The sequence below is a fragment of the Variovorax sp. CCNWLW186 genome (assembly GCF_037203865.1).
Classification (GTDB): Bacteria; Pseudomonadota; Gammaproteobacteria; order Burkholderiales; family Burkholderiaceae_C; genus Variovorax.
In genome coordinates, this window is record NZ_JBBCBO010000014.1 from 1 (window position 1) to 54,759 (window position 54,759).

Genomic DNA, 54,759 nt, shown 5'->3' on the forward strand with positions numbered 1-54,759 from the left:
CGTCACCGCGTCGTAGCCGCGCAGCTCCTGCACCTTCTGGATGTCGATTCCGTACTCTTCCTGGCCCAGCGTGAAGGTCACGACCTCCAGCCGGCTCGAAACGGCGGACGCCGCCGCGCCGCGGTGGTTTTGTGGGGGGGCGGTCATGATCTCTGTCATATAAATTCCTTCAGCTGAACTTCTGCATGATGCGAACGAGCTTCTGCCCGTACTGGGGATCGGTTGCGTAGCCGGCCTTCTGCAGGCCGTGCGCGGCTTCGGCCGGCGTGTCGGCCGCCAGCACGTTGGCGTAGCGCGGATTGCGCGTGATGAACTTGGCGTAGTCGGTAAAGGCTTCGTCGTACGAGGCGTAGGCCCTGAACTTGGCGCGCATGCGCTGCGGTTCGCCGTCCACGTATTCGGTGGTGGTGGTTTCCACCACCGGGCCCTTCCAGCTGCGGTCGGCCTTGATGCCGAACAGGTTGAAGCTCTGCGTGCCGTCGTCGGCGCGAATTTCCCGCTTGCCCCAGCCCGATTCGAGCGCGGCCTGCGCAAGGATGAGCGGCGCGGGCACGCCGCTGGCGGCGCTGGCCACCTGCGCGGAGCCGCCCATGCGCTGCACGAAACTGTCGACATTGCCTTGCAGCGATGCGACGGCGGCCGTGGCCGGACGCTCGCTGTTGCGCTGGTAGATGCTCAGGTCGACCGATGCGGCCGGCGCCCTTGCCGGCACCGGTGAAGACGGCGCCGAGCCGAGGGGAATGCCCGACTGCGGCGTGAGCGCCATCCCGGCGACGCGAGGCGCGAGCGGCATGGCCTCCATGCCGTCTTCCGATTCAGCGCCCGACGCGCGGCTGAGCTGCGCGAGCATGGCTTCGGCCAGGCCGACGCCGCGGCCCGAGAGGTTCTGCGCCAGCTGCTGGTCGAGCATCGAGAGGTAGACCTTCTCGTCGCGGTTCTCGAGGAGGCCGCTCGAAGGCGTGGCCTCGCGCATGCTCTTGAGCACCATGTTCATGAACAGTGCCTCGAACTGCCGCGACACCTGCTTCAGGCCTTCTTCAGGCGAGGTGCGAACGGTGTGGCGCAATGCATCGACGCTCTGTACGTCGAGTGCAAGGCGCTGGTCCAGCGCGCCGCTGCTTCTGCTTTCCGTGATTGCCATGCCGGTACTCAGATGATCTCGAGCTCGGCGCGCAGCGCGCCGGCGGATTTCATGGCCTGCAGGATGGACACCAGGTCTTGCGGGTTGGCGCCCAGGCTGTTCAGGCCCTTGATCACGTCGGCCAGCGAGGCGCCGCCGCGCACCATCTGCAATGCACCGCCGCCCTGGTTGATCGAGATCTGCGAGGTTTGCCCGACCACGGTCTGACCGCCTGCGAATGCGCTGGGCTGGCTCACCACCGGTTCGGTGTTGATGACCACCGAGAGGTTGCCATGCGCCACCGCGCAGTCGTTCACACGAACCGCCTGGTTCATGACCACGGAGCCGGTGCGCGCATTGACGACCACGCGTGCCACAGCCTGAGTGGGCGTGACCTCCAGGCTTTCGAGCTGCGCGAGAAAACCGACGCGCTCCTGCGGCGCGGGGGCCTGCACATGGATCACGCGGGCATCGAGCGCCTGCGCGGTGCCGGGGCCGAACTGCCGGTTGATGGCATCGACCGCGCGCTGCACCGTGCCGAAATCGGACCGGTTGAGTTCGAGCGAGAACGTGCCCTCGCCGCCCACCGGCGCCTCGACGCCGCGCTCGACCAGCGCGCCGCCTGGAATGCGGCCCGAGCTGAGCTGGTTGATCTGCGCCTTGCTGCCGTTGGCCGATGCGCCGGCGCCGCCGACCACCATGTTGCCCTGGGCAATGGCATACACCTGCCCGTCGACGCCCTTGAGCGGCGTCATGAGCAGCGTGCCGCCCCGCAGGCTCTTGGCATTGCCCATGGACGACACCGTCACGTCGATGTTCTGCCCGGGCCGTGCGAACGAGGGCAGCGTGGCCGTGACCATGACCGCCGCCACGTTCTTCAGCTGCATGTTCACGCCCTGCGGAATCGTGATGCCGAGCTGCTGCAGCATGTTGTTCAGGCTCTGCGTGGTGAACGGCGTCTGCATGGTCTGGTCGCCGGTGCCGTCCAGGCCCACCATCAGGCCGTAGCCGATCAGCGGGTTGTCGCGCACGCCCTGGATGCTTGCCAGTTCTTTCAGCCGCTCCGCATGGGCGGGTGAATGCAGGGCCATGGCGCACAGCGCCAACAGGCCGATACGGCGCACGGTATTGCAGATGTTTTTCATGGTGCTAGAACGGCATCACGTTGAGGAAGATGCGCTGCATCCAACCCATGTGCTGCGCTTCGTCGATGTAGCCCTTGGCCGTGTATTCGATGCGTGCGTCGGCCACCAGGGTGGACGGCACGGTGTTGTTGCCCGAGACCGTGCGCGGATTCACCACGCCCGAGAACCGGATGTATTCGGTGCCCTGGTTGATGCCCATCTGCTTCTCGCCGCTGACCAGCAAGTTGCCGTTGCGCATCACGTCCACCACGGTGACCGTGATCACGCCGTTGAAGGTGTTGTTGGCGTTGGCGCCGCCCTTGGCATCGAGCTTGTTGCCGCCGGACAGCTTGGCGTCCTGCCCGTCGAGCAGCGAGCCCAGCAGCTTGGGAATGCCGCCGGCAAAGTCGGCGGCCAGGCTGCCGGTGCGGCTCGCGGTTGCGCCGGAGTTCTTGCTGGCGTTGACCCGTTCGCTGATGACGATGGTCAGGATGTCGCCCACGTTGCGCGGCCTGCGGTCTTCGAACAGCGCGCTGCCGCCGGGGCCGTCCTGGAAGATCGCGCCAGTCGCGCGCCGCGGCGCGGAAGCCACGTTCTCCGCCCGCGCCGTCATCGGCTGGTGCACCAGCGGCTCGCGCGGAACCTGCGCGCAGCCCGAGGCCAGCACGGCGGCAATCGACAGCACCAGGCGCAGGTTGAGGCGGGTCATAACTGGGCGAGGCGCTGCAGCATCTGGTCCGAGGTCTGGACCGCCTTGCTGTTGATTTCGTAGGCGCGCTGCGTGGCGATCATGTTCACCAGCTCTTCCACCACATTGACGTTCGATGCCTCGACATAGCCCTGGCTCAGGATGCCGGCGCCGTCGATGCCGGGGTTCACCTGGTTGGGTGCGCCCGATGCGTCGGTTTCGGCATAGAGGTTCTCGCCCTTGCTCTGCAGGCCGGCCGGGTTCAGGAACGTGGCCAGCTGCAGTTGGCCGACCTGCACCGTGTTGGTGGAGCCGGCCTGCGTGATCGACACGATGCCGTCGCGGCCCACCGTGAGGCTGGTGGCGTTGGCAGGCAGCGTGATGGCCGGCTGCACCGGAAAGCCGCTGGCCGTGACCAGCTGGCCGTCGCGGTCGGTCTGGAAGGAACCGTCGCGCGTGTAAGAGGTGGTGCCATCGGGCATCAGCACCTGGAAGAAGCCGCCACCGTTGATGGCAACGTCCGTCGGCTTGTCGGTCTTGGTGAGGTTGCCCTGCGAGTGGATGCGCTCGGTGGCGACCACATGCACGCCGGTGCCCACCTGCAGGCCCGAAGGCAGGCGGGTCTGGTCCGAAGTCTGGCCGCCGACCTGGCGCAGGTTCTGGTACATCAGGTCCTCGAACACGGCACGGCTTCGCTTGAAGCCCGTGGTGCCGACGTTGGCGAGGTTGTTCGACACCACGTCGAGTTGGGTCTGTTGTGCATCGAGACCGGTCTTGGCGATGTAGAGCGAGCGCATCATGGTGAAAAATTCCTTGGGAGTTATGTAGGGCGCAGGCTTCAGCCGTACGCCAGCAGCTTGTTGGCCGACTGCGCGTTGTCGTCCGCGGTGCGCATCGACTTCATCTGCATTTCGAAGCTGCGGGCGTTGGCGATCATGGCCACCATGGCCTCGACGCCGTTGACGTTGCTGCCTTCGACGGCACCGGTGGTCACCGTGACGGCGGCATCGGCTTCGGCGGGCGGCAGGCCCTCGCGCATGCGAAACAGGCCGTCGGCGCCGCGCACCAGATCGACCGTAGGCGGGTTGACCAGCTTCAGCCGGCCCACTTCGGCAATGCCGATGGCCGGATCGCCGGCGCCGCGCGCCGTAACTAGGCCGTTGGCGGCAATGGATACGGCGGAGCCGGGCGGCACCACGAGTGCGCCGGCATCGCCGAGCACTGCGCGCCCGCCCATGGTGGTGAGCTGGCCTTCGGCGTTCACCTGCAGGTTGCCCACGCGGGTGTAGGCCTCGCCGCCGTCAGGCGTCTGCACCACGAGCCAGCCGTCGCCGTGCACCGCCACATCGAGTGCGCGGCCGGTTTCGGTCAGCGGACCATGGCTGAAGTCGGCACCCGGCGTGGTGGCCACCACGTAGGAGCGTGTCGACGCTTCCGGCCCGCCGTCGGTCACGGGCACTGCGCGAAAGCTGTTGATCTGCGCGCGGAATCCGGGCGTGGAGGCGTTCGCCATGTTGTTGGCGACGGAGGCCTGTTGCTCCATGGCCTGCTTGGCGCCGCTCATCGCGACATACAGCATGCGGTCCATAAGCTACTCAGCGGATGTTGATCAGCGTCTGGACGACCTGGTCCTGCGTCTTCACCGTCTGCGCGTTGGCCTGGTAGCTGCGCTGCGCGACGATGAGGTTGACGAGCTCGGAGGTCAGGTCGACGTTGGAGGCTTCCAGCGCGCCCGAGGCGAGCGAACCCTGCTTGGTGCCGGCGCCCGGCGTGCCGGTGAGCGGCTGGCCCGAGGCCAGCGTTTCGGCCCAGACGTTCTCGCCCTTGGGCTCCAGGCCATTGGGGTTGGCGAACGAGGTCAGCACGACCTGGCCCATCAGCGTGGTCTGTTCGTTGGAGAACTTGCCGGTGATGGTGCCGTCGGGGTTGATGGAGAACGAGGTCAGCGTGCCGGAGGTGTAGCCGTCCTGCTTGAGCGCGTTGATTTCGTTGGCGTTGCCGAACTGCGTGGTGCCCGACAGGTCCACCGTGGCATTGAGCGCCACCGAGCCGTTGCCGAAGTTCATGGTCGGCAGGGTGATCGAGCCGCCCGCCGGCGTGAGCAGGTTGCCGTTGCCGTCGAAGGTCATCGTGGAGATCGGCGCGCCGCCGTTGAGCGCGGCGCCGTCGGCCGCGCCGTAGACGTTCCAGGCATTGGCGCCTGTTTTCACGAAGAAGACGCCGAGCTCATGCGGGCTGCCGAGCGAATCGAAAATCGGCCCGAGCGCGTTCGAATAGTTGAAGGTGTCCGAATCGGTGGGAGAGAACGGCGTCTTGGTGGGCACCGTGCCGCGCATGTCCAGGTTGAAGCGGGCTTCGATGGCGGTGGTGGCCTTGGGGTTCATGGCCGTGGTCTGGACCTGCAGCGGGCCCGGCGTGCCGCCGTCGAGGCCGCCCGTGGCGGAAACGCCATAGCCGGTGAGGCGCAGGCCGGCGGCATTGACGATGAAGCCATCCTTGTCGCGCGTGAACTGGCCATTGCGCGAATACATCACCTCACCGCTCGGGCTGCTGAGCCGGAAGAAGCCGTCGCCGTTGAGGATGGCGATGTCCAGCGGCCGGCTGCTGGTTTGCACCGAGCCCTGGGTGAAGTTCTGCACGATGCCCGACACCGCAACGCCGAGACCGACGCGCGAGCCTGCATACACGTCCTGGAACGTTGCCGCGCCCGATTTGAAGCCGACAGTGTTGGAGTTGGCGATGTTGTTGCCGATGACGTCCAGGTTGGCGGCGGCTGCGGACAAGCCGCTGATACCTTGGGAAAAGCCCATGATCGAATCCTTGTTTCAGTGCGAGGAAGAAATGGAAGCGGCTCGCGGCGCCAAGGCCGCTGCCAATGAAAAACACATGCGGGAGGTACTCAGAGGAACATGCGCACATCGGCCAGGCCGATGCTGTTGCCCGACATCAGCTCGAGGGTGATGCCGTCGGCGCCTTGCTTGACTGCCGCCACTTGCGAGAAGACCAGCGAGGTGGCTTTCACGTCGGTGCCGTTGTTGCTGGCCGAAACCGTGAAGGTGTACGAACCGGGCGCTGCCACGGTGCCGTCGTCGGCCTTGCCGTCCCAGCTCACGGCGTTGACGCCTTCGGTCATCGAGCCGAGCGACATGGTGCGCACCGTGTGGCCGGCGGCATTGACGATCTTCACTTCGACCTCGCCGGCCGTGCCGGGCAGCTGCACCGCAAAGGGCACGGCCGCCGGCTCTTCGCCGGCCTTCGGTTCGGTGGTGCCGATGGTGTTGCCGGGCGACAGCACGTTGTAGCCGATGAGAGACGCCGCCTGCAGCACCTGGTTGGCACCGGTCTGGTTGACCAGGCCGTTCAGCGCCGTGTTGAGCCGCTCGATGCCGCTCACGGTGCTCATCTGCGCGAGCTGGGAGGTGAGCTCCGCGTTCTCCATCGGGTTGAGCGGGTCCTGGTTGTTGAGCTGCGTCACCAGCAGCTTCAGGAAGCGCTGTTCGCTGTCCACCTCGGAGGTATTGCCCGCGCTGGATGCGGCGGTGGCTGCGTTGAGCCCGGAGATGGAGGAAGTGTCGGAAATGGCCATGGCTTGTTGTGTGGGTGTACGGGGGTTACTGGCCGATGCTCAGCGTCTTGACCATGAGGGTCTTGGCGGTGTTCAGCACCTCGACGTTGGCCTGGTAGTTGCGCGAGGCGGAGATCATGTTGGTCATCTCCTCGACCACGTTGACGTTGGGCATCGACACGTAGCCTTCGGGGTTCGCATGCGGGTTCTTCGGGTCGAAGACCATCTTCAGCGGCGAGGCGTCTTCAACGACGCGCGCGACCTTGACGCCGCCGATGTCCTGCTGCCCGGAGGCGGCCACTTCGAACACGACCTGCTTGGCGCGGTAGGGCTTGCCGTCGGGACCGGCCACGCTTTCGGCGTTGGCGAGGTTGCTCGCGGTCACGTTCATGCGCTGCGACTGCGCGGACATGGCGGAGCCCGCCACGCTGAAGATGTTCATGGATGCGCTGGGATGCGGCATGCGTAGCTCTCCTGTGCTTATTGCGCCGCGGCGAGCAGCGACTTGATCTTGGCGCTGACCACCGTGAGGTTGGCCTCGTAGCGCAGCGCGTTGTCGGCGAAGTTGATGCGCTCGGCATCCATCTCGACGGTGTTGCCGTCGATGCTGGGCTGGCTCGGCACGCGGTACAGCAGGTCGCGGTCGGGCATCGAGGAGGCCTGGCCCTGGATGTGGCGCGACGAGGTAGCGGCCATCTGCACCGACTGCCCTCCGCGCCCCTGCTCTACCGCCTGCGTGAGGCGGCTGGCGAAGTCGAAGTCACGCGCCTTGTAGTTGGGCGTGTCCGCGTGTGCGATGTTGGCGGCCAGCACTTCCTGGCGCTGTGTCCGAAGATTGAGTGCTTCGCGGTTGAAGCGCAGTGCCGCGTCCAGCTTGTCGATCATGTGTTTCCATCATTTGTGGCATCGCGTCCCTGGCGGGCATGGCGACTGATGGAAAGCGAGTCTATGCATGCACTGCTTTCGCAATGGGCCGAACAAAGGGGGATTTGGGGTGCACTTCGAATCTTCGGATCGGGTGCGTCTTCCTAGAATTGCCAGGCACCCATGATGGAAAAACCCCACTCCCACAAGCGCCTCCTGAAGATCGTGCTGCCAGCCTTGGCGGCAGGATTCGCGGCGGCCACATCCGTTGCCGCGGCGCCACTTGAAGGCGACGCGCGCGCCGCCGTGGACAAGTTGCTGCAGGCGCAGACCGCCGGGTTGCCGGGCAAGGTCGGCATCCGCGTGGAGGCGCCCGGCTCCGGCCCGCTGCCGCCCTGCGATGCGCTCGAGGCTTTTCTGCCTCGCGGCGCCGCGGCCTGGGGCCGCGTGTCGGTCGGCCTGCGTTGCCATTCGGACCAGAAGCCATGGACCCGCTTCGTGCTGGCCCACGTCGCGGTCGAAGGGCGCTACTTCGTCGCGCTGCGGAACATCGAAACCGGAAAGGCCCTGGCCGCGGGCGACTTTGCCGCGCGCAACGGCGATCTCACCGCCCTGCCCCGCTCCGTCGTCACGGACGCCGCGGAGCTCGAAGGCGTGGTGGCGGCCAATCGCATTGCATCGGGGGCGCCGCTGCGGCGCGAATTGGTGCGCGGCGTGGCCGTGATCCAGCAGGGCCAGACGGTGAAGGTGGTTGCCGAGGGACCGGGCTACAGTGTCAGTACCGAAGCCCGGGCGATGACCAGCGCCGGGGCGGGCTCCACAGTGCGGGCCAAGACCCTGGACGGCCGCCTGGTCAGCGGCGTGGCCGACGAGGAAGGCCAGATCCGGCTGGCGCAGTAGCCGAATTCACCGCGCAATGCGCCAAGCCCTAAAGTTTTGGCCCGACCTGCCGATACACAAGGCAGCCCTTTGAGGAACCATCTTGAAAATCGATCCATCCGCCCCTTCGGCCACCCTGCTCACCCGAACCAGCAAGGGCGCATCGTCATCGCCAGCCAGCGGCACCGAGGCCGTCCAGGGCGGCAAGGACGTGGTGCAGCTCTCGTCGGGCCAGGTGCATTCGCTGCCCGACGCGCCCAACGCCGACTTCGACGCTGCGCGCGTGGCGGCCATCCGCGAGGACATCCGGGCCGGGCGCTATGAAATTCATCCCGAGCGGATCGCCCGCGGCCTGCTGAGCAGCGTGCGCGAACTCCTGCACGAAAACGGAAAGCTGTGAGCACCATGCTGGTTCACCTGCTGGCGGAGAAGTCCTGCGTGGAGGAATTCCTGGCCCTGCTCGACCAGGAAGCGGACGCCATGAAGAACGGCCGCTTCGCGGAGCTGCCCCAGCTGACCGAACGCAAGACAGGCCTGCTCGACCGCATGGCGGCACTCGACCAGGCCCGCGAGTCGGCCCAGGTCGCGCGCGGATTCGAACCCGGCCGCACGGGCGCCGATGCGGCCGCGGCCGCCGACGGCGAAGCGTCGCTCGCCGCGTGGACGGCACTGGTCGAGCTTGCGGAGCAAGCCAGGGCGGACAACCGCCGCAACGGTTCGATGGTGTACAGCCAGCTGGATTTCACGCAGAACGCGCTGCACTACCTGCAGGCCAGCGCCCAGCCTTTCTACGGGCCGGACGGCATCCGCAAATCCGCAAGCGGCACGGGAACCCGGCTGGCGGTCGGCTAGCCAGGGACACCAGGCAGCGGCCGCCTCGAGCGGCCTCAGCCCTTGCGGGGTTTGCCCGACTTGGGCGCCTCGAACAATTCCGAAAAGAACGATGGGCCCACCTCGCCGGGCGGGTTCGCGGGCGGGCTCGGAGGGCTCGCCTCGCCGGGCGCAAGCTCCTGGAAGTCCGACGACGCGAAGTGCGGCGGAACGTAGACCCCGTGCTCGTCGCGCCTGACCAGGCCGCGGCGTTCCAGGTCCCGCATGGTCTTGTTGACCTGCATCCTGGAAAGCCCTGAATAAGAAGCGATGACCGACTGGGTGATGCGCTTGTCGTAGCCGCCGCCGGTGCCGGGGGCCAGCACCGTGAGCTCATGCAGGATGCGGCTGATAAGCCGCTCGGACGAGGCCGAGGAAATCTGCCGGATCTGCCTGCGCAGCACCGTGGTGCGCTTCATCACCACTTCGAGCAGCCCCATGGTCACGGCAGGGTGCCGCTCGCACAGGGCGCGCAGCTCCAGCGTGGGCACAAGGTAGAGAGAGGTGGGCAATGCCGCAATCAGCATGGCGCCGGGCTGGTAGCGCTCCTCGATGGGGGCGGCATTCAGGAAGAGATCGTCCTGGCGGATGAAGTCGGTGGTGACATCGCCGCTGTCTTCGCTGCCTTGCACCACCACCCGCAGCAGGCCGGTGGCAACGCAGTACACACGGTCGGTCCAGTCATCCGCACCCAGCACGACCTCGTTTCGGCGGTAGGAACGAAGTTCGATGCGCTGGACAAACGCTGCCCGTTCTTCCTGGGGAACGCTGGCAATAAGAGGATGCAAATACATCTATACCGTCCGTGGGCCGTCTTGCCAATGCATGCTCAAGGCAGTTTGCCCAAAATCGTTCTCAAGTGTGAAAAATTACCACTCCAATTAATATATTAACCTAAGTAACATCTTGACACGCAAGGCGTAACAATTGTTTCCCTACTGACCTATTTCCGCCAACTTTTCGAGACCGTCCACTGACTTGTAGCGCAGGCCGCGACAAGCACTGCGTAGGTGATCATCGCGCCATCGCGACCAGAAAAGACCAGCCCGCCCACGAGCGCCATCACCCCCACGCCGAAGTTGATTGCCCCCTGGACCCACCAGGATGGCGCACCTGCCGCGCGGCGGCCGAAAACCCGGCCCGCCAGCGCGCAGATGAACCCGACGGCCAAGGCAGGCGCCACGAAGTTGAGCAGGTGGTTGAGTAGATCCAAGAGGGACATGGAGGGGGAAAGTAAAGGGAGGAGTCGAGGCGAGGACCGCCAGATAAAGCCAAGGGCGCCCGCGGCGCCCTTTCGTGTTGCTGGTTATGCGGCAAACCCCTCGGCAGCCGCGCAGCTCCTGCTGATTTTATAATCAGGAGATATGTCAGTCTGGACCCTCGGGTTGAACCACACGACCGCGCCGCTCGATCTGCGCGGTCGTTTTGCGTTCGCGCTCGATCAGATGGCGCCCACGCTGCAGAGTCTGCGCAGTTCGTTCGCCACCGGCCGCCATCCGCAGGTCGAGGCCGCGATCATCTCGACCTGCAACCGCACCGAGATCTATTGCGCCGCCGAACACGCCGCGCTCGACCACACGGTGGGCTGGCTGGCCGAGAACGGCGGGGTGGCGCCCGCGCTGCTGCGCTCGCACTCCTACACGCTGCACGACGACGAGGCCGCGCGCCATGCGTTCCGCGTGGCCAGCGGGCTCGACTCCATGGTGCTGGGCGAAGCGCAGATCCTCGGCCAGATGAAAGACGCCGTGCGCGCGGCCGAAACCGCCGGCGCGCTCGGCAGCACGCTCAACCAGCTGTTCCAGCGTTCTTTCGCGGTTGCCAAAGAGGTGCGCACCGCCACCGAGATCGGCGCGCATTCCATCAGCATGGCGGCCGCCGCGGTCCGGCTGGCCGGGCAGCTCTTCGAAGACCTGCACCAGACGCGCGTTCTGTTCGTGGGCGCGGGCGAAATGATCGACCTGGCCGCCACGCACTTCGCGGCCAAGGACCCGAAGTCGATCGCCATTGCCAACCGCACGCTGGAGCGCGGCGAAAAGCTGGCCTCGCGCTTCGGCGGCGAGGCCATGCGGCTGGCCGACCTGCCGAACCGGCTTGCGGAATTCGACATCGTGGTGAGCTGCACCGCGAGCACGCTGCCGATCATCGGCCTGGGTGCCGTGGAGCGCGCGCTGAAGGCCCGCAAGCACCGCCCGATGTTCATGGTCGACCTGGCGGTGCCGCGCGACATCGAGCCCGAAGTGAAAGCGCTCGAAGACATCTATCTCTACACCGTGGACGACCTCGCCCAGGTGGTGCAGCAGGGCCAGGCCAACCGGCAGGCCGCGGTGGCGCAGGCCGAGGTCATCATCGACGCCGGCGTGCAGAGCTTCATGCACTGGCTGCGCCAGCGCGGCACGGTGCCGCTCATTCAGCAGCTCAACGCCCAGACCGACGAGTGGCGCGCCGCAGAGATGGCGCGCGCGCGCAAGCTGCTGGCCAAGGGCGAACCGGTCGACGCGGTGCTCGAGGCCATGTCGCGCGGGCTCACGCAAAAGATGCTGCACGGCGCGCTGGCCGAACTGCATGCGGGCGATGCAACTTCGCGCGAACAGACGGCCCAGACGATTTCGCGGCTCTTCCTGCGCAAAGAGCGTTAGCGACGCTTGCCGCAGCCGGCCCCGGCCCGTTGCCGCGGCCATCCCGCGCCTTGCCGCCGCGAGCCGCGCTCCCTCCTTTTTTTTCGGCCCCTTTTCGACGTGAAACCATTTCTGCGCCACCAACTCGAGCGCTACGCGCAGCGCCTCGGCGAACTCGACTTTCTGCTGTCGCGCGAAGACATCATGAGCGACATGGCGCAGTACCGCACCATCTCGCGCGAGCATGCCGAAATCACGCAGATCGCGGGCCGCTACGAACGCTACAAGCAGCGCGAAGCCGACATTGCCGGAGCGCGCGAAATGCTCGACGACCCCGACATGGCCGAGATGGCACGGGAAGAAATTGCGGGTGCCGAGGCCGAGCTGACCCAACTCGAGGAAGAACTGCAGCGCCTGCTGCTGCCCAAGGACCCGGACGATGCGCGCAACGCATTCCTCGAAATTCGCGCCGGTACGGGCGGCGACGAATCGGCGCTGTTCGCTGGCGACCTGCTGCGCATGTACACGCGCTATTGCGAGCGCGCCGGCTGGCGCTGCGAGGTGGTGAGCGAGAGCGAAAGCGAGCTCGGCGGCTACAAGGAAGTGGTGATCCGCATCGTCGGCGACGACGTGTTCGGGCACCTGCGCTTCGAGTCGGGCGGCCACCGCGTGCAGCGCGTGCCGGCCACCGAAACCCAGGGGCGCATTCACACCAGCGCCTGCACGGTGGCCGTGCTCGCCGAGCCCGACGAAACGGTGGCGGTGCAGATCAACCCGGCCGACCTGCGCATCGATACCTACCGCGCGAGCGGCGCCGGCGGCCAGCACATCAACAAAACCGATTCGGCGGTGCGCATCACGCACATTCCGACCGGCATCGTGGCCGAGTGCCAGGACGACCGCAGCCAGCACCGCAACAAGGCCAAGGCGCTGCAGGTGCTCTCGGCGCGCATCCAGGAGAAGGAGCGCAGCGAGCGCGCCGCCAAGGATGCGGCCATGCGCAAGGGCCTGATCGGCAGCGGCGACCGCTCGGACCGCATTCGCACCTACAACTTTCCGCAGGGCCGGCTCACCGACCACCGCATCAATCTCACGCTCTACAAGCTGCTGGCGATCATGGAGGGCGACCTCGGCGACGTGCTGGACGCCCTGCGCGCGGCGCGCGAGGCCGAGCAGCTGGCCGAGCTCGAATCGAGCCTGCCGGCGTGACGATGAAGACCGCCACCACGCCTTCCACCGTGGCGCAGGCGCTGGCTGCGGCGGTGGCGCTGGGCATCGACAGGCTCGATGCCCAGTTGCTGTTGCTGCATGCGCTGGGCCGTGCGCCGCACGACCGCGCGTGGCTGCTGGCGCACGACACCGATGCGATGTCCGATGCGGCGTGGTCCATGCTCTCGGAACGGCTGTCGCGCCGGCGGAAGGGCGAGCCGGTGGCCTACCTGCTCGGCGAAAAGGAATTTCACGGCCTCTCGCTGCAAGTGGACGCGCGGGTGCTGGTGCCGCGCCCCGACACCGAAACGCTGGTCGACTGGGCACTGGAATGCCTCGAAGGCCGTGATGCCCCGCGCGTGCTCGACCTGGGCACCGGCAGCGGGGCCATCGCGCTGGCGCTGCAGCATGCGCGGCCGGACGCGCAGGTCGACGCGGTCGATGCCAGCGCCGACGCACTGGCCGTCGCCCAGGCCAATGCCGAGCGCCTCGGCCTTCCGGTGCGGTTCAGCCAGGCGAACTGGCTGGAGGGCGCGGCCCACGGCTACACGGTCATTGCCAGCAATCCGCCTTACATCGCCATTGACGATCCGCATCTGCCCGCGCTGCGGCACGAGCCCCCGGCCGCGCTGGTTGCAGGGGCCGACGGGCTCGACGACATCCGCCAGATCGTGCAGAACGCGCCCTCACACCTCGCAGAAGGCGGCTGGCTGCTGCTGGAACACGGCCATGACCAGGCCGCGGCCGTGCGCCAGTTGCTGGAAACACGCGGTTTCGCGGAAGTCCAAAGCCGCGATGACCTTGCCGGCATCGCGCGCTGTTCCGGCGGAATCTGGCGCCCGGTGAAATAATCCCCTCAAGCCCACTTTTTCAGGAGTCCCCATGTCCGACGCTCAACAACGCATCGACGATCTCGTCAAGACCAACGACCTCGTGCTCTTCATGAAGGGCAACGCGAGCTTTCCGATGTGCGGCTTTTCGGGCCGCGCGATCCAGATCCTCAAGGCGGTCGGCGTCGACACCAAGACGCTCAAGACGGTCAACGTGCTCGAAGACGACGGCATCCGCCAGGGCATCAAGGAATACAGCAACTGGCCGACGATTCCCCAGCTCTACGTGAAGGGCGAATTCGTGGGCGGCTCGGACATCATGATGGAGATGTACGAATCGGGCGAGCTGCAGCAAGTGCTGGGCGGCAGCAACCCCGCCTGATTCTTTTCAGGCCCGCCATGAGCCACGACCACGAAGGCCACTCGCACGATGGCGCTTCGGCGCCGGCCTGGAAGCACGACGGCGTGCGCGTGGTCGCGGCCAACCAGCTCGACGTCAACACGGCCCAGACGCCCGGCATGAACCGGGCGGCAGCCATCAACTTTGCCCGCGTCGGTGCGCAGAAGCTGTGGGCCGGCACCGTCACCATCCATGCCGACGCCAAGACCGGCGCGCATCACCACGGGCCTCTCGAATCGGTGATCTATGTCGTGCGCGGCCGCGCGCGCATGCGCTGGGGCGAAAAGCTCGAGTTCACGGCCGAAGCCGGACCGGGCGACTTCATCTACGTGCCGCCCTACGTGCCGCACCAGGAAATCAACGCCAGCGCGACCGAGCCGCTCGAGTGCGTGCTGTGCCGCAGCGACGGCGAGGCCGTGGCCGTCAATCTCGACATCGAGCCGGTGGAAAAACCGGAATCGGTGCTCTGGGTCGATCCAACGCACCCTCACGGTGGGATGTAGGCTCTCCCCCCAGGCTGCACGCACTGCGTGTCGCTTCTCCCTCCCCCTTTCCGGGGGCAACACCAGCGGCCCGGCAAAGCCGGTTCCGCGGTGTTCGCTGGAACGTGCCCGGGCCATGGCACCATGGCACTCTTCGAAGTGCCACCATGACCCTGACCCAAAGCCTGCTCATCATCGTCTTTCTGATCGCGATGAGCGCATTCTTCTCACTTGCCGAGATCACTCTTGCCGCCTCGCGGCGCCTGCGCCTGCGCCAGATGGCCGACGACGGCGACCCGCGGGCCGAGCGCGTGCTGCGCGTGCAGGAGCAGCCGGGCCACTACTTCACGGTGGTGCAGATCGGGCTCAACGCGGTGGCCATCCTCGGTGGCGTGGTGGGTGAGGGCTCGCTCAGCCCGTACTTCGCGCGCTTCTTCGAGAACTGGATGAGTGTGGAAGCCTCGGCGAACGTGGCTTTCCTGTGCTCGTTCGTGATCGTCATCGCGGTGTTCCTGGTTTTCGCCGACCTGTTTCCCAAGCGGCTCGGCATGAGCAACCCGGAGCACATCGCCGTGCGCATGGTCGGGCCGATGCTGCTGCTGATCACGGCGTTCAAGCCGCTGGTGTGGCTGTTCACGCGTTCGACCGACATGCTTTTCAAGGTGCTGGGCATGCCGCTCGTGCGCGACGACAAGATCACCTCGGCCGACATCCTGGCCATGACCGAGGCCGGCGCGCGCGCGGGCGTGCTCGCGGTGCGCGAGCAACAGGTGATCGCCAATGTGTTCGAACTGGACACGCGCCTGGTGAGCAGCGTGATGACGGTGCGCGACAACATCGCCTGGTTTCTGCACGACGACCCGGAGTCGGTGCTGCGCGCGCGCATCGTGGCCGAGCCTTTCTCGGCCTACCCGGTGTGCGACGGCGACATCGACCACGTGCTCGGGTATGTCGATGCGAAGGACATGTTCCAGCGCGTGCTGAGCGGGCAGCCGCTGGCCTTCGACAAGGGGCTGCCGCTGCACAAGGCGTTGGTCATTCCCGACCGGCTGTCGCTCACCGAAGTGCTCGAGCAGTTCCAGCAGGCGCATGAAGACTTCGCGATCATCGTCAATGAATACAGCCTGGTGGTGGGCGTAATCACGCTCAACGACGTGATGAGCACGGTGATGGGCGACCTGGTGTCGCTGCCGGACGAAGAGCAGATCGTGAAGCGCGACGAGAATTCGTGGCTGATCGACGGCGTGACACCGATCCAGGATGTGCAGCGCGCATTGCACATCGACGAGCTGCCGCATTCGGACGAATACGAAACCCTGGCGGGCTTCCTGATGGTGATGCTGCGCCGCGTGCCCAAGCGCACCGACAGCGTGAGCTGGGGCGGCTACACCTTCGAGGTGATGGACGTCGACAGCTACCGCATTGACCAGGTAATGGTCACACGCACTTAGCTCGCCCCCGTCTTCGCGCAGGATCAGGCGGCTGCGCGGTCTCTCTCCACGAAGGTCCAGAGGCGCTGGTTGGCGAATACGGCGTTGGGGTACGGCGACTTGCCGCGGCTGCCGTTGTAGCGGCCGAGAGTCATGTACAGGTCGCCCTTCTCGCGGTCGAGATAGTGGCGCAGGATGACGCAGCCGAAGCGCAGGTTGGTCTGCATGTGGAACAGCTTGGCGGGGTCGCTGTCGCCGATCACGCGGGTCCAGAACGGCATGACCTGCATGTAGCCCCGCGCACCGGCGCTGGACACCGCGAACTTGCGGAAGTTGCTCTCGACCTGGATGAGCCCCAGCACCAGGCTCACGTCGAGGCCGGAGCGCTTGGCTTCATACCAGACGGTCTGCAGGAACTCCTTGCGCGTGGGCCAGTCGGCAATCTTCTTCTTGAGGCGCTCGCTCATTTCGCCGAGCCAGCGCAGATAGTTCAAGCGGGCTTCGGTGCTCGAAAACTCGGGAACCGGCGGCGCCTTGTTGTGGATGGCCGAACTCAGCGCGGTGCGCACCGAGTCGATCAGCGGCTCTTCGATCTGCGCGCCGGCGTGGGCGGCCTGCGGCAGCGACAGCGACAGCGCCGCCAGCGCGCTCGCCGCCGCGGCGACGCCCAGGCACTGGCGTCGCGAGAGGCCGCCCTCCACGCTCATTTCGCGAGCTTGCCGGTGATGAACTCGGCGATGCCGGCGGCCGGCACCTTGGTGGCCGCGGTGTCGCGTCGATGCTGGTATTCCAGCTGGCCTTCCTTGAGGCCGCGGTCGGAAATGACCACGCGGTGCGGCACGCCGATCAGCTCCCAGTCGGCGAACATCGCGCCCGGGCGTTCGCCCCGGTCGTCCAGAAGCACGTCGACGCCAGCTTCGAGCAGTTGCTCGTAGAGCGCCTCGGCGGCCACCTTGACCTCGGGGCTACGATCCATGCCGATGGGGCAGACCACCACGGTGAACGGCGCCAGCGCGTCGGGCCAGATGATGCCGCGCTCGTCGTGGTTCTGTTCGATGGCGGCGGCGGGCAGGCGCGTGATGCCGATGCCGTAGCAGCCCATCTCGAGAAACTGCGGCTTGCCGGCTTCGTCAAGATAGGTGGCGTTCATGTCCTTGCTGTACTTGGTGCCGAGCACGAACACATGGCCGACCTCGATGCCGCGCTCGATGGCGAGCACGCCCTTGCCGTCGGGCGAGGCGTCGCCGGCCACCACGTTGCGCAGGTCGGCCACGAGCTCGGGCTCGGGCAGGTCGCGGCCCCAGTTGACGCCGGTCATGTGGAAGTCGATCTCATTGGCGCCGGTGATCCAGTCGGCCATGACGGCGACTTCGCGGTCTGCCACGAGCTTGACGGCCTTCTTGAGGTTCAGCGGGCCCAGGTAGCCGGGCTTGCAGCCGAAGTGGTCTTCGATCTCGGCCAGGGTCGCGAAGCGGAAGCCCTTGTCCAGGCCCGGCACCTTGCTGACCTTGATCTCGTTCATGTCGTGGTCGCCGCGCAGGAGCAGCAGCCACACCTGCGAGCCCTTCAGGTTGCCGGTCTCATCGACGATGTCGGTTGCCAGCACCAGCGATTTGACGGTGGTCGAGAGCGGCACGCCGAGCAGCTCGGCCACATCGGCGCAGGTGCTCTTGCCGGGGGTGGGCGTTTTCTCGAGCGCCTTGGCCGCGGCCGGGCGTGGGCCGGCCGGGGGCAACGCCTCGGCCTTTTCCATGTTGGCGGCGTAATTGCTCTCGGGGCAATAGACGATGGCGTCTTCGCCGGTGGCGGCAATCACCTGGAACTCTTCGCTCAGGTCGCCGCCGATGGCGCCGCTGTCGGCCGCCACGGCACGGTAGCGCAGGCCAAAGCGGTCGAAGATGCGGCGATACGCATCGGCCATGACCTGGTAGCTGGCCTTGGCGGCGTCCAGGTCGCGGTCGAAGCTGTAGGCGTCCTTCATGATGAACTCGCGCCCACGCATGAGGCCGAAGCGCGGACGGCGCTCATCGCGGAACTTGGTCTGGATCTGGTAGAAATTCTTCGGCAGCTGCTTGTAGCTGCGGATTTCCTGGCGCGCGATGTCGGTCACCACTTCTTCGCTGGTCGGCTGGACCACGAAGTCGCGGTCGTGCCGGTCCTTGATGCGCAGCAGCTCGGGGCCCATCTTGTCGAAGCGGCCGGTCTCCTGCCAAAACTCGGCCGGCTGCACCACGGGCATCGTGAGCTCGACGGCGCCGGCGCGGTTCATTTCCTCGCGCACGATGGCCTCGACCTTGCGGATCACACGCAGGCCCATGGGCATGTACGTATAGATGCCGGTGCCGAGCTTCTTGATCATGCCGGCGCGCATCATGAGCCGATGGCTCGCGACTTCGGCGTCGGCCGGCGCTTCCTTGAGGGTGGAGACAAAAAATCGGGAAGCTTTCATCGGGATCGCGCTGGTGGATTCAAAGTCGTAGGGAAAACAGGCGCCGGGAGAGACCTCCGGGAACCCGTGAGCCTCGAACTGGCCGCTTGCCGAGCGCAACCCGGCATGCATAATCGACTCAGTTCAAAAATTGGGGTTTGATTATGCTCGACCGGGACGGCTTCAGGCCCAACGTCGGCATCATCCTGCTCAACCAGAGAAACCAGGTTTTCTGGGGCAAACGCATACGCACGCATTCCTGGCAGTTTCCGCAAGGCGGCATAGACCGCGGGGAAAGTCCCGAACAAGCCATGTTCCGGGAACTGCACGAGGAAGTCGGGCTCCATCCGGAGCACGTGCGCATCGTGGCCCGTACCCGTGACTGGTTGCGCTACGAGGTGCCGGATCGGTTCATTCGCCGTGACGCACGGGGCCACTACAAAGGCCAGAAGCAAATCTGGTATTTGCTGCAATTGATCGGTCACGACTGGGACTTGAACCTGCGTGCGACCGACCACCCCGAGTTCGACGCCTGGCGATGGCACGATTACTGGGTGCCGCTCGATGTGGTCGTCGAATTCAAACGCGGCGTCTACGAGATGGCACTGACCGAGCTCGCTCGCTACCTGCCGCGGCAGGATTTCCGCAACCGTTTTCTGCGCAGCAATGTGCGCGCCCGAGAGTTCGAGCGCCACACGCCAGACGGCGGCGCGCCCGCGGGTCTGGACCTGCCGCCCGGCGGCAGTTTCGATCCGCATCCCGACATTCCTTCAGTGAGCGATGAACCTTCTTCTCCCGACAACAAAGCGCCTTTCCTTCCGTCGCAACGCTGAACGCGCCCTGCTTCTCCTGTGCGTGGCCGTGCTTGCCGGATGCGCATCTGGCAAGCACGACACCGACAACCCCGACTGGGCGCAGTCCGGCATGCCGCCGCCGCCCAAGCGGACCGAGTCGGACACCGAGTGGGCGGAAACCACGGCGCCACCGCCGCCCGCATTCAGCGAGAGCCGTCTGCTGCCGATCGAGATGCCTCCCTACATGACGCTGAAGTTCGGCGTCGATCCGAACACCATCGCCATCACGCCGGACGGCATCGTGCGCTACGTGGTGGTGGCGCAGAACCGCAACGGCGGGGGCGCCAACGCGTTCTACGAAGGCGTGCGCTGTTCGACCGCGGAGATGAAGAGCTATGCCCGCTACAACAACGGGACCTGGCAGGAAACCAAGACGCCCGAGTGGAAGCGCATCGACGACCTGAACTCGCGCTACGCGAAGGCACTGTCGACCCAGGCGCTGTGCCGCGGCAATGCGCCGCGCAATTCGGTCGGGGACATGGTGCGAAACCTGCGCAATCCGGTTCGCGAAGTTCAGTGAAACAGTAACGGGGCCTTGGGCCCCGTTTTTTTCATCAGCTCGGCATCAACACCATGTTGTCGCGGTGCACCATCTCTGGCTCCGCAACATAGCCCAGCAAGCGCTCGAACTCCGATGAGGGCTTGCGGCACAGCAGGCGGGCTTCGACGCTCGAGTAGTTCGCCAGGCCGCGGGCCAGCTCGACGCCGTCGGTGTCGCGCACGGCAATCACATCGCCGCGCGAAAACTCACCCGAGACGCCCGTCATGCCGATGGGCAGCAGGCTCTTGCCTTCTGCGCGCACCTTGGCCGCGGCGCCGGCATCGACGGTCACGGAGCCGCGCAGCTGCAGGTGGTCGGCCATCCAGCGCTTGCGCGCCTGGTGCTTGGCCGTCTGGGCAACCAGGAGCGTGCCAATCGGCTCACCGCGTGCCAGGCGCAGCAGGGCGTCGGGCTCCCGGCCCCAGGCAATCACGGTGGAAGCGCCGGAGCCGGCCGCGCGCTTGGCCGCCAGGATCTTCGTGATCATGCCGCCGCGGCCGAGGCTGGAGCCCGCTCCGCCCGCCATGGCTTCGAGCGCGGGATCGCCCGCCGCCGCCTCGTGCACGAACTTGGCGTCCGGGTCCTTGCGCGGATCGGCGGTAAAGAGGCCCTTCTGATCGGTGAGGATGACCAACGCATCTGCCTCGACCAGGTTGGCTACGAGCGCGCCGAGCGTGTCGTTGTCGCCGAACTTGATCTCGTCGTTGACGACGGTGTCGTTCTCGTTGATGACCGGCACCACGCCGAGCCTCAGCAGCGTGACGAGCGTGGAGCGCGCATTGAGATAGCGCTCGCGGTCGGCGAGGTCGGCATGGGTCAGCAGCACTTGCGCGCTGCCCATTTCGTTCTCGCGCAGCTTGGTTTCGTACATCTGGGCCAAGCCCATCTGCCCGACGGCGGCGGCCGCCTGGAGCTCGTGCACCTCGTGCGGCCGGGTGCGCCAGCCAAGGCGTTTCATGCCTTCGGCAATGGCGCCGCTCGACACCATCACGACCTCTCGCCCATCGCGCACCAGCGCCGCAAGCTGGCGGCACCATTCGCCGATGGCGCCCTCGTCCAAGCCCCGTCCTTCGTTGGTAACGAGGCTCGAGCCCACCTTGACGACGATTCGGCGGGCGTCCCGCAATGCAGTGGATCCGGAATTCGAGGTCATTTGAGGCTGTGGCGGTCGGTCTTGAAAGCTGCTTGTTCTGCTATGTGTGGAAAGCTTGTTGCATCGGCCTCGAAGCGGGCATCGGATGCCCGGCGAGGCCGCGCGGCTCTCAGTTTGGATCGGGCGGCAATTCGGTGAAGCGCGGATCGACCTCGGCCGGAACCTGTTCAGCTACCTGCTGCGCCTTGATGTGCTGATACACCGCCTGCACCAGATGCTCGCAGCCCTCGCGCGTGAGCGCGGAGATCTCGAACACCGGCCCCTTGAAACGCATGCGCTTCACGAAGTCCTTGATGCGCGCGGCGCGCTCGTCGCCGGGCACCATGTCGAGCTTGTTGAGCACGAGCCAGCGCGGCTTCTCGTAGAGCGCGGTGTCGTACTTCTTCAGCTCGCCGACGATGGCCTTGGCCTGCGCCACGGGATCGACGGACTCGTCGAACGGTGCAAGATCGATCACGTGCAGCAGCAGGCGGGTCCGCTGGAGGTGACGCAGGAACAGGTGGCCCAGGCCGGCCCCTTCCGAAGCGCCTTCGATCAGGCCGGGAAGGTCCGCCACCACGAAACTCTGCTCCGGGCCCACGCGAACCACGCCGAGATTCGGATGCAGCGTGGTGAAGGGATAGTCCGCAATGCGCGGGCGGGCGTTCGAGATGGCGCTGATCAGCGTCGACTTGCCCGCATTGGGCATACCGAGCAGGCCGACGTCGGCGAGCACCTTGAGTTCGAGCTTGAGGCTTTTCTTTTCGCCGGGCCAGCCAGGCGTTTTCTGGCGGGGAGCGCGGTTGATGGCGCTCTTGAAGCGCATGTTCCCGAAGCCGCCGTCGCCACCCTTGGCAATGGTGATGACCTCGCCTTCTTTCAGCAGCTCGTACAGCACTTCGCCGGTTTCGGCATCGCTGATGATGGTGCCGACGGGCATCTTCAGGACGATGTCGTCGCCGGCCGCGCCGAACATGTCGGAGCCCATGCCGTGCTCGCCGCGCTTGGCCTCGTGGCGGCGCGAGTAGCGGAAGTCGACCAGGGTGTTGAGGTTGGAATCGGCCACCGCGTAGACGTGGCCGCCGCGGCCGCCGTCGCCGCCGTTGGGGCCGCCGAATTCCTTGTATTTTTCATGACGGAACGACACGCAGCCGTTGCCGCCATCGCCAGCGGCGATGTCGATGAAGGCTTCGTCGACGAACTTCATGGGGTATCCAGTGTACAAATGAAGAAGCCCCGGCAAAGCGGGGCTTCGAGCTGATCGAAGTGACCTGGGCTTATGCCGCGGGGGTCACGTTGACCATGTGCTTGTTCAGTGCGCCCTTGACGCCGAACGACACGTGGCCGTCGACCAGTGCGAACAGCGTGTGGTCCTTGCCCACGCCGACGTTCACGCCGGGGTGGAACTGGGTGCCGCGCTGGCGCACGATGATCGAGCCTGCGCTGATCAGTTCGCCGCCGAAGGCCTTCACACCGAGCATCTTGGGCTTGGAATCGCGCCCGTTTCGCGTTGAGCCGCCGCCTTTTTTCTGTGCCATGGAATCTGCTCCTATGCCGGGTTAAGCGGCGATCGCGCCGATTTGCAATTCGGTGAACTGCTGGCGATGGCCTTGACGTTTCTGATAGTGCTTACGACGGCGCATCTTGAAGATGCGAACCTTGTCGTGCTTGCCGTGCGACAGTACCGTGACTGTCACCGTTGCGCCGGACACCAGGGGCGTACCGACCTTGATTTCGCTGCCGTTGCCGACTGCGAGAACCTGATCGATCACGATTTCCTGGCCTACATCCGCAGCAATCTGTTCTACTTTAATTTTTTCGCCGGAAGCAACGCGATACTGCTTGCCGCCGGTTTTTATGACCGCGTACATGTGAACCTCTTGGGAATATGAGCTCTACGGCGAATTCCGCAGAGCCCTAGATTCTAGCACGGTTTGCACGCGCTAACATGGTTTCGGCCCAGGCCGGCCCCGGACGGCCTCCGGCTCGTCCCTATAATCTGCGCCTTCCGGCCTTGTGCCGCCGCTACCTTCCGTACTCAGACGCGCCGCGCGCAAACGCCTTGCCAGTTCACGCCGCCGATACCTCCCCCACCGCCACCGTGCTGGATTTGATCGCCGGCGACATGGTCGAAGTCGACCATGTGATTGCGCGGCGCCTCGATACGGGCGTGCCCCTGGTCAGCCAGGTTTCCAAGTACATCATCTCCGCAGGGGGAAAGCGGCTGCGGCCGGCACTGCTGCTGCTCATGTCGGGAGCCCTTGGGTACACCGGCGAGCAGCGCTTCAACCTGGCGGCGGTGGTGGAGTTCATCCACACCGCCACGCTGCTGCACGACGACGTGGTCGATGAATCGACCCTGCGGCGCGGGCGCCCCACGGCCAACGAATCGTTCGGGAACCCGGCCAGCGTGCTGGTCGGCGACTTCCTGTACTCGCGCGCTTTCCAGATGATGTTGGATGCGAACAACATGCGCATCATGCAAATCCTGGCCGAAGCGACCAACGTGATCGCCGAAGGCGAAGTGTTGCAGTTGATGAACATGCATGACGCCTCGCTGGACGAAGCCGCCTATCTGCGCGTGATCCGCTCCAAGACCGCCAAGCTTTTCGAAGCCAGCACGCGGCTTGCCGCCGTTCTGGCCAGCGCCACGCCCGAAGTCGAGGAGGCCTGCGCCACCTACGGCCAGGCGCTGGGCACGGCGTTCCAGGTTATCGATGACGTGCTCGACTATGCCGGGGATGCGCATGAAACAGGCAAGAACGTGGGCGACGACCTCCGTGAAGGCAAGACCACACTGCCGCTGATCTTCGCCATGCGGCGCGGCAATGCCGAGCAGGCCGCACTGGTGCGCGCGGCAATCCAGGCAGGCGACACGGCCCAACTGGGCAAGATCGTGGAAATCGTCCACAGCACCGGGGCGCTGGAAGCATCGCGTGCCGCGGCCGCCGACGAAGCGAAACGTGCGATTCACGCACTGCGCGACTTTCCGTCCAATTTGCACGCCGACGGTTTGCTACAATTGGCGGCTCAGTTGCTTGAGCGACGTGCCTGAACACCTCACAAGAGTTGGCAAGGACGACTTTCTCTTTTTTGCAACCAATCGGGGTGTAGCTTAGCCTGGTAGAGCGCTACGTTCGGGACGTAGAGGCCGGAGGTTCGAATCCTCTCACCCCGACCAGTCTTTTAGGCTGGCACCAATAATGCCCGTGCCTGTTGCTGTGTAGCGATTTACAGGACGCGGGTGTTCAGCGATGATCGTGAAGCATTTTTTCACATCTTTTGCAATTCGCTGAATGGCTGCCGCCGAACTTCCTGTTAAAGAAAACACGCAAATCGCCCTTCCGGGCCTTGCGCGCGCATTGGTTTCGGCCGGCAAACTCCCTGCAAAGACAGCGGAAGACATCTATCAGAAGTCGCTGAGCAGCCGAACCAGCTTCATTGCAGAGCTGACCGGCAGTGGCGCCGTCTCGGCCGCCGACCTGGCCCACACGCTTTCTTCCGCCTTCGGCGCCCCGTTGCTCGACCTGGACGCGATCGACCATCAGCGGCTGCCCAAGGACCTGCTCGACCCGAAGCTGTGCCTTGCATACCGCATCGTGGTGCTCAGCAAGCGCAACAACCGTCTCATCGTTGCAACAGCGGACCCCTCCGACCAGCAGGCGGTGGAAAAGATCAAGTTCGCCTCGCAAATGGGCGTGGACTGGGTCATTGCCGAATACGACAAGCTGTCGCGAATGATCGAGGCCGCCGCTGTCAGCGCGTCGGAAACCCTCAACAATATCGTCGGCGGCGGGGATTTCGAGTTCGACGACGTCACGGCCGATACCTCGGGCGATACGAACGAACAGGCGGCCATCGCCGAAGTCGAGGATGCCCCGGTCGTCCGGTTCCTGCACAAGATGCTGCTCGACGGCGTCAGCATGCGCGCATCGGACATTCACTTCGAACCCTACGAGCACAACTACCGGGTGCGCTTTCGCATCGACGGCGAACTGCGCGAGATCGCCAGCCCGCCGACGCTCATCAAGGACAAGCTGGCCTCACGGATCAAGGTCATCTCCCGGCTCGACATCTCCGAAAAACGCATTCCGCAAGACGGGCGCATGAAGCTCAAGATCGGCCCGGACCGCGTGATCGACTTCCGCGTGAGCACCCTGCCCACGCTGTTCGGCGAGAAGATCGTGATCCGTATTCTGGATCCGAGCAGCGCGCGCCTGGGCATCGATGCGCTCGGTTACGACGCGGATGAAAAGGAGCGGCTGCTGAATGCAATCGGCCGTCCCTACGGCATGGTGCTGGTGACGGGCCCTACGGGTTCCGGAAAGACGGTGTCACTCTACACCTGCCTGAACCTGCTGAACCAGCCGGGCGTCAACATCGCCACGGCAGAAGACCCGTCTGAAATCAACCTGCCCGGGGTGAACCAGGTCAACGTCAACGAACGTGCCGGACTCACGTTCGCCGCCGCGCTGCGCGCTTTTCTCCGGCAGGATCCCGACATCATCATGGTCGGTGAAATCCGGGACCTCGAAACGGCCGACATCTCGATCAAGGCCGCGCAAACGGGCCACCTGGTGCTTTCGACGCTGCACACGAACGACGCGCCGACCACGCTCACGCGCATGCGGAACATGGGCATCGCACCGTTCAATATTGCGTCGAGCGTCATCCTGATCACTGCGCAGCGGCTGGCCCGCCGCTTGTGCCATCTCTGCCGTGCGCCGGCCGACGTGCCGCGCCAGGCCTTGCTCGACGCCGGCTTCAAGGAAGAAGAGCTCGATGGCTCCTGGAAGCCCTATCGCCCGGTCGGCTGCTCCGCGTGCAACGGCGGCTACAAGGGTCGCGTCGGCATCTACCAGGTGATGCCGATCTCCGAAGCCATCCAGGCCATCATCCTGCGCGACGGCAGCGCATTGGACATTGCGCGCCAGTCCGAAGCCGAGGGCGTTCGCTCGCTGCGGCAGTCGGGGCTCAGAAAAGTCATGCAAGGGCTCACCTCACTCGAAGAAGTGGTGGCGGTCACCAACGAATAACGAACACACCGTAAGAAATCGGAGATCGAATGGCAACAGTGGCATCCAAGCGCACTTCAAACACACTCAAGGAATCTGTCTACGAGTGGGAAGGCAAGGACCGCAACGGCAAGCTGGTGCGCGGCGAACTCCGTGCCGCCGGCGAGAACCAGGTGCAGGCCGCATTGCGCCGCCAGGGCGTTCTTGCATCCAAGATCAAGAAGCGCCGCATGCGCTCGGGCAAGACGATCAAGCCCAAGGACATCGCGATCTTCACGCGCCAGCTGGCAACGATGATGAAGGCGGGCGTTCCGTTGCTGCAGTCGTTCGACATCGTGGGCCGGGGCAACGCGAATCCGAGCGTTGCCAAGCTGCTGAACGACATCCGCAGCGACGTGGAGACCGGAACTTCGCTTTCAGCGGCATTCCGCAAGTTTCCGAAGTATTTCGACAACCTCTATTGCAACCTGGTGGAGGCTGGTGAAGCCGCCGGTATCCTGGAAGACCTGCTGGACCGTCTTGCCACGTACATGGAGAAGACCGAGGCGATCAAGTCCAAGATCAAGTCGGCGTTGATGTATCCCACTTCCGTGGTGGTGGTGGCGTTCGTGGTGGTCGCCATCATCATGATCTTCGTGATTCCGGCGTTCAAGGAAGTGTTCACGTCTTTCGGCGCCGACCTGCCCGCGCCGACGCTTTTCGTGATGGCCATGAGCGAATTCTTCGTCTCGTACTGGTGGCTGATCTTCGGCGGAATTGGCGGCGGCATTTACTTCTTCCTGCAGGCCTGGAAGCGCAACGAAAAAGTGCAGCGGGTGATGGACCGCGCATTGCTGCGCGTTCCGATCTTCGGAACTCTCATTGAAAAATCCTGCGTGGCCCGCTGGACCCGGACCCTGGCCACCATGTTTGCCGCCGGCGTTCCGCTCGTCGAAGCGCTCGATTCAGTGGGTGGCGCGTCGGGCAACACCGTTTACGGCGACGCCACGGCCAAGATCCAGCAAGAGGTCTCGACCGGCACCAGCCTCACCACGGCCATGACCAACGTCAACCTGTTCCCCTCGATGGTGATCCAGATGACGGCCATCGGTGAAGAATCCGGCTCCATCGACCACATGCTGGGCAAGGCCGCCGACTTCTACGAGTCCGAGGTGGACGACATGGTGGCCGGCCTCTCGAGCCTGATGGAGCCCATCATCATCGTGTTCCTGGGCACGATCATCGGCGGCATCGTGGTGTCGATGTACCTGCCTATCTTCAAGCTGGGCCAAGTGGTTTGATGCTGGTTTCGCGGGAGTTCGATGCCGCTTTGGCGGGCGTGCTGGGCCTATTGGTCGGCAGCTTCCTCAACGTGGTGATCTACCGTACCCCGGTGATGATGTACCGCAGTTGGCTAGCGGACGCTGTGGCCAATCTCATGTCGTCCAAGGATGCGCCTTCGCTCTGGACGCTGGTGTTCGGGCCTAAATCAGCGCCTCCCGCAGGGCTCGAAGCAGCGGCCGACAAGGCCGCCTTGGCCATCGAGAACCTGCCGCCTTTCAACCTGGCTCAGCCGGCTTCGCGCTGCGGGGCTTGCGGGCACAAAATCCGGTGGTACCAGAACATTCCGGTGCTGAGCTACCTGGTGCTGCGGGGGCGTTGCGCCGCCTGCAAGACGTTCATCAGCCCGCGCTATCCGCTGGTCGAACTGATCACGGGTGCGCTCTTCGCCCTTTGCGCCTATCGCTTCGGCCTGACACCCACCGGCGCACTCTGGGCAGCGTTCGCGGCGCTGCTGGTGTGCCAGTTCCTGATCGATTTCGATACGCAGTTCCTGCCGGACACCCTCAACTATCCGCTGCTCTGGCTGGGACTCATCGGCGCGGCCATGGGGTGGACTGGCGTTGCATTGAGTTCAGCGGTCTGGGGCGCCGTGTTCGGCTACCTGAGCCTCTGGCTTGTGTACCATGGCTATCGCCTGGCCACAGGCAAGGAAGGCATGGGATATGGCGACTTCAAACTGCTGGCTGCTTTGGGCGCATGGCTCGGGGCCGACTACCTCATCGCCATCGTCCTGGTTTCTTCGCTGGTGGGCGCGGTGATCGGCCTCACGCTGCGGCTTGTCGGCAAGCTGGCGCACAAGGACATTCCGATGGCGTTCGGCCCCTTTCTCGCCGGTGCGGGCCTGGTCTGCCTCGTCGCGGGCCCTGACGTCGTGCGGCAGTGGATTCCTTTCGCCTTCCCGCTCGACCCATTCATCCGTTGAAAAAGCGCGTGATGCGGCGCATCGGGTTGACGGGCGGAATCGGAAGCGGCAAAAGCACTGTCGCGGCGTTGCTGGTCGCCGAGGGCGCTGTGCTCGTCGACACCGATGCCATCGCGCGCCGCATTGCTGAACCAGGGGGCATTGCGATGCCCGCCATCGAAGCCGCCTTCGGCCACTCCGTGATTGCGCCGGATGGCGGCCTCGATCGCGCCGGCATGCGGCAGCTCGTGTTCGCCGACAGCGGCGCCAGGAAGCGCCTCGAGTCGATCCTCCACCCGCTGATCGGCGCCGAAACGGAACGCCTGGCCACGGCCGCAGGGCAGGCTCCTGTAGTCTTCGACGTGCCGCTCCTGGTCGAATCCGGCCGTTGGCGCGCCAATGTCGACAGGGTGCTCGTGGTCGATGCGACCGAGGAAACGCAGCTGCGCCGCGTCATCGCGCGCTCGGGCTGGGCGCCGGACGCGGTACGCACCGTGATCGCCCAGCAGGCTCCGCGCAAGCTGCGCAGAGAGGCCGCGGATGCGGTCATTTTCAACGAGTCGCTCTCCCTGGAGGAACTCGGCCGAGAGGTACGGAGTCTCTGGAAGCTGTGGGCTTCGCCCGGCACGCGATAATTCGAGACTTGCCGCAGCAGCGGCTGCACAACGATCAAGACAGAGAAGGCGCCACCGGGGTGCCATTCCCCGCGATGCTTTTCAACTCGTATCCCTTTATTTTTGTCTTCTTTCCGCTGGTCCTGATCGGTTTCTTCCTGATCGGCAAGCGCAATGCCCGGGCCGCCGCCGGATTTCTCGCCCTGGCATCGCTGTTCTTCTACGGCTGGTGGAGCGTCAAGGCGCTTCCGCTGCTGCTGGCGTCGATCTGCATCAACTATTGGTTCGGCCTGCGCCTGACGCCCGCCCCAGGGCGCGACGAGCGCAAGCGAAAGTCGCTGCTGATCATCGCGCTGGTGGTCAACCTCGGCGTGCTGGCAATCTTCAAGTACGCCAATTTCTTCGTTTCGAACGTGAACGACGGACTGGCCGCGGCGGGCCTCTCGCAGATCCCGCTGCTGCACATCGTGCTGCCGATCGGCATTTCGTTCTATACCTTTACCCAGATCGCCTTCCTGGTCGACTGCTGGCAGGGCAAGGTGCATGAGCGCAGCTTCATTCACTACGTGCTGTTCGTCACCTACTTTCCGCACCTGATCGCCGGCCCGGTGCTGCATCACGCGCAGATGATGCCGCAGTTCGGCAACCCGGCTACCTACCGGGTGAACGCGCGCAACATCGCGCTCGGCCTGGGCATCTTCACGTTCGGCCTGGCCAAGAAGATGCTGATCGCCGACCCGCTCGGGCAGTACGCGGACATGATGTTCAAGGGCGTTCACGAGGGCGTGTTGCCCTCGCTGTACACCGCATGGCTCGGTGTGCTTGCGTATACGCTGCAGATCTATTTCGACTTCTCGGGCTATTCGGACATGGCGGTCGGCCTGTCGCTGTGCATGGGCGTGCAGCTGCCGCTCAACTTCCGCTCACCGTACAAGTCGACCAACATCATCGAGTTCTGGCGCCGCTGGCACATCTCGCTCTCGAACTTTCTGCGCGACTACCTGTACGTGCCGCTCGGCGGCAACCGCAAAGGGCCGGCCAGGCGCTACCTGAACCTGTTCCTCACCATGCTGCTGGGCGGCCTGTGGCATGGCGCCGCGTGGACCTTCGTGATCTGGGGCGCGCTGCACGGCCTCTTCCTCATGGTCAACCATCTCTGGAACGCCACGGTCCGCCGCGGCAAGACAAGCTCGTCGCGCCTCGGCCGCGTGCTCGGGTGGTTCATCACCTTCCTGTGCGTGATGATTGCGTGGGTGGTGTTCCGCGCCGACAGCATGACGGCGGCCATCGAGATCTACAAGGGCATGCTGGGCATGCACGGCGTGATTCCCAGCGCTTTCGGCGAGTTCAAGGTGCCGTTCCGCAAGCCCGAGTTCTTCCAGACCATGCTGGCCGGCCTCGTCATCTGCCTGGCGCTGCCCCCGACCATCACGCTCGACCGCTGGATTCCATCCGTCGCCGCGCTGGCCGGGCGCCCCGCGCTCAACCGCATTGCAACAGCGCTGACGGCGTTGGGATGCGTTTTCCTCTTCGGCCTGTGCGTGTCGAAATTCGGCAACTACAGTCCCTTCCTCTATTTCCAGTTCTGACATGGAAGACACGAAACCGGCCCGCATGTGGCTCGCCATCTTCGCAGCAGGCTTTCTCGTCTGCTGCGTGCTGCTGGTCATCAGCCTGCTGTCCCCGATTCCCTATGGCGACCTGACTCGCATCGGGCGAATTTCCGAGCGCGAATTCGGGTGGCGCCATCCGCCCCCGCCCATTCCGGACGCCAACATCAAGGCTTTTCCGATCCAGGAAGCCGATGTGCTCGTGATCGGCGACAGCTTTTCTGTCCGCTATGCCTGGCAGTCGGAGCTGGTCGGCGCCGGCTACCGCGTTGCGACCACGCATTGGGACAAGACCGGGCCGATGTGCAGCGACTTCTCGGACTGGGTGCGCAAGTCCGGCTTCAAGGGCAGGGTTGTCATCATCGAAAGCATCGAGCGCCTGCTCCAGGGGCGCATCGAGGAGTCCAAGGAATGCGCAAGCATGAAGCGCCCGTTCGTGCCTTCGCCTCCTCCGTTCGAAAACCCGTCCAAGCCTGCTCTTACCGGCTTTCGTCTGAATTGGGACGCGGAACTGCTGAGAGGCTGGCTGACCTATCGCAATACCCGAGCCATTGAACGCTCCGAGAGCTGGACCAACACACCCGACCGCTGGGGCCCTCTCATCGATGCACGCACGGTGCCCGACGGCTGCAAGCAATTCAGCCACGTCGCCTGCAACAAATTGCTCATGACCGCGGAAGACCGGTTGATGGACCCGCTCACCGCGGACTCCGCCACCTTCATGGCAAAGTTCACCGAAAAAATGGCGCCATCCCTGCGCGTCATCTGGATGGTCGTGCCCAACAAGAGCACGGTGTACCTCGACCAGAACCATGCCGCCGCGTTCCGCAGCACGTTCAACGACCTGAAGATCGGGCCGGATCTTTTTACACTGTCCGAGCAGAACCGCTTCAAAATCACGGACTTGTATCCTGCCAACGAAACGCACGTCTCCACCGCCGGGTATCTGCTCTTCGGTCAGCGTATGCTGGAGGCTGTGCGTGAAGTACAGCCCACCCCGGCGGCCGCGAAATCGCCTTGAACTCGTCCCTCACATGAACCCGAACGCGTGATCCTCTACGAGTACCCATTCAACGAGCGCATCCGGACCTATTTGAGGCTGGAGCACCTGTTCCGCCGCCTCGGCGAGTTGGTGCCCGCGGAATCCGCGCTCTCCCATCATTTCGCCTTGGTCACGATTTTCGAGATCATGGACGTTGCCGCGCGCGCCGACCTCAAGGCCGACGTGATGCGCGATCTCGAAAAGCACAAGAACGTCTTCAACAGCTACCGTGGCAACCCGGCGATCGCCGAGGCGGCGCTGGACCAGGTCGTCACCCAACTCGAGCGCAATTTTGCGGCGCTCAACAGCGTCTCCGGCAAGGCCGGCCAAGCGCTGACCGAAAACGAGTGGCTCATGAGCATCCGCAGCCGTGCCGGCATTCCGGGCGGCACTTGCGAGTTCGACCTGCCCGCGTACTACGCCTGGCAGCACCGCAGCGCGGCAAGCCGGCGCACGGACCTGGAGCGCTGGTCGGGCACGCTCGCGCCGCTCGCCGAATCGATCTACCTGCTCCTCAAGCTGCTGCGCGAGGCCGACGTGCCCTACAAGGTGATCGCCACCCACGGGCAGTTCCAGCAGAACCTGCCTCAGGGGCGCAGCTTCCAGCTGCTGCGCCTGCGGATCGACCCGGCACTCGGACTGGTGCCCGAAATCAGCGGCAACCGGCTCATGGTTTCGGTGCGAATGATGCGCCACGAGGCCGACGACCGCCTGCACCAGAGCACGGAAGACGCCGCCTTCGAACTCACGCTCTGCGCCTGAGCGCAGCAGCGCGCCAAGACACACACGCCATGAGCAACGGCAGGACCCACAACGACATCGGCGAGCGGATCGTCCGCTGCCCGGCCTGCGGCGGCGACAGCATCTACGCCGCCAGCAATCCCTATCGGCCCTTTTGCAGCGCGCGTTGCAAAGGCATCGACCTCGGCGCATGGGCCAACGAAGAATTCAGGATGCCCGCCGAAGAGCCGCCGGACGACGAACCCTTCGGCGATCCAAAGCTGAAGCAGTAGCTGGCTGCGGCGGCCGCCGCGCTATTTCTTCAGCGCTGCGCTGCCGTCGTTCAGCAACGCGCGGTCCATGTAAGTCGCGAACGAGCGCGTGTACTTGGGCCGCAGATGGCCGGCGTCCTTGTATGCAGGAGCGCCATCGGGCATGGTGCGCAGGCACTGGCCATCGGCCGTGCACAGGTTGGCGACCGCATCAATCACCTCCACGCCGCTCGCAATGCCTATCTGCCGCAGCTTGTCGTTCAGTTCGCGCTGGTCCTGCAGTATCGGCAGCGTCGGCATCGAGCTCGTCACCTTCATGGATGCGAGCCGGCTGCCTTCCAGCAGACGCTTCGGCTCGAAATCGGGGCTCACGGGAATGTCGAGCAGCAAATAGACCTTCTTGCCCTTGCTCGACAGTTCGCGCAGCAGCTGGCCGAGCGAGTCGAATGCCAGCGCCATGCCGTCGCCGCCGCGGAACTGATGCGCCGCGCCGCTCGCATCACGGAAGTAATAGCCGGGCGCGCCGCCCGCGATGAAGTAGCAGTTCCAGCAGCCGCCGATCACCACCGTGTCGATCTCGGGGCTGCGAGCAAATTCCAGCACCGCGGTGCGCCGCTCGGCGCAGCCTATGTTCGCGTCGGCATAAACACCGGGAATCGGCGGACAGGACCCCTGCGTCGCGAAGTAGATGGTGTTGGCCTTGTCGGGTACCGTGCGCGCGAGCTCTTCAGCGCGCGGACCATATTGCTGCACATGGCTGTCGCCGATCAGCAAACTCTTCCGCGAGCCCTTGCCGACCTGATAGAGCAAGTGCCGTCCGAGTTCGTAGTTCTTGAAATCGTCGTAGTAGCCCACGTCCGCGGCTGCCTCCGAGATCTGCTGCAGACGAATGTCGTGATGGCGCGGCTGCAGCACGCCAGAGAAAACCACCAAACCCACGACCACCAGCGCAATGCCCAAGCCAGCAAGCCAGCGCAGCAGACCGGGGCTGGTGCGCGTACGCGTGTAGCGCTCGACGAACCGATAGGTCAACCAGGCCAGCACCACGCTCGCGACGACCGCCCCCGCGCGTACTGGCAGCGACGGCATTCCATCGCTCAGGATGCGCGCATAAGCGAGCAGCGGCCAATGCCACAGATAAAGCGGATAGCTGATGAGCCCGATCCACACCATCACGCGGTTCGAGAGCAGGTACTTGTTCAGGAAGCCCGTGGGGCCGGCCGCAATGCAACTCACCGCCCCCAGCGTGGGCAGCAACGCCCACCAGCCGGGAAAGGCCTTGTCGCCGCGGATCATCACAAGCCCCAGTCCGAGCAGGCCCACACCGACGAAGGACTGCACATGGCTGCGCAAGCGGCTCGGCGCAGCGGGCTTCAGACGCATGCACGCGAGAATGCCGCCCACCATCAGCTCCCAGAAGCGCGAAGCCGGCGAATAGAAAGCCGCGGTGCGAAACGGATGGATCGTGAGCACATTGACGAGAAATGACACCACCGCAATCGCGAGGATCACGCGGATCATTGGCCAGCGGCGGCGCCAAGCCACGCCCAGCAGCACTGGCCAGAAAATGTAGAACTGCTCTTCGATGCCAAGCGACCACAGATGCAGCAGCGGTTTGGTTTCCGCAGCGGTATCGAAATAGCCCGCATCCGCCCAGAACACGAAATTGGCAAAGAAGGCCGCGCCACCCGTGACCTGCTTGCCCAGCTGCGCGAACTCGTCGGACAGCAGCATGTACCAGCCGAAGCACAAGGTGGCCAAGAGCACCAGGATCAGGGCTGGGAAGATGCGCCGGATACGCCGGGCGTAGAAGTCGCGGTAGCTGAAATCGCCCGCCACCTGGCTCTGCAAGAGGATGGTCGAGATCAGGAAGCCCGAGATCACGAAGAAGATGTCGACACCGATGAAACCGCCGGGCAGCACGCCCGGAAACGCGTGATAGATCACCACGGAGGCCACGGCAATGGCACGCAGGCCGTCTATGTCCGGTCGGTACTTGGGATGCAGCATCTATTGGAGTCGTTGAACGCGCTGTGGCGGTTCTGATTGTTTTTGGGCAAGCCTACGCGGCCGACCCGGCGGCATGAGGAAGTCCGCGCTCCTCGGCCAGCCATTCAAGCACCGGCATGGCGCCGGGCAGCACGGGCGTCACATCCAGCGGCAGCTGCTGCCAGCGCATTTCCTGCCCTTCGCGCATTTCGAATTCACCGCTCCAGGCCGTGACCTTGCACCAGTGCAGCCGCACCAGCGCATGAGGATAGTCGTGCTCGGTGACTTTCCAGACCTCGGCGCCCCCGATGGTGATGCCGAGTTCTTCCTGCAGCTCGCGCCGCAGCGCCTGCTCGACCGTTTCGCCCGCCTCGATCTTGCCGCCCGGAAACTCCCAGAAGCCGGCGTATGCCTTGCCCTCTGGGCGAGTCGACAGCAGCAGCGCGTCGTCGGCCACGCGGATCAGCACGCCGACGGCCACCTCGGTGTGCTTGCGGCCCCCGGGTTGCGGCTGCGCGCTCATGCGCTGGCCCGCCCAGCGTAGTCGCGCGCGAACTGGTAGGCCACGCGGCCGCTGCGCGAGCCTCGCTCGAGTGCCCAGACCAGCGCCTCGGGCCGAGCCGCCTCGATGGCAGCCTGTTCGATCCCGAAGGAGGACAGCCACTGCGCAACGATGGCCAGGTATTCGTTCTGGCTGAATGGGTAGAAGCTGACCCATAGGCCGAAGCGCTCCGACAGCGAAATCTTCTCTTCGATCACCTCGCCCGGATGCACTTCGCCGTCCTCGGTGTGGGTGTACGAAAGGTTGTCCTTCATGTATTCGGGCAGCAGGTGGCGCCGGTTGCTGGTCGCGTAGATCAGCACGTTGGGCGTGGCCGCCGCAATCGAGCCATCCAGGATCGACTTCAGCGCCTTGTAGCCCGGCTCGCCTTCGTCAAAGCTCAGGTCGTCGCTGAACACGATGAATTTCTCGGGCCGATGCGACACCACCTCGACGATGTCCGGCAGGTCGGTCAGTTCGGCCTTGTCGACTTCGATCAGGCGCAGCCCCTGCGGCGCATAGGCCTGCAGGCAGGCACGAATGAGCGACGACTTGCCCGTGCCGCGCGCGCCGGTCAGCAGCACGTTGTTGGCCGGCTTGCCTTCGACGAACTGGCGCGTGTTGCGCTCGATCTTTTCCTTCTGGACGTCGATTTCCTTCAGTGAATCGAGCGCCATTGCGGCCACGTGCTTCACCGGCTCGAGCACGCCATGGCCCGAGCTGCGGCGCCGATAGCGCCAAGCGATCGACGCGTTCCAGTCGGCAGGTGCAGCCAGCGGCTGCGGCAGGATCGATTCGATGCGGCCGATCAGCTGCTCGGCGCGCTCGATCAGCTTCTGGAACTGCTCATTCATGACCTGTAGTCGGCGTTGATGGTCACGTAGTCGTGGCTCAGATCGCAGGTCCACACCGTTTCGCTCGCGTTGCCGCGGCCCAGGCCGATGCGCACCGTGATCTCGCTCTGCTTCATCACGCGCTGGCCGTCTTCTTCGCGGTACGACGGGTTGCGCCCGCCTTTCACCGCGACGTGCACGTCGTCCAGGAACAGGTCGATGCCGGTCTGATCGAGATCGGCAATGCCGGCATAGCCCACGGCCGCCAGGATGCGACCCAGGTTCGGGTCGCTCGCAAAGAAAGCGGTCTTCACCAGCGGCGAATGCGCCACGGCATAAGCCACTTGCCTGCACTCTTCCGGATTGCGGCCGCCCTCGACCTGGATGGTGATGAACTTGGTGGCGCCTTCGCCGTCGCGCACGATGGCCTGAGCCAATTGGCGCGCCACGTTCTGCATGGCAGCCACGAGTGCCTGGCCCTCTGCCGATTCCAGCGAGGTGATGGTTGCGTGCGCAGCCTTCTGCGTCGCGATGACCACGAACGAGTCGTTGGTCGAGGTGTCGCCGTCGATGGTCACGCGGTTGAACGAAGCGTCGGCCAGGCGCTTGGCCAGCGGCTGGATCAGCGACGGGTCGATCTTCGCGTCGGTGGCCATGAAGCCTAGCATCGTTGCCATGTTCGGGCGGATCATGCCTGCGCCCTTGCTGATGCCGGTGATGGTGACCGTGGCACCGCCGACCTGCGCCTGCTGGCTGAAGGCCTTGGGAATCGTGTCGGTGGTCATGATGCCTTCGGCCGCACGCGCCCAGTGGTTCTCCGAAGCGTCAGCCAGCGCGGCGGGCAGGCCGGCTTCGATGCGATCCACCGGCAGCGGCTCCATGATCACGCCGGTCGAGAACGGCAGGATCTGCTCGGGCGCGATTTCGAGGTGGCGCGCCAGTGCGATGCAGGTGGAGCGCGTGCGCATCAGGCCGTCTTCGCCCGTGCCGGCGTTGGCGTTGCCGGTGTTGATGACCATGGCGCGAATGCCGTAGTTGGCCGCCAAGTGGTCGCGGCAGACCTGCACCGGCGCTGCGCAGAAACGGTTCTGGGTGAACACGCCTCCAACCGCCGAGCCTTCGTCGATCAGCACGACGGTAAGGTCCTTGCGGTTGGCCTTGCGCACACCCGCTTCGGCCACGCCGATGCGGACGCCGGGCACCGCGAACAAGGCGGCAGGATCAGGAGCGGACAGGTTCACGGGCATGGGAGGTTCTCTTCCGGAGTTTCTGGGTCAGCTGAGCTTGCCGTGGCACTGCTTGTACTTCTTGCCACTGCCGCAGGGGCACGGGTCGTTGCGGCCGACGCGCGCAAAGGCAGCCGCCTCGGCGCTGAGCGTGCCCAGCCCCAAGCCCGCGGCCGCGATGCGGCGCTGGTTTTCTTCGTCGAGGCGAACCTCGACCTCGCCGGTTTCGGTCGGCGCGCTGTAGGTGATGTTCGAAACGTTTTCGCCGCGGCTCTCGAGCGCGTCCGCCGCCTGCTCGAGCTGCTCGCCCGACTGCACGCGCACCGTCATCAGCTGGCGCGTGACTTCGTTCTTGACCGAATCGAGCAGCTGGCCAAAGAGCTCGAAGGCTTCGCGCTTGTATTCCTGCTTGGGCTGCTTTTGCGCATAGCCGCGCAGGTGGATGCCCTGGCGCAGGTAGTCGAGCGAAGCCAGGTGCTCGCGCCAGTGCGTGTCGATGCTCTGCAGCAGCACCATGCGCTCGAACTGGGTGAAGTTTTCCTGGCCGATCAGCGCCACCTTGGCGTCGAAGGTGTCGTTGGCGGCCTTCACCACCTTTTCGACGATGTCTTCGTCGCTCACGGCCTCGGCGGCCTCGACTTCGCTCTTCAAGGGCATGTCGATGCCCCACTCGTTGAAGAGCGTCTTCTCCAGGCCCGCCAGGTCCCATTGCTCCTCGACCGATTCGGCCGGCACGTACTGGCGCACCAGGTCGACAAAGCAGCCCTCGCGCAGCGCCGCGATCTGCGCCGTCAGGTCGGCTGCGTCGAGGATGTCGTTGCGCTGCTGGTAGATCACCTTGCGCTGGTCGTTCGACACGTCGTCGTATTCGAGCAGCTGCTTGCGGATGTCGAAGTTGCGCGCCTCGACCTTGCGCTGCGCGCTTTCGATGCTGCGCGTGACAATGCCCGCTTCGATGGCTTCGCCGTCGGGCATCTTCAGGCGATCCATGATCGCCTTCACGCGGTCGCCCGCAAAGATGCGCATCAGCGGATCGTCCAGGCTCAGGTAGAAGCGCGAGGAGCCCGGGTCGCCCTGGCGGCCCGAACGGCCGCGCAGCTGGTTGTCGATGCGGCGCGACTCATGGCGCTCGGTCGCGATGATGCGCAAGCCGCCCAGCGACTTGACGAATTCATGGTCCTTGGTCCACTCGGCGCGGATGCGTGCCACTTCGGCCTGCTTGGCGGCCTCGTCAAGCGACTCGTCGTTCTCGACCGCCTCGATCATCTTCTCGATGTTGCCGCCCAGCACGATGTCGGTACCGCGGCCCGCCATGTTGGTCGCGATGGTGATCATCTTCGTGCGGCCGGCCTGCGCCACGATGTCGGCTTCGCGCGCATGCTGCTTGGCGTTGAGCACCTGGTGCGGGAGCCCCGCCTTGGTGAGCAGGCCGTCGATGATTTCGGAGTTCTCGATCGACGAGGTGCCCACCAGCACCGGCTGGCCGCGCTCGTAGCATTCGCGGATGTCCTGGATGGCCGCTTCGTACTTTTCGCGCGTGGTCTTGTAGACGCGATCGAGCTGGTCTTCGCGCTTGCTGATGCGGTTCGGCGGAATGATGACGGTCTCGAGACCGTAGATTTCCTGGAACTCGTAGGCCTCGGTGTCGGCCGTACCGGTCATGCCGGCCAGCTTGTTGTACAGGCGGAAGTAGTTCTGGAAGGTGATCGAGGCGAGCGTCTGGTTCTCGGCCTGGATCTGCACGCCTTCCTTGGCTTCCACGGCTTGGTGCAGGCCGTCGCTCCAGCGGCGGCCCGTCATCAGGCGGCCGGTGAATTCGTCGACGATGACCACTTCGCCCTGCTGCACCACGTAATGCTGGTCGCGGTGATACAGGTGCCGTGCGCGCAGCGCGGCGTTCAGGTGGTGCATCAGCGTGATGTTCGCCGGATCGTAGAGCGAGGCGCCTTCGGGCAGCAGCTTGAATTCGCTCAAGAGCTGCTCGGCCTTCTCGTGGCCGTCTTCGGTCAGGAACACCTGGTGCGTCTTCTCGTCGACCGTGAAGTCGCCCGGCACCGTGACGCCTTCGCCCGTGCGCGGATCGGCTTCGCCTTCCTGCTTGGTCAGCAGGGGCACCACCTTGTTGATGGCCAGGTAGAGCTCGGTGTGGTCTTCGGCCTGGCCGCTGATGATCAGCGGCGTGCGCGCCTCGTCGATCAGGATGGAGTCCACCTCGTCGACGATGGCGTAGTTCAGCGCGCGCTGAACCCGGTCGCCCGGCTCGTACACCATGTTGTCGCGCAAGTAGTCGAAGCCGTATTCGTTGTTGGTGCCGTACGTGATGTCGCTGGCGTAGGCCTGCTGCTTTTCCTCGCGCGGCATCTGCGGCAGGTTGATGCCCACCGTAAGCCCCAGGAAGTTGTACAGGCGGCCCATCCACTGGGCGTCGCGGTTGGCGAGGTAGTCGTTCACCGTGACCACGTGCACGCCGTTGCCCGACAGGGCATTCAGGTACACCGGCAGCGTGGCAGTCAGCGTCTTGCCTTCGCCGGTGCGCATTTCGGCGATCTTGCCGTTGTGAAGCGCCATGCCGCCGAGCAGCTGCACGTCGAAATGGCGCATCTTCATGACGCGCTTGGAGCCTTCGCGCACGGTGGCAAAAGCTTCAGGCAACAGGGCATCGAGGGTTTCGCCCTTGGCGATGCGGTCCTTGAATTCCTGGGTTTTTGCGCGCAGCCCGTCGTCGGTGAGCTTCTCGAATTCGGGTTCCAGCGCATTGATGCGCTCCACCGTCTTGCGATACTGCTTGAGGAGCCGGTCGTTGCGACTGCCGAAAATCTGGGTCAGGAAGTTGGTTGCCATTGGCGTGGAGATGGGCGTGCACCTGACACAACAGGCACTGCGACCGGATTCCCTAAGATATGGTGAAAGCAGTTGGGCGCGCCTTCTTCGAATGCAAGCCTCGAAAGCAAGCGGCTCAGACCGGATCTGCCGGCGCAAGCGTCGGCAAACCGGGCATTTTAGCTGCCCTTGTTCCACCCTCCGGATTACCCATGAATCGCCGCTCCGTCCCGCCCGTCACGCTGCACCAGGCCGCCGAAGGTTCGCCGACCCTGGCGAGCCTGATTGCGCGCGCGCGCGACTCCGGCGACCGACTGCGGGCGGTCGAGGGATTGATCCCGCCCGCCATGCGCCCGGCCGTGCAGGCCGGCCCGGCCGAGGGGGATGTGTGGTGCTTGCTGGTCAACGGCAGCGCCGCGGCCGCCAAGTTGCGCCAGCTGTCGCCCATGCTGGTCACCCGGCTGCGAAACCGGGGCTGGGACGTGAACACGATCCGGATCAAGGTGCAATCCGGGCGCTGAAAGAAAAAGGCGGCCGCCTGGGCCCCGGGCCGCCGATCCGGCCGATCTCTATTGCGGCTGAAGCCCGATGTCGTGCGCCACCTTCCGCCAGCGCTCGGCTTCCGCGCGCATGAAAGCCCGCAGCTCGCCCGCGGTGGAACCCTTCAACTGCACCCCCAGCGCCGTCATGCGCTCCCTCACCGACGAATGGTCCAGCGCCGCGACGGCTTCGCGCCGCAGCCGCTCGATAACCTCCAGCGGCGTGGTGGCAGGCGCGACCAGCGCCCACCACTGGTCGATCTCGAGCCCCTTGAGCCCGCTTTCGGTAAGGGCGGGCACCTCCTTCAGGCCCGGAAGGCTCACGCGTTGCGCGCTCGTCACCAAAAGCGGACGGATCCGGTTGGCCCCCATCAGGCTGGAGCCGCTGGCCAGCGTTGCGAAATGCCCGCCCACCGTGCCCGCGGCCACATCGGTAAGGGCCGGCGCCGATCCGCGGTAGGGAACCATGTTGAACTTGATCCCGGTGCGGCTCGCCAGCAGCTCGGCCGCCAGATGGCTCACCGTGCCGGCTCCGCTGTGCGCAATGGCCGGCGGCATCAGCCGGGCAGCAGCCGTCTTGATGAAGGTCTTGAAGTCGCGACTGTCGTCGTCCATGCCCGCAAAGAACACGAGCGGGGAGGTGCCGATCATCGTCACCGGCGTGAAGTCGCGCAGCAGGTCGTAGGGCAACCGCGCCGTTACCGCGGGCGCAATGGCGTGCGGCAACTCGACAATGGCCAGCGTGTAGCCGTCGGGCGCGGCCTTGGCCGCCGCCTCGGTGCCGATCTGGCCGGCCGCTCCGGGCCGGTTGTCGACGATCACCGTGCTGCCGAGCGTCTGGCTCATGCGCTGCGCCATGGCGCGCGCAATGGCGTCGGTGCTCCCGCCCGCCGCCCACGGCACGATCAGCTTGATGGGCTTGTCGGGAAAGGCCGCCCAGGCGCGCTGCGCCGTGGCGCCGAAGAGAGCGGCCGAGCCGGCGGCCAGGAAAGCGCGGCGTTGCATTGCTTGCATGGTTTCGATTCCTTTGGATAACTAGGGAGCTCAGGCGGTCTCGTCCGGCCAGCTCGGATCACGCGACGCGTTGGCGGTCAGCATCAGCACCACGTGGGCATCGCCCGCGATGGCGCCGCCTTCGCGCAACTGGCGCACGGCGTCCAGCCCGCCCGCGGCGCAGAGCTCGGCACTCACGCCGGCCGCCGTGAGCTTCTGCCGCGCAGCGCGGGCCTGCTCGTCGCCGACCACCACCGCGCCTCCCCCGGAGGCGACGGCCGCCTGCCACTGCAAAAAGGTCACGGTGGAGCCGGCGGTGGAAAACTGCGCGGTGTGGCCGGGATACGCGCCATTGAGTGCGCCGCCGGCCAGCACGCGCGAGAGGCGCGCAAACGGCTCCACCAGCCAGAGTCGCGGCAGGCGCGCAATGCGCCCGGCGGCCAGCAGGTCGCGAAAGCCCGCGTAGATACCCCACGCCAGGTCGCCGCGCGCCGTCGGAATCACGATGTGATCGGGCAGGCCGCCCTCGTTCAGGCACTCCAGGGCGATGGGCTTGTAGCCTTCGATTGCCAGCGGCGCGCTGCCCAATGCGGGCAGGCGGTAGTTCGTCAGCGCGAAATAGCCCGCATGTTGTGAGCGCTCACGCACAAACGCCCACCGGCCGGCGTTGTCTGCAAAGGTGTAGCGCCGGGCACCGAGGGCGTCGAGCTGCCGTGCATAGGCGGCCGGCAGGCCTTCATAGGTTGCCACTTCGCAGCCCAGGCCCGCGGCCCACGCATAGTGCGCCGCAGAGATCGCGGCGTTGCCCGACGAGGCCAGCACCAGCGTGTGGGCACCGAAGTCCAGCGCCTGGGCCACACCTACGGCCGTCATGCGGTCCTTGTGCGAGCCGGTGGGGTTGGACGATTCGTCCTTGAGCGCAAGGCGTGCCACGCCGAACTCGCGCGCCAGCTCCGGCATCTCCAGCAGCGGCGTGCCGCCCTCGCCCAGCGTGAAGCCCGGCGTGTAAGGCATAGGCAGCGGGCCGCCGCTCTCGGGCCGGTAGCTGGCACGCAAGCCGGCATGAACGCCCGTGGCACGGCAGGCCGGGCAGCCGTCGTTCGCCAGGGTGAGCGGATAAGGAGCCTCGCAGCGCAGGCAACGAAAGCCCTGCAAGCCAGGGTTTCTCACCGGCTGCGGCGGGCGCGCCCGCGCGGTGCCCGGCGAATCGGTGGGCGGCTCGGAAGGCGAGGCGAACTTGAAGTGCATTACGGGCGCGGGCATGTGTCAGGCGGTCTTGGGTAGAAGTCGTGCCTAAATCTTAGGCATCTGCAAATAAAATCATCTAGCTTGGAATACTCAAGCGATAAGAAAACTTATCGATGCGCTTCACCGAAATAGAGACCTTCCGCGCCCTGATGCGCGCCGGCTCCACCCGCAAGGCCGCGGCGCTGCTGCATGTGACGCAGCCCGCCATCAGCCAGTCGCTCAAGCGGCTCGAGGCGCAGGCCGGCATGGTCCTGTTCCAGCGCACCGGGGGCCGGCTGGTGTCCACGCCCGAGGCACGCGTGCTGTGGACGGAGGTGGAGCGGGTCTTCATCGGCATGGAAGCCATCGAGCACCGCATGCGCAGCCTGCGCGACTTCGGCACCAACCAGCTCGAGCTCAGCTGCTATCCGGCCTTCGGCCTGGGCTTCATGCCGCGTGCGCTGGAGCGCCTGAAGGCGCAGCGCGGCGACAGCCCGTGGCCGCAGGTGTCGTTGCAGGTGCTCAGCTCCAAGGACGTGCGCGACCGCGTGGCCAAGGGCATTTCAGACTTCGGCCTGATGGCCGACGAACTGTCGCTCGAAGGCATCGACCATTCGACCTTCGCGCGCTTTCCCGGTGTGGTCGTGATGCCGCAGGGCCATGCACTGGCGCGCTTCAAGCGCATCGAGCCGGAGCAGCTCGCGCAAGTGCCTTTCCTGGCGCTGAACCCCGAAGACCCTTCGCACCGCGGCCTCGAAGCCGCGCTTGCAGAACGCGGCGTCGCGCTCCGGGTGATGGTGCAAACGCCCTACGCGGCCAGCGTGTGCGAGATGGCTTTGCGCGGCTTGGGCGTGGGGCTCGTCAACCCGATCACCGCGCTCGACTACGCCGAACGCGGCCTCGTGGTGCGCCGGCTCTCGGTCGACGTGTTCTTTTCATGCGTGCTGGCCATGCCCGCGGGCAAGGCGCTCTCCACCACCGCCCGCGACTTTCTTTCGCTCATGCGGCGGCAACTGGCGGAAGACGAAAAACGCATCCAGCGCTACCTGCGCTGATCCCCGCGGGCTGCTTACTTCCAGCCGAACTCGTGGTTAAGCCCCACGACGAAGCCGTTCACGCCGCGGGAGCCTGCCCCGGTGCGCGAAGCACTCACGTCCAGGCTGATCTGCGGCGTGAGGCCGAAGCGCCAGCCTATGCGCGAAGTCCACGCGCCCGATGCGCGGCTGCGCTCTGCAATCAGCGAGACCTTGTCATCGAGCGCCCATTCCGCCGCCACCCCGCCGCGCGGCGTGCGCGCGCCGGTGCCCGTGGCCCAGTCGGCGCCGATGTTGGCGTGGAACTGCAGGCGATCCAGCGGGCGCCAGGTGACCGGCAGCACCAGTTGCCCGCCGGCCCGGCCGCCGCGCGTCACATCGAACACGGCGCCGAGCGCAATTGCCGCGCTCAGCGGCGCATCGGCCGCCGGCCCGAAGAAGTTCCATTTGAGCTGCGGCCCCACGGTGACCGAATGCATGCCCTCTACCGAGAGCCGCTCGATGCTCAGCCCCAACTCGACGGGCCCGACACGGCAGGACGGGCCAGCGTGCAGCACCGTCACCGGCTCTGGGCCGGTACGGCCCCACCAGGCTTCGTACTGGCAGCGGCCCGCGTCGAGCGTGCCGGCATCGTCGACGTCGAAATGGCCGGCGGCTTGAACACCCGCGCTCGCCAGGGCGCAGGCCGCCAGGGGCAACCACGCGAGCCGGGGCCGTCGAATCGTTGTTGTGAGTCTGTTCTTCTTCATCGCCTGCATCCCGGGGATCGGGCATTCTAGGGACGGCGAAAGTCGCCGCGGTGACGCGGCAGCGCCCCGGCCGATTGCCTCAGATCTCGAACTGCGGCTGCAGCTCGCGGATGCGTTTGATGGCCACGCCGGCAGCGGCCGTGCGGGTTTCGACGCCAAGCTTCACGTACACCCGCTCCAGGTGCTTCTTGGCCGTGGCAGGGCTGCTGCCGAGAATTTCGCCGATGTCCTTGTTGGTCTTGCCCTTCACCACCCAGTAAAGCACCTCGGCCTCGCGTGCCGTGAGCTTCAGGCTCAGGCTCATGGCCTCGATCACGCCCGTGTCCGAAATCTCGCGCATGACGATCATCCATTCGTCGCCATCGTCGTCCTGCCCGGTCTGCCGATGCAGGCGAAGGCTGAGACTGCTTGCGCTTGAGGTGGCCCCGGCGCTCTTCACGATGGAAAGCGCCGGCGGCTCGATGCCCCGCTCCCTCGCGTCGGGCGCATGGCGGCGTAGCCACTCGAGCACCTCGGGCGGTGTTTCGGGCGCGCGGGTGTCGCAATAGCGCTGCAGCAAGTCGCGCGCGAGCGCCGTCTGCCAGATCAGCCGGCCCTCGGGCAGCCGCACGGTAATGCTGGCATAGCCGAACGCATCGAGCGCATTGCGCGCCTGCCCGGCCTGGCGCGCGTCCTGCCGGGCGCGGCGGGCGCCCTGCAGATGCACGTTCATGCGCGCCAGCACTTCCTTGGGCTTGATCGGCTTGGTGACGTAGTCGACCCCGCCCGCTTCGAGCGCGGCCACCAGGTGCTCGGTTTCGGTGAGCCCGGTCATGAACACGATGGGAATGTGGGCCGTCGCGGCATCGGCCTTGAGCCGGCGCGCCACCTCGAAACCGTCGATGCCCGGCATCATCGCGTCGAGCAGCACGATGTCGGGGCGGGCCTGCGCGGCGCGCTGCAGCGCCTGTTCGCCGTTGGTGGCAATGAGCACCGTGTAGCCGGATTCGTCGAGCGCGTCGTGCAGCACCGCGAGGTTGTCGGGCACGTCGTCGACGATCAGCACCAGGTCGCTGTTGGCGCCCTGTTCGCGCAACGTTTTCGCAAGCGGTGTGGTTTCCATGGGGTCGATGTTCGCCGCAAATTTTCAGGCCGCGCTCACGGCCGCGGCAAGCGCGCGGCCCATGGCCTCGAATTGGAACTGGCGGGCGAGCACGCGCTGCGCCTCGGTCCACGCCCTGCATTCGGGCTCTTCGGCATCGATCTCGTCGAGCTGGTTCATGATGCCGCGAAAGTAGCCCAGGCTCACGGCTTCGTCGAGTGCGCGCAGCCTCGAAAGCGAAGGCGCCTGCACGGCGCGGGGTACGGCGGCGGGCAACGGCTTCGCGGCCGTGTCCGTCCATTGCAGGCCGAGCCGCCGCTCGAGCCAGTCGAGCAGCTCCGTGTGCCGCACCGGCTTGACGAAGAAATCTTCGGGCGCGATGCCCACGTCGTTCTCCAGCCCCTTGTCGAAGGCATTGGCCGAAACGATGGCCACCGGCGCATCGACCAGTCCCAGCTTGCGCGCACGGCGGATCGTCTCCCAGCCGTCGATGCCCGGCATGGCCAGGTCGACGAACATCGCGTCCGGCCGGTAGCCGGCTGCGATGAGGTCGAGCGCGTCGTGCCCGCTCGCGGCGGTGCGCAGGCCAAAGCCGAGCGGCGCCAGCACATGGCCGAGCAGGTCGCGGTCGGCCTCTTCGTTGTCGACCACCAGCAGTTGCCGCCGGCGCCCTTCGTAGCCGCGCCGCGCGCGTTGCGCCGGCGCAGCGCGGCCCAAGGCGCCTGCGGTCTCGTGCACGCGCGGCAGGAAGAGCCGCACGCAGAACAGCGAGCCCTCCCCGGGCGTGCTGCTCACCTTCATCTCGCCGCCCATCAGGTCGGTCAGCATCTTCGCGATGGTGAGGCCCAGCCCCGCACCGGGCGTTGCAGCCGCAGCCGCATCGCCGCGCGTGAAGGGCTCGAAGATGCGTTCGATGTCTTCGGCCGTCATGCCCGGGCCGGTGTCTTCTATTTCGACCGAGGCGAACTCGCGTGCGTATGAAAGCCGCAGGGTCACCTCGCCCGCGGTGGTGAACTTGATCGCGTTGCCCAGCAGGTTGATGAGAATCTGGCACACCCGCTTTTCGTCGGCGCGTACCACCTCGGGCAAGGTTCCCGTCGTCTCGAAGCGGAAGCGCAGGCCCTTCTCGGCCGCCTGCAGTTCGAACATGTCGGCCAGCTCGCGCAGGGTGTCGGCAAAGCGCATCGGCCTGGCATGCAGCGTGAGCTTGCCGGCCTCGATGTGCGCAATGGCCAGCGTGCCTTCGATGAGCGACAGCAGATGCTCGCCGCCGCGCTTGATCACCGCCACTGCCTGCTGCCGGTGCGGCGGCACCGATGCGTCTTCGCCCATGAGCTGCGCATAGCCAAGAATGCTGTTGAGCGGCGTGCGCAGCTCGTGGCTGATGGCACTGATGTAGCGGCTCTTGGCCTGGTTGGCCTGGTCGGCGGCGCGGCGGGCCTCTTCGGCCGCGAGCTTGGCCTGCTCCGCGACTTCGCGCGCCTCTTCGGCCGTTTGCTTGGCGGACTGCAGTGCCCGGTCGGTGGCGCGGTGCAGCTCGATCTCGCGCATCAGCAAGTGCGTTTGGCGGTTCGATTCTTCCTGCGCTACCTTGCGGCTCTGGTGCGCCAATACCAGCCACCAGGCCACGACGCCGGCAATGACCAGCAGCGCCATGTATGCCTTGAGAAAGCCCGAGCGCAACGACGACTGCTGCACGCCCGCCAGCGCTTCGGCGAGTTCCGACTGCGACGCGAGCTGCAGGGCGCTTTCGCCCAGCGCGCGCAGTTCCTGCTGGTAGAGCACGCCGAACACCACAGCCAGCACCGGCACGATGATCAGCATCAGCAGCAGGAAGTGCCCCAGCCCCGTGTCGAGATAGCGCCAGCTGAGGCGCGGCAGCAGCCAGCGCAGCACCGACGACCACTGAGACGAAAGGCTCGCGTGCGGCTTGCACAGATCGCCGCAGCGCGCATCGAGCGTGCAGCACAGCGAGCAGATCGCCCCCTGGTAGGCCGGACAATGGGCCATGTCAGGTCCTTCGTACTCGCGCTCGCAGATCACGCAGTGCTGCACCTTGAGGCGCTGGTAGCTGCCATCGGCACCGCGCTCGTCCACATCGTTCTCGACGCGCGCCCAGCGAACCCCCCGCGGGCCCTCGGCCGGTGCAAAGGCGACCGCGCCATTGCCGACCGAACCGCGCGCCAGGTAGTACTTGCCGCCGGTCGCCCAGGCAATCAGCGGCGAAACCACGAGCGCCGTGCCAAGCGCAATGAGCGCCGAGAAAGCCTGCGCCAGCGGCCCGAAAACGCCGAGGTGCGCGGTGATGGAAAGCAGCGAAGCCAGCGCCATCGCACCCACGCCCACGGGGTTGATGTCCCACAGGTGCGCCCGCTTGAACTCGATGCCCGGCGGCGACAGGCCCAGCGGCTTGTTGATGACCAGGTCGGCCACCACGGCCATCATCCAGGCGATGGCGATATTGGCGAACAGCCCGAGCACATCGCCCAGCGCCTCGAACACGTTCATCTCCATCAGCATGAAGGCGATGAGCGCGTTGAACACCACCCAGACCACCCGCCCCGGGTGGCTGTGCGCCACGCGCGAGAAGAAGTTGCTCCACGCCAGCGAGCCCGCGTAGGCGTTGGTCACGTTGATCTTGAGCTGAGAAATCACCACGAACAGCGCGGTCGCGGCCACGGCCCAGCCGTAGTTCGGAAACACGTACTCATAGGCCGCCAGGTACATCTGGTTCGGATCGACCGCGCGCTCGACCGGCACCATGTGCGTGATGGCCAGGTAGGCCAACAGCGCGCCGCCCAGCATCTTGAGCACCCCCAGCACCACCCAGCCGGGCCCGCCGGCCAGCACCCCCGCCCACCAGCGCCGGGCGCTCACGGCCGTGCGCGCGGGCATGAAGCGCAGGTAATCGGCCTGCTCCCCCATTTGGGTGATCAAGGCAATGCCGACTGTCAGCGCAGCGCCAAACAGGTGCAGATCGAAACCTTTCGCCCCCGTCTTGACACCGTTGTAGTGCACGATGCCTGCGAACGCACCAGGATCGCGCACCAACACAAAGACAAAAGGCACCACCAACATCACCAGCCACAGCGGCTGGGTCCACAGCTGCAGCCGGCTGATGGCCGATACCCCGTGGGTGACCAGCGGAATCACCACCAGCGCACATACCAGGTAGCCCCAGACCGGCGGCACGCCCAGTGCCAGTTCGAGCGCGTAGGCCATCACCGCCGCTTCGAGCGCGAAGAAGATGAAGGTGAACGAGGCGTAGATCAGCGAAGTGAGCGTGGAGCCGATATAGCCGAAGCCCGCGCCGCGCGTGAGCAGGTCCATGTCGACGCCGTAGCGGGCGGCATACACGCTGATCGGCAGGCCTGCCAGAAAGATGATGAGACCCGTCACCACGATGGCCCAGAACGCGTTGGCAAAGCCGTACTGCACCAGCAACGTGGCGCCGACCGCCTCCAATATGAGGAACGACGCCGCGCCGAAAGCCGTGTTGGCCACCCGCCATTCGGACCACTTGCGAAAGCGCTGCGGCGTGTAGCGCAGCGCGTAGTCCTCGAGCGTTTCGCTCGCCACCCAGCTGTTGTAGTCGCGCCGCACCTTGACGATGCGCTGCGGCGCGTCGTCGGGGGTGGTGGAAGTCTCGGCGGGGTTCACACCGTTTCGGTGCAGCTTTCGTGCCATCCATACGTCTTTTGGCGAACAGCGGCACGACTGTTGCAAAGCCGAAGCCTGCCCAATAATGGCCGACCTCCACGCACCCGACGCCGCCCCCTCATGGAACTGACCCCGCGCGAAAAAGACAAGCTGCTGATCTTCACCGCAGCATTGCTGGCCGAACGCCGCAAGGCGCGGGGCCTGAAGCTCAACTACCCGGAAGCCGTCGCGCTGATTTCCGCTGCCGTGATGGAAGGCGCGCGCGACGGAAAGAGCGTTGCGGCGCTCATGAGCGAGGGCCGCACCGTGCTCACCCGCGCCGACGTGATGGACGGCATCGCCGAGATGATCCCGGACATCCAGGTGGAGGCCACCTTCCCCGACGGCACCAAGCTGGTCACCGTCCACCAACCCATCGTCTGACTCTTTTCCAGAACAAGAAAGCCCTGTCATGCGCCACAACTCTTCCAAGACCCTTGCCCTCCTTGCCATGCTGCTGCCGCTCGCGGCCAGCGCCCATACCGGCGCCGACGGCGGCGTGCACCACGGCTTCACCACCGGCTTTCTGCACCCGCTCACGGGTGCGGACCACCTCGCTGCGATGGTCGCGGTCGGCCTCTGGAGCGCGCTGGCCGCGCGCCGCGCCTGGCCCGATCTGCTGTGGGCGCCATTGGCGTTCGCGGGCATGCTGCTCGCGGGCGCGCTGATGGGGCTGGCGGGCGTGCAGTTGCCGGCGGTCGAACCGATGATCGCGGCCTCGCTGCTGGTGCTGGGCCTGCTGGTGGCCACGCGCATCCACTTGCCGGCCGCGGCAGCTGCAGCGGTGGTGGGCGTGTTCGCCATCTTCCACGGCGTGGCGCACGGCCAGGAACTCGCGAGCGAACAGGGCGCGGCATTGACGCTGGCCGGCATGGTCGGCGCGACCGTGCTGCTGCACCTCGCGGGCATCGGGCTCGGCTGGGCGCTGCGCCATGCCAACGCCTGGCTGCCGCGCGCGGCAGGCGCCGCGGTGGTGGCGCTGGGCGCCACGCTGCTCTCGCAAGCGGTCTGACAACAAGCGGCGCGACACCATGATCCCCGGAGAATTCATTACCGACGAGGGCGAGCACACGCTCAACCCCGGCCGCCGCACGCTCACGCTGGTGGTGCAGAACACCGCCGACCGGCCGATCCAGGTCGGTTCGCACTATCACTTTGCCGAGACCAACGGCGCGCTCGGCTTCGACCGCGAGGCCGCGCGCGGCATGCGGCTGAACATCGCCTCGGGCGCGGCGGTGCGCTTCGAACCGGGCCAGCAGCGCACGGTCGAGCTGGTCGATTTTTCGGGCGACCGCGTCGTCTACGGCTTTCGCGGCCTCGTTCAAGGAAAGCTCTAAGCCATGGCAACGATCGGAAGGCGTGCATACGCCGAGATATTCGGCCCGACCGTGGGCGACCGGGTACGTCTTGCGGACACCGACCTGCTGATCGAGGTGGAAGCCGACTACACGCTGCGCGCAGGCGGCTACGGCGAAGAGGTGAAGTTCGGCGGCGGCAAGACCATTCGCGACGGCATGGCCCAGTCGCAGCGCACGCGCGACGGCAAGGGCAGCGGACCAACCGCCGGCGGCGCCGTCGATACCGTGCTGACCAACGCGCTGATCCTCGACCACTGGGGCATCGTCAAGGCCGACATCGGCTTGAAGGGCGGCCGCATCGCCGCCATTGGCAAGGCCGGCAACCCCGACGTGCAACCGGGCGTGGACATCGTCATCGGCCCGGGCACCGAGATCATCAGTTGCGAAGGCAACATCGTCACTGCGGGGGGCATCGACAGCCACATCCACTTCATCTGCCCGCAACAGATCGAGGAAGCGCTGGCTTCCGGCGTGACCACCATGCTGGGCGGCGGCACCGGCCCGGCCACCGGCACTTTCGCGACCACCGCCACCCCCGGTCCCTGGCACATCGAGCGCATGCTGCAGGCGGCCGATGCGTTTCCGATGAACCTGGGCTTCCTGGGCAAGGGCAACGCCAGCCTGCCCGATGCGCTGCACGAGCAGATCGAAGCCGGCGTCATAGGCCTGAAGCTCCACGAAGACTGGGGCACCACGCCCTCGGCCATCAGCAACTGCCTGGACGTGGCCGACGCCACCGACACGCAGGTGGCGATCCACAGCGACACGCTCAACGAATCGGGCTTTGTCGAGAACACCATTGCCGCCGTGGGCGGCCGTTCGATCTGCGCCTTTCACACCGAAGGCGCGGGCGGCGGGCATGCGCCGGACATCCTGCGCGTGGTGGGCGAAGAGAACTTCCTCCCCTCTTCCACCAACCCCACCATGCCCTACACCGTGAACACGCTCGACGAACACGTCGACATGCTCATGGTGTGCCACCACCTGGACGCCGGCATTGCCGAGGACCTGGCCTTTGCCGAGTCGCGCATCCGCAAGGAAACCATTGCGGCCGAAGACGTGCTGCACGACCTGGGCGCCATCAGCATGTTCAGTTCCGACAGCCAGGCCATGGGCCGCGTCGGCGAGGTGGTGCTGCGCTGCTGGCAGACGGCGCACAAGATGAAGCTGCAGCGCGGCAAGCTGCCGGAAGACAACGAGCGCAACGACAACTTCCGCGCCAAGCGCTACGTGGCCAAGTACACGATCAACCCCGCCATTGCGCACGGCATCGCGCACGAGGTGGGCTCGCTCGAAGTGGGCAAGTGGGCCGACATCGTCATCTGGAAACCCGCCTTCTTCGGCGTGAAGCCCTTCACGCTCATCAAGGGCGGCACCATTGCGATGGCCGCCATGGGCGACCCCAATGCGTCCATTCCCACGCCGCAGCCGGTGCACTACCGCCCGATGTTCGGCAGCTACGGCGGCTCGCTCGCGAAAAGCTCGCTGACCTTCGTCTCGCAGGCCGGCCTTGCCGCGGGCATCAAGGAGCGCTACGGCCTGGCCAAGCACCTGAGCGCAGTAAAAAACATCCGCAACGTGCGCAAGAAGGACCTGATCCACAACAGCTACGCGCCGAAGATGGAGATTGATGCGCAGACCTATGCCGTGCGCGCCGACGGGCACTTGCTGACCTGCGACCCGGCGGTGCAACTGCCTCTGACGCAGCGCTACTTCCTGTTCTGAGCGGAGCGCTCAGGGTCTTGCACAAGAGGCCCGGCGCCCGCTTGACAGGCTGCGTATCCTCAAGGGTATCCATCCTGTCGTTTCACGCCTTTGGCGTTCCATTCGCACCATGCTCACCGCCAACAAACTCATGCCCCAGGGCCGCGGCCTTGCGCCCGTGCTGCTGAAGCGCGCCGCCACCATCGAACTCGACTGGGACGTGCGCCAGAAAAGCCGTTTCGACGCCACCGATTCGCTGGGCCGGCAGATCGGCGTGTTCCTGCCGCGCGGCACGGCGGTGCGCGGCGGCGATGTGCTGGTGGCCGAAGACGGCTCGCTGGTCCGCGTGATCGCCGCGCCGCAGCCGGTGCTGCGCATCACGCATTGCACGGCCCACGGCACTCCGTTCGACCTGACGCGCGCGGCCTATCACTTGGGCAACCGGCATGTGCCGATCGAGCTCAAGCCCGACCACCTGAAGATCGAGCCCGACCATGTGCTCGCCGACATGCTGCGATCGATGCACCTCATCGTCGTCGCGGTCGAGGAAGCGTTCGAGCCTGAGGGCGGCGCTTATGGATCACACGAGCATTCGCAAGGCGCTGGCCACAGTCATGACCATGCGCATGATCATGGTCACTCGTATGCAAAGGGTCCGAAGCCGCTGGTACTCGCACCGGAACTGCTCGACGATCATGGCCATGCGTAGCTCGGGGTGTTCGGGGCGCGCACCCGCCGACGGGGTACCTTGCTCCGCGAATGTCCCCCGGGCTTCGCCCTCCTCCTTTATTTCGCTGCGCAAGGCACCCCATCGACGGGAGCGTTATGCACAGCGGTCGTTGATCGGCGGTACACCCAGAGCGTGCCCTGGTGCACAGGGCATCGGGTGCTCCCCGCAGCGAAATAAAGGAGGAGCCGAAGGCGGGGGACATTCGCGGAGGGGAGTACCCGGTGGCCTTTGCACAAGCCCTGAACAGCAGCGCCCCGCAAAACGGCAAGCGACAAAAAGCTGACATGCCCGACGCACAAAGCCTCCTGCAGCTCATCTGGCTAGCATCCCCGGCCCTCCCCGTGGGCGGCTTCTCCTATTCCGAAGGTGTCGAAGCAGCCGTCGAATGGGCTGGCATCGATTCGGAAGTCAAAGCCATCGAGTGGCTCTCCGACCAGCTCTACCTGAGCTTCGCGCGCGGCGACCTTGCACTCGTGGCCCAAGCCATACCCGCCTGGCGCGGAGGCGATGCAGCACGCATCCGCCAACTCAACGAGTGGGTCATGACCACCCGCGAATCGGCCGAGTTCTTTTTGCAGACTGAGCAGATGGGCCGCTCCTTCGTCGAATGGCTCAAGCTGCACCACGACGACACTGCCGCCGTTTTTGCCGACCTGCCCGCGAGCTACCCCGTCGCGTTTGCCTTTGCCGCAAGCCGAACCGGAGCTTCGGTGCACGACGGCTGCCTTGCGTTCGCCTTCGGCTGGGCCGAGAACATGGTCGCCGCGGCGGTCAAGGCCGTGCCGCTCGGCCAGAGCGCAGGCCAGCGCATTCTTTCGCGGCTTGCGAACGAAATTCCCACCGCCGTCGAACGTGCCATGCAGTTCGGCGACCACGAACGCCAAGCCTTTGCCCCCCTTTTGGCAGTGTTGTCGGCACGCCATGAAACACAATACTCGCGCCTCTTCAGAAGCTGACCGAACCGGACCTTTGCCATGACCTCCGCCCTGCACCACATTCCCCATCGCACCAAGAAACTGCCGCCGCTGCGCGTGGGCATCGGCGGCCCGGTCGGCTCGGGCAAGACCACGCTGCTCGAAATGCTCTGCAAGGCGATGCGCGACAAGTACGACCTGGTCGCCATCACCAACGACATCTACACCAAGGAAGACCAGCGCCTGCTCACTGTGTCCGGCGCCTTGCCCGCCGAGCGCATCATGGGCGTGGAAACCGGCGGTTGCCCGCACACCGCCATCCGAGAAGACGCCTCCATCAACCTCGAGGCCATCGACCGCATGCTCGAGGACTTTCCCGATGCCGACGTGGTGTTCGTCGAATCGGGCGGCGACAACCTCGCAGCCACCTTCAGCCCCGAGCTGTCGGACCTGACCATCTACGTGATCGACGTGGCGGCCGGCGAAAAGATTCCGCGCAAGGGCGGCCCCGGCATCACCAAGAGCGACCTGTTCGTCATCAACAAGACCGACCTGGCGCCGTACGTGGGCGCGAACCTCGACGTGATGGAGCAGGACACGCAGCGCATGCGCCGCCAGCGGCCCTACGTGATGACCAACCTCAAGACGCATACCGGCGTGGCCGAAGTGGTCGCCTTCATCGAGAAGCGCGGCATGCTCACAGCCGCCTGAGGCCCTTCGGCATTCGCGCATTCGTGCCATTCCGGTCCGCGCCTTGCGTCGGCATCGGATGACACGCGCATGCGCCCAACTTC

The 54,759-nt window shown here is 65.7% G+C and carries 57 protein-coding genes and 1 tRNA gene; 30 read left to right on the top strand and 28 right to left on the bottom strand.

Annotation, left to right across the window (positions count from 1 at the left end):
- The 10 genes from V9K97_RS17265 to flgB form a co-directional block, all read right to left on the bottom strand.
- The coding region (locus tag V9K97_RS17265) for a chemotaxis protein CheW (protein WP_337319701.1) at positions 1 to 147 on the bottom strand (147 nt) is incomplete at its 3' end.
- Positions 148 to 169: 22 nt separating this feature from the next.
- The gene (gene flgJ / locus V9K97_RS17270; protein WP_337319538.1) at positions 170 to 1,141 is read right to left on the bottom strand and encodes a flagellar assembly peptidoglycan hydrolase FlgJ; all 972 of its coding nucleotides are present in this window, start codon (positions 1,139 to 1,141) and stop codon (positions 170 to 172) included.
- A gap of 8 nt (positions 1,142 to 1,149) precedes the next feature.
- Positions 1,150 to 2,265, bottom strand: coding sequence for a flagellar basal body P-ring protein FlgI (locus tag V9K97_RS17275; RefSeq protein ID WP_443303569.1), 1,116 nt, complete (start codon positions 2,263 to 2,265; stop codon positions 1,150 to 1,152).
- 4 nt (positions 2,266 to 2,269) lie between these two features.
- Complete coding sequence (locus tag V9K97_RS17280; protein ID WP_337319540.1) at positions 2,270 to 2,953, bottom strand: flagellar basal body L-ring protein FlgH; 684 nt, start codon at positions 2,951 to 2,953, stop codon at positions 2,270 to 2,272.
- Complete coding sequence (gene flgG / locus V9K97_RS17285; protein WP_126746958.1) at positions 2,950 to 3,732, bottom strand: flagellar basal-body rod protein FlgG; 783 nt, start codon at positions 3,730 to 3,732, stop codon at positions 2,950 to 2,952. Before flgG ends, V9K97_RS17280 begins: the two co-directional genes overlap by 4 nt.
- Before the next feature lie 38 nt (positions 3,733 to 3,770).
- Positions 3,771 to 4,520 (bottom strand): flagellar basal body rod protein FlgF, encoded by a 750-nt coding sequence (locus V9K97_RS17290; protein WP_258502134.1) that lies wholly within the window; start codon positions 4,518 to 4,520, stop codon positions 3,771 to 3,773.
- 7 nt (positions 4,521 to 4,527) lie between these two features.
- Positions 4,528 to 5,742, bottom strand: a complete 1,215-nt coding sequence (flgE, locus tag V9K97_RS17295; protein WP_258502135.1) for a flagellar hook protein FlgE — start codon at positions 5,740 to 5,742, stop codon at positions 4,528 to 4,530.
- Between the two features lie 89 nt (positions 5,743 to 5,831).
- On the bottom strand, positions 5,832 to 6,518 hold the full coding sequence (locus V9K97_RS17300; RefSeq protein WP_258502136.1) for a flagellar hook assembly protein FlgD: 687 nt from the start codon (positions 6,516 to 6,518) through the stop codon (positions 5,832 to 5,834).
- A 25-nt stretch (positions 6,519 to 6,543) separates the two neighbouring features.
- Positions 6,544 to 6,960 carry a flagellar basal body rod protein FlgC gene (gene flgC / locus V9K97_RS17305; protein WP_337298497.1) on the bottom strand — a complete coding sequence of 139 codons (417 nt, stop codon included), beginning with the start codon at positions 6,958 to 6,960 and terminating at the stop codon, positions 6,544 to 6,546.
- Positions 6,961 to 6,977: 17 nt separating this feature from the next.
- On the bottom strand, positions 6,978 to 7,382 hold the full coding sequence (gene flgB / locus V9K97_RS17310) for a flagellar basal body rod protein FlgB (protein ID WP_157615516.1): 405 nt from the start codon (positions 7,380 to 7,382) through the stop codon (positions 6,978 to 6,980).
- Between the two features lie 162 nt (positions 7,383 to 7,544).
- On the opposite strand from flgB, the gene flgA reads away from it, so the two are divergent.
- The 3 genes from flgA (at position 7,545) to V9K97_RS17325 (ending at position 9,092) form a co-directional block, all read left to right on the top strand.
- The gene (gene flgA, locus V9K97_RS17315) at positions 7,545 to 8,261 is read left to right on the top strand and encodes a flagellar basal body P-ring formation chaperone FlgA (RefSeq protein ID WP_337319542.1); all 717 of its coding nucleotides are present in this window, start codon (positions 7,545 to 7,547) and stop codon (positions 8,259 to 8,261) included.
- An 82-nt stretch (positions 8,262 to 8,343) separates the two neighbouring features.
- The gene (gene flgM, locus V9K97_RS17320; RefSeq protein ID WP_157615518.1) at positions 8,344 to 8,640 is read left to right on the top strand and encodes a flagellar biosynthesis anti-sigma factor FlgM; all 297 of its coding nucleotides are present in this window, start codon (positions 8,344 to 8,346) and stop codon (positions 8,638 to 8,640) included.
- Positions 8,641 to 8,645: 5 nt separating this feature from the next.
- Entirely contained in the window at positions 8,646 to 9,092 is a 447-nt protein-coding gene (locus tag V9K97_RS17325) for a flagella synthesis protein FlgN (protein WP_337319544.1), read from the top strand.
- 35 nt (positions 9,093 to 9,127) lie between these two features.
- On the opposite strand, the gene V9K97_RS17330 is transcribed toward V9K97_RS17325, so the two are convergent.
- A complete protein-coding gene (locus tag V9K97_RS17330; protein WP_258502139.1) occupies positions 9,128 to 9,904 on the bottom strand; it encodes a Crp/Fnr family transcriptional regulator in 777 nt (258 codons plus the stop codon).
- A 149-nt stretch (positions 9,905 to 10,053) separates the two neighbouring features.
- Entirely contained in the window at positions 10,054 to 10,332 is a 279-nt protein-coding gene (locus tag V9K97_RS17335) for a hypothetical protein (RefSeq protein ID WP_337319546.1), read from the bottom strand.
- A gap of 142 nt (positions 10,333 to 10,474) precedes the next feature.
- On the opposite strand from V9K97_RS17335, the gene hemA reads away from it, so the two are divergent.
- From hemA to V9K97_RS17365, 6 genes are all read left to right on the top strand, one after another.
- On the top strand, positions 10,475 to 11,746 hold the full coding sequence (gene hemA / locus V9K97_RS17340; protein WP_337319548.1) for a glutamyl-tRNA reductase: 1,272 nt from the start codon (positions 10,475 to 10,477) through the stop codon (positions 11,744 to 11,746).
- Positions 11,747 to 11,845: 99 nt separating this feature from the next.
- Positions 11,846 to 12,934 (top strand): peptide chain release factor 1, encoded by a 1,089-nt coding sequence (prfA, locus tag V9K97_RS17345; RefSeq protein ID WP_337319549.1) that lies wholly within the window; start codon positions 11,846 to 11,848, stop codon positions 12,932 to 12,934.
- 2 nt (positions 12,935 to 12,936) lie between these two features.
- The gene (gene prmC, locus V9K97_RS17350; RefSeq protein ID WP_337319705.1) at positions 12,937 to 13,785 is read left to right on the top strand and encodes a peptide chain release factor N(5)-glutamine methyltransferase; all 849 of its coding nucleotides are present in this window, start codon (positions 12,937 to 12,939) and stop codon (positions 13,783 to 13,785) included.
- Between the two features lie 31 nt (positions 13,786 to 13,816).
- Complete coding sequence (gene grxD, locus V9K97_RS17355) at positions 13,817 to 14,146, top strand: Grx4 family monothiol glutaredoxin (RefSeq protein ID WP_124960760.1); 330 nt, start codon at positions 13,817 to 13,819, stop codon at positions 14,144 to 14,146.
- A 17-nt stretch (positions 14,147 to 14,163) separates the two neighbouring features.
- Positions 14,164 to 14,667: a cupin domain-containing protein gene (locus V9K97_RS17360; RefSeq protein WP_337319550.1), complete on the top strand. Its 504-nt coding sequence runs from the start codon at positions 14,164 to 14,166 to the stop codon at positions 14,665 to 14,667.
- Between the two features lie 146 nt (positions 14,668 to 14,813).
- Positions 14,814 to 16,097, top strand: a complete 1,284-nt coding sequence (locus V9K97_RS17365) for a hemolysin family protein (RefSeq protein WP_258502144.1) — start codon at positions 14,814 to 14,816, stop codon at positions 16,095 to 16,097.
- 23 nt (positions 16,098 to 16,120) lie between these two features.
- Here V9K97_RS17365 and V9K97_RS17370 read toward each other — a convergent pair whose 3' ends face one another.
- Complete coding sequence (locus V9K97_RS17370) at positions 16,121 to 16,783, bottom strand: lytic transglycosylase domain-containing protein (RefSeq protein WP_337319551.1); 663 nt, start codon at positions 16,781 to 16,783, stop codon at positions 16,121 to 16,123.
- The gene (locus tag V9K97_RS17375; protein WP_337319552.1) at positions 16,780 to 18,525 is read right to left on the bottom strand and encodes a proline--tRNA ligase; all 1,746 of its coding nucleotides are present in this window, start codon (positions 18,523 to 18,525) and stop codon (positions 16,780 to 16,782) included. The genes V9K97_RS17370 and V9K97_RS17375 overlap by 4 nt, the downstream gene beginning before the upstream one ends.
- A 143-nt stretch (positions 18,526 to 18,668) precedes the next feature.
- Here V9K97_RS17375 and V9K97_RS17380 point away from each other — a divergent pair, with 143 nt between their 5' ends.
- Together V9K97_RS17380 and V9K97_RS17385 are read left to right on the top strand one after the other, a co-directional pair.
- On the top strand, positions 18,669 to 19,337 hold the full coding sequence (locus V9K97_RS17380; RefSeq protein ID WP_126747149.1) for an RNA pyrophosphohydrolase: 669 nt from the start codon (positions 18,669 to 18,671) through the stop codon (positions 19,335 to 19,337).
- Positions 19,285 to 19,878 carry a CNP1-like family protein gene (locus V9K97_RS17385; protein WP_337319553.1) on the top strand — a complete coding sequence of 198 codons (594 nt, stop codon included), beginning with the start codon at positions 19,285 to 19,287 and terminating at the stop codon, positions 19,876 to 19,878. Before V9K97_RS17380 ends, V9K97_RS17385 begins: the two co-directional genes overlap by 53 nt.
- Before the next feature lie 34 nt (positions 19,879 to 19,912).
- Here the strand turns inward: V9K97_RS17385 and proB are convergent, their stop codons facing one another.
- The 4 genes from proB to rplU all read right to left on the bottom strand — a co-directional run bounded on the left by proB (position 19,913) and on the right by rplU (position 22,902).
- Positions 19,913 to 21,052 (bottom strand): glutamate 5-kinase, encoded by a 1,140-nt coding sequence (gene proB, locus V9K97_RS17390; RefSeq protein ID WP_337319554.1) that lies wholly within the window; start codon positions 21,050 to 21,052, stop codon positions 19,913 to 19,915.
- Between the two features lie 109 nt (positions 21,053 to 21,161).
- Positions 21,162 to 22,238 carry an Obg family GTPase CgtA gene (gene cgtA / locus V9K97_RS17395; RefSeq protein ID WP_258502151.1) on the bottom strand — a complete coding sequence of 359 codons (1,077 nt, stop codon included), beginning with the start codon at positions 22,236 to 22,238 and terminating at the stop codon, positions 21,162 to 21,164.
- A 70-nt stretch (positions 22,239 to 22,308) separates the two neighbouring features.
- Entirely contained in the window at positions 22,309 to 22,569 is a 261-nt protein-coding gene (gene rpmA, locus V9K97_RS17400) for a 50S ribosomal protein L27 (RefSeq protein WP_028259150.1), read from the bottom strand.
- Between the two features lie 21 nt (positions 22,570 to 22,590).
- Entirely contained in the window at positions 22,591 to 22,902 is a 312-nt protein-coding gene (rplU, locus tag V9K97_RS17405) for a 50S ribosomal protein L21 (RefSeq protein WP_337298489.1), read from the bottom strand.
- 191 nt (positions 22,903 to 23,093) lie between these two features.
- Here rplU and V9K97_RS17410 point away from each other — a divergent pair, with 191 nt between their 5' ends.
- The 10 genes from V9K97_RS17410 (at position 23,094) to V9K97_RS17455 (ending at position 32,549) form a co-directional block, all read left to right on the top strand.
- Entirely contained in the window at positions 23,094 to 24,086 is a 993-nt protein-coding gene (locus tag V9K97_RS17410; RefSeq protein WP_337319555.1) for a polyprenyl synthetase family protein, read from the top strand.
- Between the two features lie 49 nt (positions 24,087 to 24,135).
- A tRNA-Pro gene (locus V9K97_RS17415) sits at positions 24,136 to 24,212 on the top strand.
- Between the two features lie 115 nt (positions 24,213 to 24,327).
- Entirely contained in the window at positions 24,328 to 26,067 is a 1,740-nt protein-coding gene (pilB, locus tag V9K97_RS17420) for a type IV-A pilus assembly ATPase PilB (protein ID WP_258502153.1), read from the top strand.
- 29 nt (positions 26,068 to 26,096) lie between these two features.
- A complete protein-coding gene (locus V9K97_RS17425; protein ID WP_337319556.1) occupies positions 26,097 to 27,326 on the top strand; it encodes a type II secretion system F family protein in 1,230 nt (409 codons plus the stop codon).
- Positions 27,326 to 28,291 carry a prepilin peptidase gene (locus tag V9K97_RS17430; protein ID WP_337319557.1) on the top strand — a complete coding sequence of 322 codons (966 nt, stop codon included), beginning with the start codon at positions 27,326 to 27,328 and terminating at the stop codon, positions 28,289 to 28,291. Before V9K97_RS17425 ends, V9K97_RS17430 begins: the two co-directional genes overlap by 1 nt.
- A gap of 11 nt (positions 28,292 to 28,302) precedes the next feature.
- Positions 28,303 to 28,905 carry a dephospho-CoA kinase gene (gene coaE, locus V9K97_RS17435; protein ID WP_337319707.1) on the top strand — a complete coding sequence of 201 codons (603 nt, stop codon included), beginning with the start codon at positions 28,303 to 28,305 and terminating at the stop codon, positions 28,903 to 28,905.
- 74 nt (positions 28,906 to 28,979) lie between these two features.
- Positions 28,980 to 30,473, top strand: a complete 1,494-nt coding sequence (locus tag V9K97_RS17440; RefSeq protein ID WP_337298487.1) for an MBOAT family O-acyltransferase — start codon at positions 28,980 to 28,982, stop codon at positions 30,471 to 30,473.
- Between the two features lie 25 nt (positions 30,474 to 30,498).
- Positions 30,499 to 31,515, top strand: a complete 1,017-nt coding sequence (locus V9K97_RS17445) for a hypothetical protein (RefSeq protein ID WP_258502156.1) — start codon at positions 30,499 to 30,501, stop codon at positions 31,513 to 31,515.
- Between the two features lie 27 nt (positions 31,516 to 31,542).
- On the top strand, positions 31,543 to 32,298 hold the full coding sequence (gene zapD, locus V9K97_RS17450; protein ID WP_337298485.1) for a cell division protein ZapD: 756 nt from the start codon (positions 31,543 to 31,545) through the stop codon (positions 32,296 to 32,298).
- A 29-nt stretch (positions 32,299 to 32,327) separates the two neighbouring features.
- Positions 32,328 to 32,549 carry a DNA gyrase inhibitor YacG gene (locus V9K97_RS17455; RefSeq protein WP_258502157.1) on the top strand — a complete coding sequence of 74 codons (222 nt, stop codon included), beginning with the start codon at positions 32,328 to 32,330 and terminating at the stop codon, positions 32,547 to 32,549.
- Between the two features lie 21 nt (positions 32,550 to 32,570).
- On the opposite strand, the gene V9K97_RS17460 is transcribed toward V9K97_RS17455, so the two are convergent.
- The 5 genes from V9K97_RS17460 to secA are packed head-to-tail and all read right to left on the bottom strand — an operon-like array spanning position 32,571 to position 39,958.
- The gene (locus V9K97_RS17460) at positions 32,571 to 34,538 is read right to left on the bottom strand and encodes an acyltransferase family protein (protein ID WP_337319559.1); all 1,968 of its coding nucleotides are present in this window, start codon (positions 34,536 to 34,538) and stop codon (positions 32,571 to 32,573) included.
- A gap of 52 nt (positions 34,539 to 34,590) precedes the next feature.
- Positions 34,591 to 35,040 carry a (deoxy)nucleoside triphosphate pyrophosphohydrolase gene (locus V9K97_RS17465; protein WP_337319561.1) on the bottom strand — a complete coding sequence of 150 codons (450 nt, stop codon included), beginning with the start codon at positions 35,038 to 35,040 and terminating at the stop codon, positions 34,591 to 34,593.
- On the bottom strand, positions 35,037 to 35,912 hold the full coding sequence (locus V9K97_RS17470; protein ID WP_337319562.1) for an ATP-binding protein: 876 nt from the start codon (positions 35,910 to 35,912) through the stop codon (positions 35,037 to 35,039). Before V9K97_RS17470 ends, V9K97_RS17465 begins: the two co-directional genes overlap by 4 nt.
- The gene (argJ, locus tag V9K97_RS17475; protein ID WP_337319564.1) at positions 35,909 to 37,138 is read right to left on the bottom strand and encodes a bifunctional glutamate N-acetyltransferase/amino-acid acetyltransferase ArgJ; all 1,230 of its coding nucleotides are present in this window, start codon (positions 37,136 to 37,138) and stop codon (positions 35,909 to 35,911) included. The genes V9K97_RS17470 and argJ overlap by 4 nt, the downstream gene beginning before the upstream one ends.
- Positions 37,139 to 37,165: 27 nt before the next feature.
- A complete protein-coding gene (gene secA / locus V9K97_RS17480) occupies positions 37,166 to 39,958 on the bottom strand; it encodes a preprotein translocase subunit SecA (protein WP_337298481.1) in 2,793 nt (930 codons plus the stop codon).
- 191 nt (positions 39,959 to 40,149) lie between these two features.
- Here secA and V9K97_RS17485 point away from each other — a divergent pair, with 191 nt between their 5' ends.
- Positions 40,150 to 40,458 (top strand): hypothetical protein, encoded by a 309-nt coding sequence (locus tag V9K97_RS17485; RefSeq protein WP_126746989.1) that lies wholly within the window; start codon positions 40,150 to 40,152, stop codon positions 40,456 to 40,458.
- Positions 40,459 to 40,506: 48 nt separating this feature from the next.
- Here the strand turns inward: V9K97_RS17485 and V9K97_RS17490 are convergent, their stop codons facing one another.
- Both V9K97_RS17490 and V9K97_RS17495 read right to left on the bottom strand, forming a co-directional pair.
- Positions 40,507 to 41,490: a Bug family tripartite tricarboxylate transporter substrate binding protein gene (locus V9K97_RS17490; protein WP_337319566.1), complete on the bottom strand. Its 984-nt coding sequence runs from the start codon at positions 41,488 to 41,490 to the stop codon at positions 40,507 to 40,509.
- A 30-nt stretch (positions 41,491 to 41,520) separates the two neighbouring features.
- Complete coding sequence (locus V9K97_RS17495) at positions 41,521 to 42,732, bottom strand: pyridoxal-phosphate dependent enzyme (protein WP_337319568.1); 1,212 nt, start codon at positions 42,730 to 42,732, stop codon at positions 41,521 to 41,523.
- 98 nt (positions 42,733 to 42,830) lie between these two features.
- On the opposite strand from V9K97_RS17495, the gene V9K97_RS17500 reads away from it, so the two are divergent.
- A complete protein-coding gene (locus tag V9K97_RS17500) occupies positions 42,831 to 43,751 on the top strand; it encodes a LysR substrate-binding domain-containing protein (RefSeq protein WP_337319570.1) in 921 nt (306 codons plus the stop codon).
- Between the two features lie 14 nt (positions 43,752 to 43,765).
- Here V9K97_RS17500 and V9K97_RS17505 read toward each other — a convergent pair whose 3' ends face one another.
- The 3 genes from V9K97_RS17505 to V9K97_RS17515 all read right to left on the bottom strand — a co-directional run bounded on the left by V9K97_RS17505 (position 43,766) and on the right by V9K97_RS17515 (position 49,247).
- Complete coding sequence (locus V9K97_RS17505; protein WP_337319572.1) at positions 43,766 to 44,479, bottom strand: hypothetical protein; 714 nt, start codon at positions 44,477 to 44,479, stop codon at positions 43,766 to 43,768.
- Positions 44,480 to 44,558: 79 nt separating this feature from the next.
- On the bottom strand, positions 44,559 to 45,581 hold the full coding sequence (locus V9K97_RS17510) for a response regulator transcription factor (RefSeq protein ID WP_337298476.1): 1,023 nt from the start codon (positions 45,579 to 45,581) through the stop codon (positions 44,559 to 44,561).
- A 24-nt stretch (positions 45,582 to 45,605) separates the two neighbouring features.
- Positions 45,606 to 49,247, bottom strand: coding sequence for an ATP-binding protein (locus V9K97_RS17515; protein ID WP_337319574.1), 3,642 nt, complete (start codon positions 49,245 to 49,247; stop codon positions 45,606 to 45,608).
- 93 nt (positions 49,248 to 49,340) lie between these two features.
- On the opposite strand from V9K97_RS17515, the gene V9K97_RS17520 reads away from it, so the two are divergent.
- The 7 genes from V9K97_RS17520 to ureG all read left to right on the top strand — a co-directional run bounded on the left by V9K97_RS17520 (position 49,341) and on the right by ureG (position 54,676).
- Positions 49,341 to 49,643, top strand: a complete 303-nt coding sequence (locus V9K97_RS17520) for an urease subunit gamma (RefSeq protein ID WP_015867014.1) — start codon at positions 49,341 to 49,343, stop codon at positions 49,641 to 49,643.
- A 28-nt stretch (positions 49,644 to 49,671) separates the two neighbouring features.
- Positions 49,672 to 50,271: a HupE/UreJ family protein gene (locus V9K97_RS17525; RefSeq protein WP_337319576.1), complete on the top strand. Its 600-nt coding sequence runs from the start codon at positions 49,672 to 49,674 to the stop codon at positions 50,269 to 50,271.
- 19 nt (positions 50,272 to 50,290) lie between these two features.
- Complete coding sequence (locus tag V9K97_RS17530) at positions 50,291 to 50,596, top strand: urease subunit beta (protein ID WP_157615575.1); 306 nt, start codon at positions 50,291 to 50,293, stop codon at positions 50,594 to 50,596.
- A gap of 3 nt (positions 50,597 to 50,599) precedes the next feature.
- The gene (gene ureC / locus V9K97_RS17535) at positions 50,600 to 52,342 is read left to right on the top strand and encodes an urease subunit alpha (RefSeq protein WP_337319578.1); all 1,743 of its coding nucleotides are present in this window, start codon (positions 50,600 to 50,602) and stop codon (positions 52,340 to 52,342) included.
- A 109-nt stretch (positions 52,343 to 52,451) separates the two neighbouring features.
- Complete coding sequence (ureE, locus tag V9K97_RS17540; RefSeq protein WP_337319580.1) at positions 52,452 to 53,030, top strand: urease accessory protein UreE; 579 nt, start codon at positions 52,452 to 52,454, stop codon at positions 53,028 to 53,030.
- Between the two features lie 305 nt (positions 53,031 to 53,335).
- Positions 53,336 to 54,007 (top strand): urease accessory protein UreF, encoded by a 672-nt coding sequence (locus tag V9K97_RS17545; RefSeq protein WP_337319581.1) that lies wholly within the window; start codon positions 53,336 to 53,338, stop codon positions 54,005 to 54,007.
- Positions 54,008 to 54,025: 18 nt separating this feature from the next.
- Positions 54,026 to 54,676, top strand: a complete 651-nt coding sequence (ureG, locus tag V9K97_RS17550; protein WP_258502171.1) for an urease accessory protein UreG — start codon at positions 54,026 to 54,028, stop codon at positions 54,674 to 54,676.
- The last annotated feature ends 83 nt before the right edge of the window (positions 54,677 to 54,759 follow it).

Coding starts and splice junctions, on each gene's coding strand:
- flgJ (WP_337319538.1), bottom strand. CDS start 1,141: ATGGCAATCACGGAAAGCAGAAGCAGCGGCGCGCTGGACCAGCGCCTT.
- V9K97_RS17275 (WP_443303569.1), bottom strand. CDS start 2,265: ATGAAAAACATCTGCAATACCGTGCGCCGTATCGGCCTGTTGGCGCTG.
- V9K97_RS17280 (WP_337319540.1), bottom strand. CDS start 2,953: ATGACCCGCCTCAACCTGCGCCTGGTGCTGTCGATTGCCGCCGTGCTG.
- flgG (WP_126746958.1), bottom strand. CDS start 3,732: ATGATGCGCTCGCTCTACATCGCCAAGACCGGTCTCGATGCACAACAG.
- V9K97_RS17290 (WP_258502134.1), bottom strand. CDS start 4,520: ATGGACCGCATGCTGTATGTCGCGATGAGCGGCGCCAAGCAGGCCATG.
- flgE (WP_258502135.1), bottom strand. CDS start 5,742: ATGGGCTTTTCCCAAGGTATCAGCGGCTTGTCCGCAGCCGCCGCCAAC.
- V9K97_RS17300 (WP_258502136.1), bottom strand. CDS start 6,518: ATGGCCATTTCCGACACTTCCTCCATCTCCGGGCTCAACGCAGCCACC.
- flgC (WP_337298497.1), bottom strand. CDS start 6,960: ATGCCGCATCCCAGCGCATCCATGAACATCTTCAGCGTGGCGGGCTCC.
- flgB (WP_157615516.1), bottom strand. CDS start 7,382: ATGATCGACAAGCTGGACGCGGCACTGCGCTTCAACCGCGAAGCACTC.
- flgA (WP_337319542.1), top strand. CDS start 7,545: ATGATGGAAAAACCCCACTCCCACAAGCGCCTCCTGAAGATCGTGCTG.
- V9K97_RS17325 (WP_337319544.1), top strand. CDS start 8,646: ATGCTGGTTCACCTGCTGGCGGAGAAGTCCTGCGTGGAGGAATTCCTG.
- V9K97_RS17330 (WP_258502139.1), bottom strand. CDS start 9,904: ATGTATTTGCATCCTCTTATTGCCAGCGTTCCCCAGGAAGAACGGGCA.
- V9K97_RS17335 (WP_337319546.1), bottom strand. CDS start 10,332: ATGTCCCTCTTGGATCTACTCAACCACCTGCTCAACTTCGTGGCGCCT.
- hemA (WP_337319548.1), top strand. CDS start 10,475: ATGTCAGTCTGGACCCTCGGGTTGAACCACACGACCGCGCCGCTCGAT.
- prmC (WP_337319705.1), top strand. CDS start 12,937: ATGAAGACCGCCACCACGCCTTCCACCGTGGCGCAGGCGCTGGCTGCG.
- grxD (WP_124960760.1), top strand. CDS start 13,817: ATGTCCGACGCTCAACAACGCATCGACGATCTCGTCAAGACCAACGAC.
- V9K97_RS17360 (WP_337319550.1), top strand. CDS start 14,164: ATGAGCCACGACCACGAAGGCCACTCGCACGATGGCGCTTCGGCGCCG.
- V9K97_RS17365 (WP_258502144.1), top strand. CDS start 14,814: ATGACCCTGACCCAAAGCCTGCTCATCATCGTCTTTCTGATCGCGATG.
- V9K97_RS17370 (WP_337319551.1), bottom strand. CDS start 16,783: ATGAGCGTGGAGGGCGGCCTCTCGCGACGCCAGTGCCTGGGCGTCGCC.
- V9K97_RS17375 (WP_337319552.1), bottom strand. CDS start 18,525: ATGAAAGCTTCCCGATTTTTTGTCTCCACCCTCAAGGAAGCGCCGGCC.
- V9K97_RS17380 (WP_126747149.1), top strand. CDS start 18,669: ATGCTCGACCGGGACGGCTTCAGGCCCAACGTCGGCATCATCCTGCTC.
- V9K97_RS17385 (WP_337319553.1), top strand. CDS start 19,285: ATGAACCTTCTTCTCCCGACAACAAAGCGCCTTTCCTTCCGTCGCAAC.
- proB (WP_337319554.1), bottom strand. CDS start 21,052: ATGACCTCGAATTCCGGATCCACTGCATTGCGGGACGCCCGCCGAATC.
- cgtA (WP_258502151.1), bottom strand. CDS start 22,238: ATGAAGTTCGTCGACGAAGCCTTCATCGACATCGCCGCTGGCGATGGC.
- rpmA (WP_028259150.1), bottom strand. CDS start 22,569: ATGGCACAGAAAAAAGGCGGCGGCTCAACGCGAAACGGGCGCGATTCC.
- rplU (WP_337298489.1), bottom strand. CDS start 22,902: ATGTACGCGGTCATAAAAACCGGCGGCAAGCAGTATCGCGTTGCTTCC.
- pilB (WP_258502153.1), top strand. CDS start 24,328: ATGGCTGCCGCCGAACTTCCTGTTAAAGAAAACACGCAAATCGCCCTT.
- V9K97_RS17425 (WP_337319556.1), top strand. CDS start 26,097: ATGGCAACAGTGGCATCCAAGCGCACTTCAAACACACTCAAGGAATCT.
- V9K97_RS17430 (WP_337319557.1), top strand. CDS start 27,326: ATGCTGGTTTCGCGGGAGTTCGATGCCGCTTTGGCGGGCGTGCTGGGC.
- coaE (WP_337319707.1), top strand. CDS start 28,303: ATGCGGCGCATCGGGTTGACGGGCGGAATCGGAAGCGGCAAAAGCACT.
- V9K97_RS17440 (WP_337298487.1), top strand. CDS start 28,980: ATGCTTTTCAACTCGTATCCCTTTATTTTTGTCTTCTTTCCGCTGGTC.
- V9K97_RS17445 (WP_258502156.1), top strand. CDS start 30,499: ATGTGGCTCGCCATCTTCGCAGCAGGCTTTCTCGTCTGCTGCGTGCTG.
- V9K97_RS17455 (WP_258502157.1), top strand. CDS start 32,328: ATGAGCAACGGCAGGACCCACAACGACATCGGCGAGCGGATCGTCCGC.
- V9K97_RS17460 (WP_337319559.1), bottom strand. CDS start 34,538: ATGCTGCATCCCAAGTACCGACCGGACATAGACGGCCTGCGTGCCATT.
- V9K97_RS17465 (WP_337319561.1), bottom strand. CDS start 35,040: ATGAGCGCGCAGCCGCAACCCGGGGGCCGCAAGCACACCGAGGTGGCC.
- V9K97_RS17470 (WP_337319562.1), bottom strand. CDS start 35,912: ATGAATGAGCAGTTCCAGAAGCTGATCGAGCGCGCCGAGCAGCTGATC.
- argJ (WP_337319564.1), bottom strand. CDS start 37,138: ATGCCCGTGAACCTGTCCGCTCCTGATCCTGCCGCCTTGTTCGCGGTG.
- secA (WP_337298481.1), bottom strand. CDS start 39,958: ATGGCAACCAACTTCCTGACCCAGATTTTCGGCAGTCGCAACGACCGG.
- V9K97_RS17485 (WP_126746989.1), top strand. CDS start 40,150: ATGAATCGCCGCTCCGTCCCGCCCGTCACGCTGCACCAGGCCGCCGAA.
- V9K97_RS17490 (WP_337319566.1), bottom strand. CDS start 41,490: ATGCAAGCAATGCAACGCCGCGCTTTCCTGGCCGCCGGCTCGGCCGCT.
- V9K97_RS17495 (WP_337319568.1), bottom strand. CDS start 42,732: ATGCCCGCGCCCGTAATGCACTTCAAGTTCGCCTCGCCTTCCGAGCCG.
- V9K97_RS17500 (WP_337319570.1), top strand. CDS start 42,831: ATGCGCTTCACCGAAATAGAGACCTTCCGCGCCCTGATGCGCGCCGGC.
- V9K97_RS17505 (WP_337319572.1), bottom strand. CDS start 44,479: ATGAAGAAGAACAGACTCACAACAACGATTCGACGGCCCCGGCTCGCG.
- V9K97_RS17510 (WP_337298476.1), bottom strand. CDS start 45,581: ATGGAAACCACACCGCTTGCGAAAACGTTGCGCGAACAGGGCGCCAAC.
- V9K97_RS17515 (WP_337319574.1), bottom strand. CDS start 49,247: ATGGCACGAAAGCTGCACCGAAACGGTGTGAACCCCGCCGAGACTTCC.
- V9K97_RS17520 (WP_015867014.1), top strand. CDS start 49,341: ATGGAACTGACCCCGCGCGAAAAAGACAAGCTGCTGATCTTCACCGCA.
- V9K97_RS17525 (WP_337319576.1), top strand. CDS start 49,672: ATGCGCCACAACTCTTCCAAGACCCTTGCCCTCCTTGCCATGCTGCTG.
- V9K97_RS17530 (WP_157615575.1), top strand. CDS start 50,291: ATGATCCCCGGAGAATTCATTACCGACGAGGGCGAGCACACGCTCAAC.
- ureC (WP_337319578.1), top strand. CDS start 50,600: ATGGCAACGATCGGAAGGCGTGCATACGCCGAGATATTCGGCCCGACC.
- ureE (WP_337319580.1), top strand. CDS start 52,452: ATGCTCACCGCCAACAAACTCATGCCCCAGGGCCGCGGCCTTGCGCCC.
- V9K97_RS17545 (WP_337319581.1), top strand. CDS start 53,336: ATGCCCGACGCACAAAGCCTCCTGCAGCTCATCTGGCTAGCATCCCCG.
- ureG (WP_258502171.1), top strand. CDS start 54,026: ATGACCTCCGCCCTGCACCACATTCCCCATCGCACCAAGAAACTGCCG.